A 57,671-nucleotide genomic window follows, 5' to 3' on the forward strand; every position below is an offset into this window, starting at 1 on the left:
ATGTGGTGAATGGTGAAATAGTTAAAGATTTAAAGGGTATTGATCCTGCAATGATTAGCGACGTAACCATACTTAAAGACGCCGCAGCAACAGCGTTATATGGCTCAAGGGCAGCCAACGGCGTAATAATCGTTAGCACAAAGACCAAAACAGCTACTGAAGAAAGAAGTACAGAATCTCCCCTTGGTGAAGGAGCCCAAACCCTCCGCAAAAACTTCAGCGACTATGCCCACTGGCAACCCAAACTCATAACCGACGACAACGGCAAGGCCAGCTTCACCAGTACCTTCCCCGATGATATTACCAACTGGCGCACCTACGTGGTTGCCATAAACGGGCATCGGCAGAGCGGTTTTTCGGAGAAGCAGGTCAAATCATTCAAACCCCTTAGCGCTAACTTTATAGCGCCGCAGTTTGCTGTAGAGGGCGATGAGATGCAACTGATTGGCAAAGTGATGAACTACGCCTCTACCCCCGCTTTGGTTAGCCGTGCTTTTAAATACAACGGGAAGGTTATAACACAAGGCGATCTGCAAGTGGTAAACGCCAAAATAGATACGCTCGCCATTACGGCATCGGCAACGGATAGCCTCGAATTTGAGTACAGCATTAAGCGCGATAACGGTTATTTTGATGGAGAACAACGTAAGATACCCGTAATAAAACAAGGCACGCAGGAAACAAAAGGCATTTTTGAAGCGATGGACAGGGATACCACGGTAAACCTCAAATTCGACCCGACGATGGGGCCTGTAACTTTCAGGGCCGAAGCTTCTGCCCTACCCGCCCTGGCCGAAGAAGCCAAACGCCTGCGCGAATACAAATACCTCTGCAACGAGCAGCTGGCATCGAAACTGAAAGGGCTTTTATCGGAAAAACGAATCAAAACCTTTTTGGGCGAACCGTTCAAATACGAGCGTAACATCACCGAAGTGATAAAAAAACTGCAACAAAACCGTAAAACCAACGGTACATGGGGCTGGTGGGCCAATACCGACGACGAGCTTTGGATAAGCCTGCACGCCGTAGAAGCACTTACCGAAGCACAAAAAATGGGCTACGCCGTTGATCTGAATAAAAAGAAACTAACCGACTACCTGGTTTATCAACTGGAAAGCTACCGCGGCGAAGACAAACTCACCTGCCTGCAATTGCTTCATCAAATGGGCGCAAAAGTAGACTACAACAAATACCTCGGCGTTATAGATGCCGATTATAAAAAGCAAAAAGACGTAAGCACCTACGCCCGCCTGAAGCTGATGCGGCTTAAACAGCAGACCGGGCTGAGTATAAAAACCGATAGCCTTATCCGCACAGCGCACAAAACCATGTTCGGCAATATGTATTGGGGCGAGGAGAGTTACAGGTTCTTTGATAACGCTATTCAACTGAGTGCGATCGCTTACAATATTATCAAAGCAGAAAGCAAACATCCGGAGGTATTGGCCAAAATACGCGGGTACTTTTTAGAGCAGCGAAAACAGGGTGAATGGCGCAACACCTACGAAAGTGCGCTGATACTGGAAACCCTGCTGCCCGACCTGCTTCTGAAAGACGCGCAAATAAAGCCCGCTGTGCTCACGTTAAAGGGTAGCATAACAGAAACCATAACGGCGTTCCCTTACACTACTACATTGAAGGATAACACCGTCAGCGTAAGCAAAACCGGCAGCTTGCCTGTTTACATTACCGGCTACCAGCAATTTTGGAACAACAAACCCGAAAAGGTAAGTAAGGATTTTAAGGTAGATACCTGGTTCGAGCGGAAAGGCGATAAAGTAACCAAACTAAAAGGCGGCGAAGCGGTGGAACTAAAAGCAGAAGTAACCGCCAAAGGCGATGCCGATTTTGTAATGGTTGAAATACCTATCCCCGCCGGCTGCTCTTACGAAAGCAAGGACCAGCAATGGAGCAATAACGAAGTACACCGCGAATTTTTTAAAGAAAAGGTAAGCATCTTTTGCCGCAAGCTAAAACAGGGTACTTACACCTTCACGGTAAAACTAATGCCCCGCTACAGCGGTAATTACACGCTTAACCCCGCCAAAGCCGAGCAAATGTATTTCCCTGTGTTTTATGGCAGAGAAGTGATGAAGAAGGTGGTGGTTCAATAGGTTATTGGTTCATTAGTTCATTTGTGACTGGCATCATAAAAAAACGTCGTGCTGCAACTTGTTTCAACATCCCACACGGCAGGTAATGATTATGTAAAGCGGCAATGCTATGCGTAAATGCATGATGGGATGTTGAAACAAGTTCAACATGACGTGTGGTAATAAAAGCCGAAGGCCCGCGTAAACGCGGGCCTTCGGCTTTTATGTTTATCATCATTGTTCACTGATCACTCACCAATGAACAATTGAACCATTGAACTAATGAACCAACTTAAAACTTCAGGTGTTTCACCGTCAACCCGTTGTTGATGAGTTGTTTTAGTGACTCTATACCTACATGCAGGTGTGTTTCTACATATTGTTCGGTTACGCTCGAATCGCTTTCGGCGGTTTTTACACCTTCGGGTATCATTGGCTGGTCAGATACCAGCAGCAATGCGCCTGTTGGTATTTTGTTGGCGAAGCCTGTGGTGAATATGGTAGCTGTCTCCATGTCAATAGCCATGGCGCGCAGATCCTTCAGGTATTTCTTAAACTCTTTATCATGCTCCCAAACGCGGCGGTTGGTGGTGTAGCAGGTTCCGGTCCAGTAATCGCGGCCATAATCGCGTATGGTGGTTGATATAGCTTTCTGCAGGGCAAATGATGGCAGTGCGGGCACTTCGGCAGGCAGGTAATCGTTTGATGTACCTTCGCCGCGTATAGCAGCTATAGGCAGTATAAGGTCGCCTACATTGTTCTTCTTTTTCAAGCCGCCGCATTTGCCCAAAAATATCACTGCTTCAGGCTGTATAGCGGTAAGCAGGTCCATTATGGTTGCAGCTACCGAGCTACCCATACCGAAGTTGATAATGGTAATACCGTTGGCCGTTACGCTTTGCATCGGTTTATCTAAACCCATTATAGGCGCATTCTCGTGCCATTCGGAAAATAGCTGCAGGTACTTAGAGAAATTGGTGAGGATAATATACTTGCCAAAATCATTCAACGGGCGGCCGGTGTAGCGTGGCAGCCAGTTAGCAACAATGGCCTCTTTGGTTTTCAGTCCCGATTTTACGGGCGACGATACTTCTTTTACTTTTTTGTCGGTTGCAGGGGTTTCGTCTTTTTTAACATCTAATTGTTCGTTCATTTTTTGAGTTCTCCTTATTATTTTATCCCATCGGCGAATTCCTTTGGGGGCGTTCAAAAACCTTTTTATACAGCAAACCCCGGCGGGGTATCGCCAGGGCTGCGTTGTATTTGGTAATACAAAGATAGCTATTTTAAGCTAAATTAGTGTTATGCTACCTTTAATTTTTTAAGATCCGACTTTTCGAACTTCTCTCTCGCGTACTCCAGCGTTACGTTCAGGCGCTTCACATCTTTCTTAGACGGAAACTCGAACATAGCATCTATCATGATGGCCTCGCAGATAGAACGCAGCCCGCGGGCACCCAGTTTAAACTCCATGGCCTTATCAACCACAAAGTCCAGCACCTCATCTTCAAAGTCCAACTTTACGCCTTCGTATTCGAACAGTTTCTTGTACTGTTTCAATAACGAGTTCTTAGGCTCGGTAAGAATGTTGTGCAGCGCTTCCCTATCCAACGGATTCAGGTAAGTTAGCACCGGTAAACGGCCTATCAGCTCGGGTATCAACCCGAACGATTTAAGATCCTGCGGCGTAATGTATTTGTACAGGTTCTTCAGGTCCACCTCACTATCGTCGCGTTTCATTTTGTAACCCACGGTTTGGGTACGCATACGGTTGGCTATCTTTTTATCGATACCATCAAAAGCGCCGCCGCAAATGAACAGGATGTTGCTTGTGTTCACGGTGATCATTTTTTGGTCGGGGTGTTTACGGCCGCCTTGCGGTGGTACGTTCACCATAGTTCCTTCCAAAATTTTCAATAATGCCTGTTGTACGCCTTCACCGCTTACATCGCGGGTGATAGAGGCATTATCGCTCTTACGGGCAATTTTATCTACCTCGTCGATATACACAATGCCGCGCTCGGCCATGTTTACATCGTAATCCGCACTTTGCAGCAAACGGGTTAAGATACTTTCTACGTCCTCGCCTACATAGCCGGCCTCGGTAAGTACCGTGGCATCGCAAATGCAGAAAGGCACATTCAGTATTTTGGCAAGTGTTTTAGCCAGCAGGGTTTTCCCCGTACCGGTTTCGCCCACCATTATGATGTTCGATTTTTCTATTTCTACCTCATCCTTATCTACGCGTTGGTTAAGGCGTTTGTAGTGGTTGTATACCGATACGGCCAACACTTTCTTAGCATCGTCCTGCCCTATGATATACTGATCCAGGTGGGTTTTTATTTCCGAAGGTTTTAAAACAGCCGGCGACGACGGAGAGGCTTTTACCTTCCGCACTTTTAATTCTTCTGCCAGTATCTCGTTGGCCTGGTTTACGCACTTATCGCAAATGTGCGCATCCAGCCCGGCTATCAGCATCAGGGAATCCTGCTTACCTGCGCCGCAAAACGAGCATCTGATCTCCTTGCTGTTCTTGTTCATTTCTCAATTGGTTTATCAAAAATAATCAAATTCAAATTAATTACAAAGCAGCGCAACTCTAATTAGTTGTGCTGCTTTACTTTAACATGAACCAATTATTTGGTTTTGTTGCTATTGCTTTTTAAAACTTCGTCAACCATACCAAACTCTTTGGCTTCGTCGGCTATCATCCAGTAATCGCGGTCTGATGCTTCCCAAACTTTTTCGTACGATGCACCGCTATGATCGGCAATGATCTGGTAAAGTTCTTTTTTAAGCTTCGTGATCTCGTGATATGTGATCTCGATATCGCTTTGCTGGCCCTGCGCACCGCCCGATGGCTGGTGTATCATCACCCTTGAGTGTGGCAAGGCTGCCCTTTTACCTGCTGTACCTGCGCACAATAATACGGCACCCATACTGGCCGCCATACCTGTACAAATAGTAGCTACATCGTTAGAGATGAATTGCATGGTATCGTATATCCCTAAACCGGCATAAACCGAGCCACCCGGAGAGTTGATGTATATCTGGATGTCGCGCTTAGCATCTGCTGATTGTAAGAACAGCAATTGAGCCTGGATAATGTTTGCATTTTGGTCGTAAATAGCATCGCCCAGGAAAATAATGCGGTCCATCATCAGGCGGCTGAATACGTCCATCTGGGCCACATTTAACTGGCGCTCTTCTATGATGTATGGGGTCATGCCTGTAGGGCTGTAAATGCCGCTTGGCTGGCTGTTACGGTCGAAAGTTGAAAGGTATTTATCTACAGTAAGCCCGTTTAAACGGTGATGTTTAACGGCATACTTGCGGAATTCATTTCTATCGATATTACTGCTCATGTTATTTGTTTTTTATAATGTAATGTTATTGGCTTACGGGGCTAATATAGTTGTTAGTTGAATAGTTTTGGTGATGTAAAGTTTTTATTAAGTAAAAATTGTTTCATCTACTTTGCAAACGCTAATTGCTTTGTACCGAAGTTTTCTCTTTCGCACTCCCGCGCTTTCCCTCCCCTTCTGCTCTATCGAAATGACAAAATTTTTCAGGCCGTTTAAAACACAAAAGCATCTGCCTTGCGGCAAATGCTTTTGGTGACACGTATTTTATTGAACGGGAAGCGCTTAGTCTTCCAGTTTGTTAAAATCGGTAAACAGGATCTCTTTGTTATCTAAAGTGATAACGCTTTTGATATAGTCGAAAACCCTAACGGCTTTTACTTCTTCAAAAATTTTGTTGGCCTGTTCTTTATTTTGCAGGTACTGCACGGTGTATTGTGCCAGTTGCTCCTCAGGAAGCGACTGCTGGCTGTACGCACGGAACTGCTGATCTAAGCTCATTTTAGCGTACTGGAATACATCTTCGTATTTTATCTCGATGTTGCCATCGCGTACTACTTTGTTTGCTATCAGTGTCCATTTCAGGTTTTTTGCAAAATCATCGTAACCACCTTCCAATTCTTCTGTAGTAAGTTTTTCGTTGGTTGCTTGTAACCAGCGTTTCAAAAACTCATCAGGCAGGTTAAACTGTACTTTATTAAGGCTGTAGTTGTAAATGTCGTTCTGCAGTTTGCGTTCGCTATCCTGCTGCATCATCATTTCAACTTCTTCGGTGATCTTCTCACGGAAGCCTTCTTCGGTAGTTACATTACCTTCACCAAACAACTTGTCAAAGAACTCCTGGTTCAGGTCGGCTTCTTCTAAACGGTTAACATTTTTTACCGTTAATTTGAAGTCCGATTTCAGGTCGGCAGCTTCAGCTTCTTCTATCTTAAGTACACCTGCAATTTTAGCTGCATCGTTACCGTAAGCTTTCTGGATGTCTAAAGTTACCGTATCGTCTTTTTTCAAACCGATCAATGAAGCTTTAACGGCTTCGTCAGTGATCTGGTCTAAACGTACCGAACCGGTGTTGCTAATGCCACCCTCAAAAACAGAACCATCCGGAGAAAGTTGTTCTAATACCGAGTAAAGCACGTCATCATCTGCCGATACGTCAGGATTTGTCATTTTGCCATAAGCACGACGGATGTTTTTGATGCGCGATGCCAGGGTTTCTTCATCCGCTTTAATGGTGTAACGGGTGATGGTATCTTTCGAGCTGAAATCAACATCAAACTCAGGCGCTAAGCCAATTTCGTAGTTAAATTCAAACTCGTCGGCAAAATCCCAGTTGTATTCTTTGTGCGCGTCTTCGCGTTTTGGCAAAGGCTGGCCCAATACTTCCAGTTTCTCGTCTTCCAGGTATTTATTTAAGGTATCGTTTAGCAGGTTATTTATCTCATCAACCAAAATGTTTTTACCATACATTTTCTTGATGTGCGCAGCAGGAACCATACCCGGACGGAAACCCGGAATTTTGGCTTTTTTAGCTTGGTCTTTAATGGTTTTTTCTACGCGTGGCTGGTAGTCAGCGGGGGTTAAATTGATCTTTACAACCGCATTAAGGTTATCAATTTTTTCCTGTGATATGTTCATCTTTTTTACCGGATTGTGTTTTTATACAACATAAACCGCCGTGCATGTAATTACCACGCACGGCAGCTTTTTAGAGGCGCAAAAGTATGAATTTATTTTGAGATATTAATTTGATGTTAGCTTGTTTTCAAATTTTACTACGTTGTTGCTTACGGGCTTAACCGTACGCAGATAGGCATATATTGCTTCAAGGTCTTTCTTCTCCATAGCACCATATTTCCACCAGGGCATAATGGTTTGGAAATCGCCGGGTTTTACGGCTACAGGTTTAGCGGTACCATTGCCATATTGGGCAAAGCGGGCCACAAATTGCTCTTTGGTCCAGCTGCCTATACCGGTTTTTACATCTGGTGTAATATTGGCCGCACGCAATGTTGCGCCGGGCATCCCATATTCATTACCGCCGGCAAATTCAAAACCGGGCACGGGTTTACCTTTATCAGCTTTGGTATGGCAATCGGCACAAGCAGCACTTTGCACCAGGTATTGGCCGTATTTTAAAGTATCGGCTTGCGAAGGCAGTTTACCAAGGGTTGCTTTTTGCGGCATGGTATGTACCAAAATATTCAACGGGAAATCAAGCTTGCGTTCGGGTTGCTTTGTTTCGATAGGTTTAAGTGTACGGATATAGGCTATGATGCTGTATATATCCTCCCTATCCATTTTGCCGTAGCTGGTGTAAGGCATTATAGGGAATATAGCCGAACCATCCTTTTTAACCCCTGCGGTAATGGCGCGGAAAAGCTCGCCGTCGGTCCAGCTTTTGAGGTGGAACGGGGTAATGTTGGGCACATAAACCGTACCGGGGAAGCCTGCCGCAGCATCGAATTTATCGCCCCCTCCGCCAAGGATATTGGTATCTATAGGGCCGGCAAATTCGTTAAATTTACGGTTGCTGTGGCAATCCATACAAACGGTAACGTGGTTGGCCAGGTATTTACCGCGCTGAATGCGTTTGGGGGTTAATTCTACTTTTATGTTTTCGGGTTCGCCAACATTGGGCAGCGCGAGGGTTACATAAGATATCGCTGATACAACGATCAATACGATAAAGATGACGATATACGCCATCCATTTTTTGAACTTTTTCATGATGAGGTTAAGAGTACTGTGTTATTAAAACACTAAGGCGCTTTTAACCACATGAATGTTACAGCGTTGGGTAATTTTTCTTGAATTTATTCAGAAACGGTTCGCTATGGGGATCGCCTGCAATTATAACTTGTTATGATAGCCAGTTTTCTCCCGTTCCTGATGAGGTAATAGGTAAGGCTATTAGGCTGCTTATTGATAGAATCGTTAACGCGAACCGTTTTCCACAATAATGAATCTTCGAGATTGTGGAAGTAAAAAACATCGTTGAACCATTTACGTTCTATCTCGATAGTTCGGTACTGATGATTTGCCGAATCGATATATTTCTTTATCACTACTCCTTGTAGCGACAGATCCCTGGCTTCGGCCTCCAGCTGGCATTTATCGCTCATATAAAAGCTTCTGTATAAACTCTTGTAGTCTTTAACAAGCAATATGGCCACCAACCCAATGGCGATATATTTTCTGGCTTTATAGGTATCCATCCTCAAACAAAGAAAGTGGATGTTTTAACACACCCACTTCCATTTAAATTTCTTATATGCTACAGATCAGTTCACCTTAGTTAACGATGCCGCACCCGATTTAGAACTGCTTACGCGCGACGGGCTGCCACGGTATTCGGTTTCGGAGGCACCGCTGCTTTGTACGCTCAGGTCCTTCAGCACATTTATACGGCAATGGCTTGCGCCCGATGATTCTATCTGGTATTTACCAACCACAAAGTCGAACGCATAAATATCGCTGCTGCCGCTCAGTGCCAATCGGTGCGATGCTGCCTGCCCTTTCAGCTTTATCTCGCTGGCGCCACTGCATTCGGTGCGCACATCGGCTGCGGCAAGGTCAAGGTCTACATGGGTAGAACCCGAAAGGTCCATATTAAAATCGCCGGTGTTGATGCGGCCTATCGAGGCCACCTCTACCGCTCCCGAAGCACCCAACTGCTCCAGTTGTTTAAAGCCTATGTTCACCGTAATTTTTATATCGCTCTGCAGGTTGCGGGTGGTGTAAATGCGCAGTTCGTGCCCTTCTACCTCGGTTTTAATGTATTTCATGAGGTTATCATCGGCGGTAACGGTAACAACCGATGAGCTATCCTGCACCAAGGTAGCGTTAAGCCCGCCCGAGATATCTACCCTATCAAATTCAACAACGGTACGGCGCTCGGTAGCAGTTTTGCCTGAACCATGCACCCTTTTAAAACGGCGGCACGATGACGATAACAGGCTGGCCGACAACACGGCAACTAAAACGAATATTTGTAAGTATGATTTTTTCATGTGAGGTTTTTGTTTTTTTGACAACAGATATTGCGCTTAAGTTACACTTTAACCTAAAATAAAAAAAGCCGCTGCTATGCAACGGCTTGGTTTTTATGTGTATTTAAATTGTGAAAGGTGCTTATTATAAACCTGCGATATCGCGTTTACCTACAGATGATACCTGGGTTTTGCTTTCGTTAACAGTGATGAAGTTATCGTTGATCACGCTGGCGGTATCGGCATATTTCAGGCTGTATTCGGTTACGCCGCCGGTTAAAGTTGCTTTGGCGTTGTTGTTTACAGTTACACTGGCGCGGTAAGCTTCTATATTCAATTGAGCGGTAGCGCTATCGTGCAGGTCAACATCAAACTCAATTTTTGATAAGCTACCGAATGATTTTACAGCGGCATTATCATAAGCACTGATGGCGCGAAGGTCGTTAGCGGTAACCCATACTACTAATTTTTCATCTTTGTATGATGATATGCGCAACACACCGTTCTGGCTTTGTACCAAAGCGCTTTCGGCATAGTACTGATTGTAAACTTTCACCTGGTCGGCGCTGCCATCGCTAACGTAAAGCTCCACGTTGCCGTGTACTTCTATCTTGTTTATCTGGCTGATGTTGGTTAAAACGGTGCTTACTTCTTTGCCATTATTTTCGGTTGCGGCATAAGTAAAATTGGTGGTTGCCAAGGCTGATGCTATTACAGCTACAATGGCTAAAAATTTTGTTTTCATTTTATTTAATATTTTGATTGTGAGAACCTTATGTTGTTTAGTAACTTAATACATAGATAAGACGAAGCCAACGCAGAAACGTTACAGGCAAATAGTGTATTTTAGACACAGTGCCGGTTTATATCGGTGAAAGTTGGGATAGTGTCGGTGAAAATTCAAATGTGCAGATGGAGGAGCGCTAAGCACCACTATTGCATGTCCTGAGATCATAAAAAATTGTCATTCCGAGGGAAGCGAAGCGACGAGGAATCTTGTTCAATAAAGCATAAACGCTTTGCACGTGGACTTTACAGAATGAACAAGTTCCCTCCTCGCCCCTGCGCACCTTCCCACCATCGCTCGTTCGGGATGACATGGTGGTGGTAGCTCCTCGCCCAACACTTACGCCCAACAGCGCTCGTTCAGGAAGACATGGGGCACAAAAAAAAGCCACCGTTTACACGATGGCTCTCTGTTGGAATATATGTTGAACTTTTGCAAAAGTAGTGCTTACAATACGGCTACATCTGTTTTTGCTACCGCGAATTTGTTGGTAACGTTATCGGTTTTGTTTGTGGCTACCACGCTGCTGCTGTTGATGGTAGCGCTTTGGTCGCGGGTTACGCTGTACTCGGTTACGGTACCTGCTACGTCGGCTTTGGCACGGTCGTTTACGGTGATGCTGGCTTTGTAGGCATCTAAGTCAAGCTTTGCTGATGCGTTGTTGTACAAGGCAACGTTCAGGTCAATTTTTGACAGGTTGCCGAATGATTTAACTTGTGCATTATCGTAAGCAGCAATGTTGCGCAGGTCGGCAGCGGTTACCCAAACTACCAGCGGTTTGTTGGTGTATGATGCAATGCGCAATACACCGTTTTCATTTTGCACCATGGCGCTTTCGGCATAGTAACGGTTGTAAACTTTTACCTGGTCGGCGCTGCCATCGCTTACGAATAACTCCACGTTACCGCGGACTTCGATCTTGTTTATCTGGCTTACGTTGCTTAAAACGGTGGCTACTTCTTCGTTGTTATTTTGTGTTTTAGCAGAGGCTGCGGTTACGGTACCTAAGGCTAAAGTGAATATGGTGGCAATGGTTAATATTTGAGTTTTCATGGTTATAATATTTTGATAGTGAGTGTTATTATTAATTTCTTTCGTTTTTAAATACATCAATATGACGAGTGGCAGCAGGAAACGTTACAGCAGTTTTCGGTGTATTAGACGTACGGCAGGAATGTGTCGGTGAACGGCGAAAATGCGTCGGCGAAAAAGATGCGGATGTGCAGATGAAAGGGATAGGCTGGCGCACGCGTGCCGCGTGTGCTTTTAATAAACAGGATGGTATTATTTGATTTTTACAAATACCCGATTGATTGTTACAAACTACATGGCACGTTATATGCCCACCTTTGTATCAACAAAATAATACTACAATGGAAAAGCAAAGCAAAATAGCATTAGTAACAGGCGGCAGCCGCGGGTTGGGTAAGGATATGGCCCTGCGCATAGCCGAAAAAGGGCTCGACGTAATACTAACCTACAACAGCAAAGCCGAGGAGGCACAAGCCGTAGTTACCGAAATAGAAAACGCCGGCCAAAAGGCTGCTGCCCTGCAATTAGATACCGGCAACATCAAAAGTTTCGATGGCTTTATTGAACAGCTGAAGCAAGTTTTAAAAGATAAATTCGGCACCGAAAAATTCGATTTCCTGCTCAACAATGCGGGCTTTGGCCGCAACAACCCCATTGCCGATTTTACAGAGGAAGCCTTTGATGAGTTGCTGAACGTACATTTTAAGGGTGTTTACTTCCTTACTCAAAAATCTCTTGGGCTACTTAATGATGGCGGCGGCATCGTTAATATATCATCGGGGCTTACCCGCTTTAGCGTGCCCGGTTCTTCTGCATACGCCTCCATGAAGGGTGCTGTGGAGGTGTTTACCCGTTACCTGGCCAAAGAGCTTGGTCCACGCGGTATCAGGGCCAATATTATCGCACCCGGCGCTATAGCTACCGATTTTAACGATGCCCATATCCGCAAAAGCGAAGAACTCACCAAAATGGTAAGCAGCATTACCGCCCTTGGCCGTGTAGGCCTTGCCGAAGATATTGGCGGCGTGGCAGCTTTCCTTTGCAGCGAAGATGCCCGCTGGGTAAACGCCCAACGCATCGAGGTTTCGGGCGGTATGATGGTATAAACCTGCCCTGTAGATTTGACAACTTTTAAAAAGTTGTCAAATCTTTAATGTAATATTGATTAGGCATCATGATAACCACCACCACTCTCGAAGATTTTTACCGGCGCAATGCCGCCATATTCCCAGCGGGCATCAGCAAGGACCTTGGGCATTTTAATATCTTCGAAACGGAAAAACTATTCGATAAGGCGACCGGTGGGCGCACCATGCCCTACAACCGCCGCGCTTACTATAAAATAAGCTGGATACGCGGACAAAGCACTGCTGAATACGCCGATAAAATAATAGATACCGGCGAAAATGCCCTGCTATTCGCCACGCCAAAAATCCCCTACCGTTGGTTGCCTGCTGATGATAACCAAACGGGTATGTTCTGCATTTTTACGCCGGACTTTTTTATGCCGGGTAAATCGGGCATTCAGTTGGATGAGTTACCTATCTTCCAACCCGGGCAGGTACCTGTATTTCAACTGAACCAAGAGGAAGTAAAGGAAGTAGAATACATCTTTAAGAAGATGCACAAAGAGATAGGCACCGACTACCGCTACAAGTACGACCTGCTGCGTACGCTGGTATTGGAGCTGATTCACTACGGACAAAAGCTGCAACCCATGGCGGCGCTCAGTACCACGCAAAATGCCTCGGAACGTATCACCCACATGTTCATCGAATTGCTCGAGCGGCAGTTCCCGCTGGAAGCGCCGGGGCAAAAACTTGGCCTGCGCACCGCCAAAGACTACGCCGACCGCCTTGCCGTACACGTAAACCACCTGAACAAGGTACTAAAAGAAGCCACCGGCCGCACTACAACCGATATCATAGGCAACCGCATCATACAGGAAGCTAAAATACTCCTTAAACAAACCCATTGGACGGTAAGCGAAATTGCGTATGCACTGGGGTATGATGATCTGGCGCATTTTTCAAAATATTTTAAAAAGCAAACGGCGTTGACGCCTGTGGCGTTTAGGGCGTAAAGGGCATCTACAAATAATACCTCTCCCCATCCGTTTTTATCTTCCCTGCATCCAATAATAAGCGGATGGTTTCTATCTTTTCCTTCTCATTGCCGGGTTTTATGGCAGTGATGAGCTCTGTGATGGTGTAGTTATCTGTGCTTAGCAATTGTACGATCTCGTTGGTGATATTCTCGAATATCTCCGATGCGTTTTTTCGGCGTTTTTCGGCAAGGCACACGTCGCAGCTGCCGCATTTGGGGGCGTTTTGCTCGTCGAAGTAGGCTAACAGCATTTGGCTGCGGCAGCGCTTGTGTTCGGCATAAGCAAATACCGCTTCCATTTTTTGGCGGTAGGTGGCTTTGCGATTGTCAATATCCGCCTTATCTATGTAAATGTTATTATTCTGCTGGCGCGGGCGGGTCCAGGTTATTTGGGGTTTATCGGTTTGGGGCAGGTAGCTTAGCAAACCGAACGACTGTAGTTGTGTGAGCCCTTCTATCACCTGCTGCACGCTCATGGCTGTACGGCGGGCGAGATCGAACTCGCGCAGGCGCACATAATTATCAAACGCGCCGCCGTAGCTACGCAACAGCGTTTTCACAAATGGTTCCCAGCCTGGGTTTTGTATCTGGAAGTTATATAATTCCTCATTCAATACCTCGAACCGGAAACGAGAAGGTAAATACACGCTCTCGCTAAAAGCCACGTATTCGTTCTGCTCCAAAAACTTGAGGGAGTTAAGCGTTTTTATGGGGTCGAGTTTGTATTGGGCGCAAAACTCTGCCAGGTCTATATCGAAACTGGCACCTTCGCCGGTATCATAAGCCACGCGGCAGTAATTGCCCAGTTGGTGGTAAACTACCTTTATTTCGTCTACCGAAGGAAAGTTCTGCACAAACATTTTTTCGCGGCGGGCGCGGTCTATCTGGTCGTAAAGTAAAACCGCGTAAGCTTTCTGCTCGTCGCGGCCTCCCCTGCCCGCCTCCTGGTAATAGGCTTCCAGGCTGTCGGGAATTTCGAGGTGGGCAACAAAGCGCACGTCGGGTTTGTCTATCCCCATCCCGAAGGCATTGGTAGCTACGATAATGCGCGTACGGTTATTTTTCCAGGCTTCCTGCTTTTCGGCACGCTCATCTGCACTTAAACCGGCATGGTAAAAATCGGCACGGATGTTATTTTGGTTCAGAAACTTGGCCACATCCATAGTGCCTTTGCGGCTGCGGGTGTAAATAATACCGCTGCCTTTTATGCCCGTAGCAATATCCATCAGGCTGCGGCTTTTATTTTCGGTATGGCGCACTACGTAACTAAGGTTTTTACGGGCGAAGCTTTGCTGAAATGTGAGGCTGCCGGGCTTGAACTGGAGCTTCTCTTTGATATCCTCTCGCACATCTGCGGTTGCTGTTGCCGTTAGGCCCAGCACAGGCACTTTTGGGTGCAGTTCACGCAGATCGGCAATGTGCAGGTATGGCGGGCGGAAATCGTACCCCCATTGCGATATACAATGCGCCTCATCAACCGCGAACAAGTTTACGTTCATGTACTTGATGCGCTCCTGCACCAGTTCGCTCAGGAGGCGTTCGGGCGATAGGTACAGGAATTTGGTATAGCCGTAGATACAATTATCCAGCGCAATATCCACCTCGCGGCGGCTCATGCCCGATACTATTGAAATAGCATCTATCCCCTTTGCCCGCAGGTTTTCCACCTGGTCTTTCATTAAGGCGATCAGCGGCGAAACCACAATGCAAATACCGTCCCGAGCCATGGCCGGCACCTGGAAACACACCGACTTGCCCCCACCCGTGGGCAGCAGCGCCAGGGTATCGTTCCCGGTTAATACCGATGCGATGATCTCCTCCTGCATCGGCCGGAAATTATCATGCCCCCAGTATTGTTTAAGCAGTTCGCGTGTGGTCATTAGTTATTTTGAGAGGTGGATTACCTGTATTTGATAATGTAAAGGTGATCGGGTTCTTTTGGCGATCTATAGTATATCTCGTTTGTAAGTTTGTTCATTGACACCACCTCGAAAGATGAATTATTAATTTTTAACCGCTTATTATCGATCAGCCATGCCGATATGTTCCTAATGTAGCCATGATTGAAAAAACCTTTCATTTTGTACATTTCAGAGCGTGTCCAATGCAAATAATCAATGTCGTGGTTTTCAATAAGGCTATCTATTTCGCCTTTTGAATCATAATATTCTCTTGACCAAAGCAAATATTTATCTCCTCTTATTTTTATAATGATGTCCGCATCTTTAAGGGCAAAGACCGGATGTAATTTCCAAACATTCGCTTTACTAATTACGGTTAGCTGTTTTTCGCCGGCGGGCAAAAAAAACATAAGTATCAAAGTAAATATTAGAGACATCTTCATCAGGTGTTATAAAAAAAGCCCGGCAAATGGCGGGCTTTGAATGTTGTTTGGATGCGATCATAGCGATGGGTTTGAAACCCATCGCTATGCGCAAATGCAATTACCTTGAAGCAATATCAGTATAATCCCTGTCGGTAGCGCCAACGTAAATCTGGCGAGGGCGGCCAATAGGTTCTTTGTTTGCTTTCATTTCTTTCCACTGGGCTATCCATCCCGGCAAGCGGCCAAGGGCGAATAGCACCGTGAACATTTCTGTAGGGAAGCCCAAGGCGGTGTAAATGATACCCGAGTAAAAATCTACGTTAGGGTACAGCTTACGCTCAACAAAGTATGGGTCGCTCAGCGCAACTTCCTCCAGCTTTTTGGCTATCTCCAGGGTTTCGTCCTGTATGTTCAGTTTGGCTAAAATATCGTCGCAAGCTTTCTTGATGATCTTGGCGCGCGGATCGAAGTTTTTGTAAACGCGGTGGCCAAAGCCCATCAAACGGAAAGGGTCGTTCTTATCTTTTGCTTTGGCTATCCATTTATCGGTATCGCCGCCGTCTTCCTTAATTTTCTGCAGCATTTCTATCACCGCCTGGTTAGCGCCGCCATGCAGCGGGCCCCACAGTGCAGATATACCTGCAGATATAGAAGCGTACAAGTTAGCATCCGACGAACCTACTATACGCACCGTAGATGCAGAGCAGTTTTGCTCGTGATCTGCGTGCAAAATAAGCAGCTTATTCATGGCATCAACCACCACCGGATCTATAGCCACATCCTCGGTAAGCTGCCCGAAAGTCATGTGTAAAAAGTTGGTTACATAGTCCATTTTGTTCTGCGGATACATCATTGGGTGGCCTAATGACTTCTTATATATCCACGAAACGATGGTGCTCATCTTGGCAATCAGCTTAATAATTTCGAGGTTTATCTCCTCGTTTGTTAAGCCTTGTTTCAACGACGACGGGTTGAAGGCCGCCAGTGCGCCAATGAGCGACGACAACTGCCCCATTGGGTGCGAACCCGAAGGGAAGCCATCGAAAAATTTCTTCATATCCTCGTGCACCAATGTATGGCGGCTTATCTCGTGCTCAAAGTTTTTGAGCTGATCGGCGGTTGGTAATTCACCATAGATCAACAGGTAGGCAACTTCTATAAAAGTCGATTGTTCAGCCAGTTGCTCTATGGGGTAACCACGGTATTTCAGTATACCCACTTCGCCGTCGAGGAAAGTAATTGCGCTTTTGGTAGCGCCGGTATTTTTATATCCTACATCCAGGGTTACATAGCCCGAGAGGTCGCGCAGTTTCGAAATATCTATCGCTTTTTCTCCTTCGGTACCTTCAATAACAGGCAGTTCGTATGTTTTGTCACCAATTTTTAGTTGTGCAGTATCAGACATAGAAAATATAGTATTTGCAACAAATGTAATTAAATATGCGTATTAAACGGCTTTAAGATAAATTTACCTTTTGTAAAAAATGTAAAGCTATATATCGGTTTTTTTCGTAATTTGTTTCGTGGCAAATAAAATACCCCTAACGCATGTCATTTAAAGATCGCACGTTGTTATTGATCGAAAATGACAATACTATTTACCGGCTACTGTTACTGGGCCTGCTTATTGCAGCGCCTGCTTTACACTATTTATGCTTTTATAACTCATACGATCCCGTTTGGCTGCGCGCCATTAATGCGGGGCTAAGCGCAATTGCCCTTGGGTTTTCGTTCACTGCCCTTAAACGCACTTACGTTTACCTTACCTGCGCCACTATCCTCTCTTACCTGGTTATCAATAACGGCATTTTGCTTGGGGCCAATGGGTTCGAGCATGTTTACCTCTTTAGCTCCATCACCATATTTATATCGCTTACACTTTTCTGCAAACGGCCATGGGAGTTTGTGCTGATATGCGGGCTAAATATTATTGCTATAGTGTGCGCCTACTATACGGCGCCAAAACTTTATATATCGGGTTATGTGCTCATGGCGTTGCTCGTTGTTTTCACGGCCATAGCCTATGTGTCGCTATTTGTAGTGATGACCTACCAGCAAAAATTCAAGCGCGCGCTGGATGAGGTGCTGCTGCTGAACGATACCCTGATGGCGAATGATGCAACCCTGCGCCGCAGCCGCGAAGAACTGCACTCGCTCATCAGCTCGATGAATGATACCGTTTTCGAACTGAACGAAGATACCACCTGCTATAACGTTTGGTTCGGGCAAAACAGCCCGCCTTACCTAACCCGCGATCAATTTGTGGGTAAACAGCTTTTTGAGGTAATGGGCCCCGAGCAGGCCGTACCATTTGCGAGGGTGTATGAGCTGGTACGCACGAATCGCGAGCCTGCCTCACTTGAGTTTCCATCGTTATACGGCCACCCAAAATGGTTTATTGCCAAAGCCTCCCCTGTTTTTGATGCCAAGGGCAACTACCTGCACCGTATATCGGTATCGGTAACGGATATTACTGAACAAAAAAAACGCGCCGACTCGCTCGTAGAAAGCGAGGCTTTATTGCAGCAGGCCCAAACTATTGCCAAAACGGGCAACTGGTGGTTTGATGCCGTTACCCGCGAGAACCATTGGAGCGATAACCTGTTCAAGGTATTGGAGGTTGATACCATCCCCGAACCGCTTACCAAATTTGAGTATTACATGGCCATGGTGCACCCGGACGACCTGGAGCGCACGGCCGACTACTTTACCAATATTACCACCGTTGCCGATGTAAACTGTGAGCATAAAATGCTTACCCCAAAAGGCAACCTAAAGTACATACGCGTACAGCGCGGCGACCTGCAATATGCGCCCGATGGTAGCCTGAAACGCATTGTAGGCATTATACAGGATGTTACTGAGGCCCGCCTTGCCGAGAAGGCCGTAAAAGTGAGCCAGATAGAATTACTGGAAGCACAAAAGATAGCCAAAATAGGTAACTGGAAATTTGATAACAGCAGCAAAAACCTGGCCTGGAGCGATGAAGTGAACGCCATTTACGAACTGGACGAGGCTGAAGCTTCAGAATCGGCTGCGGGGCGTACGCTTATCAAATACATCCACCCCGATGACCGCTATGTAATACGCAACCTTTTCAGGGCCGAATCGGATATTGCGGTAGAGTACCGCATTATTACGCCAAAGGGTACCTTAAAGCACATCAGTGTAATTACGGGTAAGCTAATGTTCCGCGAGGATGGCAGCGTTCGCAAAATTGTGGGCACCCTGCAGGATATTACCCAGCGTAAACAGGCTGAAATAGAACACCGCAGCACCGAAGATAAATTTATACAGGTATTGGAGACGGTAAGCCTTGCGGCCCTGTCGCTTGATGCCAATGGTTGCGTAACCTTCTGCAATAAATACCTGGCAAACTTACTGGGTTACCGGCAGGATGAGATACTGGGCATGAACTGGATGTACAATTTTGTACCCGAAGAACTGCGCGAAATGATGCAGGGCTGGTTTGTTACCGATAGTATAAAGGCCCACTATATAAACCCCATAATTTGCCGTAACGGCGAGTGGCGCACCGTTAGCTGGCAAAACACCGTTAGCTACGATGAGCAGGGAAAAATAAAGGGTACTACCAGCATTGGCGAGGATATTACCCTGCAGCAAATAGCCCGGCAGCAACTCATCAGCGCTAAAGAAGAGGCGGAGCGTTCATCGCACTTTAAATCAGAGTTCCTATCTATCATGAGCCACGAGATACGCACGCCCATGAATGCGGTGATAGGTACCACTAATCTGCTGCTATCAGAAGACCCACGCCCCGAACAACTGGAATACCTCAACACACTAAAATTTAGCGGCGAAAACCTGCTGGCCATTATTAACGATATACTCGATTATAATAAAATAGAGGCCGGCAAGCTGGTGTTGAACAAAGGCGTATTCAACATACACCAGCTAACCCAAAACATCAGGCAATCTTTCTACGCTAAGGCAGTAGAGAAGAATTTGGAGATAGAACTGGTAACCGGTCAGGGTATTCCCGAATACCTCATTGGCGACCAAACGCGCCTGGGCCAGATTTTAATAAACCTGGTAAACAATGCCGTTAAATTTACGCTGAAGGGCAAAGTGGCCATTGTACTGGAGAAAGAGCAGGCCACAGATAAAGAGATACTGATAAACTTTAAGGTAACGGATACCGGCATAGGTATCGCGCCCGAGAACCTCGGCATTATATTCGATCCTTTTATACAAGAAGAGCGCGTAATAAACAACGAGTACGGCGGCACTGGCCTGGGCCTTGCTATTACCAAACGCCTGGTAGAGCTTTACAACAGCAGCATACGTGTGCAAAGCGAAGTGGGCAAGGGCACTCAGTTCAGTTTCTCGGTGCTGTTTACGCTGGCACCGCAGCCGGCTGCTCAGCCGCAGGTATCGGCAGCGCAGGTGGTTGCGCCATTATTGCCTACACTGCATGGCATGAATATTTTGGTGGTTGATGATAATAAGATGAACATTATGATAGCCACAAAATTTTTGAAGAAGTGGCAGGCTAATGTAGATGAGGCCATGAACGGGCAAATAGCCGTGGATAAAGCGGCCGAAAAAACTTACGATCTTATTATTATGGACCTGCAAATGCCGGTAATGGATGGCTTTGAAGCCTCGGCCATTATTAAGCAGATGCAGCCCGCCTTGCCTATTATAGCCTTCACGGCCGATGCTATGCCCGAAACACATGCCAAGGCTTTTGAACACGGCATGTGCGATTATCTCACTAAGCCTTTTGTACCCGATGTGCTCTTCGAAAAAATATCGCGCCATTGCAGGCCGGTAGCTGCTACGCAGCCTAACCCGGCGGATATAATTTAAAGCATCAATTAGTACGGATAGCCTCTACAGGATCCATCCGCGAGGCAAACCATGCGGGTATAATGCCGGCAACCATTCCGATAACTACCGATACGGTAAGCCCGCGGATGACGTTGGTCGCGTCTAAGATAACCTCAAGGTCTGCAGCAGCCTTTACGACTAACGTGCCGAGGTATACCAGCAGCAGCCCTATCAAACCGCCCATTAGGCATAACGCAACCGACTCGAGCAGGAACTGCAGTAAGATGAAATAGTTTTTGGCCCCGAGGGATTTTTGTATACCGATAATATTGGTACGTTCTTTCACCGAAACAAACATGATATTGGCTATACCGAAACCGCCCACCAGCACACTGAAACCGCCGATAATGTTACCGGCAATATTCACGATAGTAAAGAGGCTATCTAACTGATTGGTGATAACGCTGGATTTATTGAGCGCAAAATTATCATCAACACCCGGGCGTATACTGCGGATAGAACGCATAATACCACGTATCTCGCTTTCTACTTCGCTTTCCGACAGGTTATCCTGCCCGCGCACTACTATAGATGGGTTATACTTTTCGTTCTCTACATCAATAACGTTTTTAGCAAAGTTCAGCGGAACAAGCACCTGTTTATCTGTTGATATCCCCAGCATATCATCGCCTTGTTTGCTAAAAACGCCAATAATGGTAAGCTTACGCCCCATAATTTTTATCTGTTTACCAACAGCATCGCCACTGGGAAATAAATTAGCAGCAATATCGAACCCGATAAGCGTAACCGGCGACCCTGTACGCGATTCTATATCAGTAAAATAGCGCCCGTCCTGGAAATCGAAACTGATCACCTTATCATGCTCGTGCGATACGGCATTTATTTGTGCCCCATCAACCGTGTTACTGCCGTATTTCACGGTGCGGTTATCAACACTTATCTCATAAGTAATGGCTTTGGCGGTTTGGCTGCGGCGGCGTATCTGGTCAAAATCGCGCAGTTTGGGTACAGGGCGCTGCATGTATTTCCACCATGGAAAATCGTCGCCGCCGTCCCATGGCCACTTTTCTACATAAATACTATTGTTACCCAGCTTATTAACGCTTTTTTGCAGGTTATTACGCAAGGTATCAACCGCCGACCGCACCGCTATAATGGCAAAAATACCAATGGTTACGCCCAACAGCGATAGCAGCGTGCGTAGCTTGTTTTGTCTGAGGGCATCGTATGCAAATAAAAAACTCTCGCGTATAAGTTTTAAAATAATCATAACAGTGTTTTACGGGTATACCGGCAGAGCGGCAGCTATGTTAAACCGGGTAATTTTTAGGTTAGACGAACGTTGTTGCCTTAAGTTACAGCGTGCGCAATAAAAGTATTTTGCAGATTATCAAAACGAAATATAAAAAAATCGGTTAATTTAACAAAAAATCCGTATTTTTGCGGCCTGAAAATTCATCTCTATAAAACATGAAATTATCCCAGTTCAAATTCAACCTGCCCGATTCACTAATAGCACATACCCCCGCCGACAAACGCGACGAATCTCGTTTGATGGTTCTGCATCGCGATTCCGGTAAAATCGAGCACAAGATATTTAAAGATGTACTGGATTATTTTGACGACAAGGATGTAATGATCCTTAACAATACAAAAGTATTCCCGGCGCGCATGTATGGCAACAAAGAGAAAACCGGTGCCACCATCGAAGTTTTCCTGCTGCGCGAATTAAATAAAGAACTACGCCTTTGGGACGTATTGGTTGACCCGGCGCGTAAAATACGCGTTGGCAACAAACTTTACTTTGGCGATGATGACCTGCTGATAGCCGAGGTTGTAGATAACACTACATCTCGTGGCCGTACCATCCGCTTCTTGTTTGATGGTACCGACGAGGAGTTCCGCCGCAACGTAGAAATATTGGGCGAGACACCACTGCCAAAATACATTAAACGCAAAGCTACTGCCGAAGATAAAGAGCGTTACCAAACCATCTTCGCTAAAAACGAAGGTGCCGTGGCCGCCCCTACTGCAGGCCTGCACTTTAGCCGCGAGCTAATGAAACGCCTGGAATTGAAAGGTGTTGAATTTGCCGAAGTTACCCTGCACGTTGGTTTAGGCACCTTCCGCCCGGTTGAAGTAGAGGATTTGACCAAGCACAAAATGGACAGCGAGCAGTTCATCATCGAGCAAAAACAAGCTGATATTGTAAACAAAGGTATCGAGCGTAAAAGCCGTATCTGCGCCGTAGGTACCACATCAATGCGCACCATTGAGTCGGCAGTATCTGCAAATAAAACCCTGAAGGCCGCTAACGACTGGACCAGCAAGTTCATCTTCCCGCCGTACGATTTTAGCATTGCCAACAGCATGATCACTAACTTCCACACGCCGGAATCGACCCTGTTGATGATGATAAGTGCATTTGGCGGTTACGAGCATGTAATGAATGCTTACGAAGTTGCCGTAAAAGAGAAATACCGTTTCTACAGCTATGGCGATGCCATGCTGATTATCTAATTTAGATGAGAGATATGAGAGGTGAGATTTAAGATAATTACTCTCATGCTTAATAAAATGAGATATATGCGAAAGCCTGTATCTCATTTTTGTTTTATAGCTTTGGCAACATAAAACGTCATCCCGAACTTATTTCGGGACCCCACATGCAAAGTTTACGGCATGCAGAGCGACTAACATGGTGGCTACCTGCCGCGTGGGTGCTGAAACAAGTTCAGCATGACGTGAAAATTTATTGACGATAAATGCCCGGTCTCAAATCTCATATCTCAGATCTAAAATCTAAATCTTTCGCCATTATTGTAGCAGGCGGAACAGGCTCGCGAATGCAATCCGCCTTGCCTAAACAGTTTTTAGAATTGAATGGCAAGCCGGTGCTGATGCACACGCTGGAGGCCTTTGCCGCCAGTACATCTGCCCCTACCCTTATTTTGGTGCTGCATGCAGATTTTCACGGGCTGTGGAAAGAACTTTGCGCTGTGCATAACTTTTCGGTAAAACACCTTTTATTAGCCGGCGGCGAAACGCGTTTTCATTCGGTAAAGAATGCAATTGACTACATTACCGACACCGATGTGCTAATTGCTGTACACGATGCCGTACGGCCACTTATAAGCCCTGTTGTTATAGATGAAGCCTACAGCACCGCCCAAGCCCAGGGAAGCGCCGTAGTAGCCGTCAAAAGCCGCGACTCGGTTAGGCAAACCACGGGCACTACATCTCAGGCTCTGAATCGCGATAGCATTTACCTGGTGCAAACACCTCAAACCTTTCAGTCCGGTTTGTTAAAGCAGGCCTACAAGCAGCCTTATACTTCCAATTTTACTGATGATGCCTCGGTTGTTGAGCAGCTTGGGCATGATATACAGCTGGTTGAGGGCAACCATACCAATATTAAAATAACTTTCCCCGAGGATATTGCCATTGCTGAGGCCATTTTAAACAAAAAACCATCGGCCTGATGTGGGCCAATGGTTAATTTATTGAGCTTTTCGGTTAGCTATCAGGCTCTCCTGATAACACCTAATAATAATGCGATAATGGCTATTACTAATAGCGCGTGAATGATATTGCCGGCATGGTTAAAAAAGAAACCGAATACCCATCCTATAACCAGGATAACTGCAATTATGTACAATAAGCCTCTCATGTTGTTGTGTGTTTTTATTGTTGTTAATACTTAGGTAGATTGTACTTAACCATATACCAAAATCATTCCAAAAAGGGATAGAATAAAAAAAGACGCCTTTAGAAAGCGTCCTTTTTATAGCTGAATAACTTAACGTGAAGTTAAGCTCTCCGAATTACCCCTAACAGTAGCGCTATAATAGCAATTACTAATAAAGCGTGAATAATATTGCCGCCGAACGGGCTTACAAATGCGCCGAATACCCAAATAATAACCAGGATGACCGCGATAATGTATAATAAGCTTCTCATGATGTTGTGTTTTTTATAAATGTTAATATTAAGTAGATGTTAACATGTATGCGAAAACCAAGCCAAAAAGCCATAAACAAAAAAAGAACGCCGGTTAAGCGTCCTTATCATAAACAGTTATTATAAATATAATATCAGGCTCTTCGGATAACCCCTAATAATAAAGCTATTATAGCTATAACTAATAATACGTGTATAATACCACCTGTATTTGTATAAAAGAAACCGAACAGCCACCCGATGACCAGGATAACCGCGATAATGTATAGTATGCCTCTCATTGTTGTTGTGTTTTTAGTAATGTTTAAGTAATACGTAATTGCATTTTACTTAATACTAAAATCATTCCAAATGAGGGTGCTATCGTCAAATCCGGGAACTTCGACTGTTGAACTGGGGGTAATAAGCCTCTCGGGGATAAAACTGCCGCTCGGCTGTCGCACATGCATTGCGGCTAAGATTTCTCCTCGCCCTTCACTCCGTCCCCTCGCTTCTGTTCATAGTGCTACGATGGAAAACAAAAAAGCCCCCAATCACTCGGAGGCTTCTTTATATGTTTGCAACGGAAGTTAATATTCGTCTTCGTTAAAAAAGAAATCGTCTTTGGTTGGGTAATCCGGCCAAATTTCCTCAATGTTTTCATAAGGCTCGCCATCGTCTTCCAATGCCTGCAGGTTTTCTATCACCTCTACCGGCGCTCCCGAACGGATAGCATAATCAATTAACTCATCTTTAGTTGCCGGCCATGGCGCATCTTCTAAGTGCGATGCTAATTCAAGTGTCCAATACATGTTTTTATATTAATTGGTAAATTTCCGTTTTCGCAAAAGTATAATATTTTTAAATTGATTTTTACTATTTTTTTGTAATATTTTTACACACGCGCAACCCATTTATTTTCAGGCACATTGGCATCACAACCTACTTTCCGCGCCAGCGTGAAGAGGTAGTCGCTAAGCCTGTTCAGGTAAATTACCACCTGCGCATCCACCGTGCTTTCTTCGGTTAGTTGCACCGTTATGCGCTCGGCGCGGCGGCACACGCAGCGCGCTATGTGGCAGTAAGATACTACATCGCTTCCGCCCGGCAAAATAAAATGTTTCAATTCGGGCAAGGTTTCGTTCATCGTATCCATCTCCTGCTCAAGCAACTCAACATCTTCGGGTTTCAGGTCGGGAATAACCATACGCGATTTTTCCGGGTCGGCCGCCAGCGAAGCACCTATGGTAAATAGCCTGTCCTGCACCTCACCTAACACATCTTTATAATGTACCCCAATAGCTTGCCCGCGAATGAGGCCAATGTAACTGTTCAGCTCATCAACTGTACCGTAACTCTCTATACGCAAGTGGTACTTGGGCACGCGGGTACCGCCTATGAGTGATGTTTGGCCGGCATCGCCTGTTTTGGTGTATATCTTCATACGCGTTGGCTATTTCTTAACCGCAAAGTTCACAAAGAAAAGACACAAAGCGCACAAAGGTTTTCATTTATTGGCAAGCGCCTTTAAAAAACTTTGTGGGCTTTGTGATAATAAAGCGCTATATCTTTGTGTTCTTTGTGGTAAAATAAATCGAACTTAAAGCATCCTGCGATGTTCTATTCAAATATATACTATCTATCTGCTATGAAACTCATTCTTTCTACGGCCAAACTGGCGGCATTAAGTTTACTTACTATATCTCTGTTAAGTTTTAGCTGCGGCGGCAATAACACAAGCAAGCCAGCGGCAGTTGCCGCACCAGCCCCTACTCCATCCTTCAGTAAATTCCTGAGCGAAAAACAATACAACGACCTTTTTCCGCAGCGCGATAAATTCTATACTTACCAAGCTTTTATAAAAGCTGTTGACGAAATGGCAAAGGTGAAGGTAAAAGTAACCCGCCGTGCTGTTTCGGTTTACCAGTTCATCCGCACCGATAAACGCACCGGCAAGGATAGCATCGTGCGCCAGGACGGTGATTGGAACGAACAATGGGCAAAAGAAAAACCCGACAGCACCTTCACGGTTGATTACGGCGGTTTCTGCACCGAGAAAGATGCCGTTACAAACAAACGCGAGCTGGCGGCATTCTTCGCCCAGATAGCCCACGAAACCCGCCACGGTATGAACGGCACCTACACTGATGGCTTAATGCAAACGCATGAAGATAATACCAGCCTGCAGTACGAAAGCGACAGCGACGAATACCCCTCGGTAAAAGGGCAAAAATATTACGGCCGCGGCCCTATGCAAATAAGCTACAACGGCAACTATGGCTATGCATCAGATATTATCTTCGGCAACAAACATATCTTGTTGGATAACCCCGCACTGGTAGAAACCGACCCGGTGGTATCCTTTAAAACCGCCATTTATTTTTGGATGACACCCGAAACGCACAAGCCATCGGCACATGATGTAATGATAGGCAAATGGCAGCCAAACGCTAAAGACAAAGCAGCCGGCCGTACCCCCGGCTTCGGCATGACGATAGTAATTGTGAACGGCGCTTTAGAGTGCAACAAAGGTGAAGACAACTACAGCATGAACGACCGCATTGGCTTCTACCAGTTCTTCCTGAAAAAATTGGGCGCTACCGACCCTAATTGCGCCTGCAGCTGTGGTAAGATGGCACCGTATAGTTATTGATCTCGGACGCCGGATATTCGATTTCGGATTTTTCCCGCCTCATCAGGCGTCAAACGCCTGATGAACAACATTTGTAAGCGTCCACGCTTACTTTCATTTAATAGAGAAAAGTATGCTGAAACGTTTACAAAACCTACTGTTGATCCTACTATTATCAGCGAGCTGGCTCACATCTTATGCAACGCCCGATACCACCAAACTCTATCGCAACCGCCCTGCATCTTTGGGCATTATTGGCGATACCGCCGATGTAAAAACACCAACCAAATTGGGCCTGGTAATGATGGGTGGCGGCAAGGATGTTGATGGCGCTTTTAAATGGATGCTCAACCAGAGTGGCGGCGGCGATGTAGTTGTCATCCGCGCATCGGGCACGGCGGCGTATAACCCCTATATTTACGAGTTGGGCAAGGTAAATTCGGTAGAAACACTAAAGATAGATTCTCGCGAGCTGGCCAATAATGATACTGTTGCTAATATCATCCGCAATGCCGAAATGCTTTTTATAGCCGGCGGCGACCAAAGCAATTATATGAAATACTGGCGCGGCACCAAAACCATGGATGCCATTAATTACCTGCTCAACAAAAAACACGTACCTGTGGGAGGTACAAGCGCCGGCTGCGCCATTTTAGGCGGTTTTTATTATAGCGGCGAGATTGCCAGCTTAACGGCAGACACCGCCTTGGCCAACCCCTACCACAGCCTGGTAAAGCTTTACAATAACGATTTTGTGCACGCCCCATACCTGCAAAACGTAATAACCGACCAGCACTATGTAACCCGCAGCCGCCAGGGCCGCCACGTAGTTTTTTTGGCACGCATAGCCACCGACCATCACGCCGATATAAAAGGTATAGCCGTCGACGAACGCACGGCAGTTTGCATGGACGAAAAGGGGCAAGCTATGGTTATTGGAAGCAGCAAAGCCTATTTCTTATTGCCTGATGCCAATAAAGCACCCGAAACCCTCGCCCCCGGTAAACCCCTTACCTGGAACCAAAACCAGCAAGCCATAAAAGTGTATGAGATACAAGCCACTCCCGACGGCGCTGGTCATTTCGACCTGAAGAAATTCGACCTGAGTAAGGCTACCGGCGGCAACTGGCAATGGTGGTGGGTACAGGATGGGGTGTTGCGTATGTAAATACGCTGTTACAGCTATTGGTGGTAGTGATAATTTGTCGGATATTTAGGCACCTAACATATAACACTACCTTCACCATGAAAGCCTTAAAAACACTACTATTAATAGCAGCCTGCCTGCTATGCAAACCTCTATTTGCGCAAGAAACTCCCGAAAGTTACATCACCAGATTTTTCGCCGAGTACAAAATATCACCTTTAACGGCCATTGATAAAATTTATGCCAGCAACGTTTGGATGGCGGGTTCAAAAGAAGCCATAGATGGTTTGAAAACAAAACTCAATGCCCTATCGGTTGAAAATGTAGGCAAGTATTACGGACAGGATCTTATAACTACTAAACAGGTCACTTCCAGGCTTAAGCTTTACTCCTACATGGTGAGATTCGACCGGCAGCCCGTGCGTTTCATTTTTAAATTCTACAAGGCTAGCGATAAATGGATGCTATACAGCTTTAAGTTCGACGACCAAATGGACACAGAACTTGAGCAATCGGCCAAATTGGATGCATTCCCCAACCCCGTTAATGTTTATAGGGTGAACTAATATTTGCACCCAAACAGCAAAGGCCCGGTTTTATGCCGGGCCTTTGCTGTTGTATCTCATTTGTTCCTTATTCGCTCTTCCCTACCAGTGCCCATTTATAGCTGGCGCCATCTTTTACAATGCCAAAATAGTCGAAGGTACCGCTGGCGCGGTCGCCAAATTCGTCAAGGGCATCTGCGCCTACTATACCGGTATCTTTGTTGGCTTCGGCTATAAATGCAGCGCGCAGTTTTGCAAAATCATCGGCATGCCCGTTGGTTGTTTCCAGCGTGTAGGCAATCGTCCAAAGCGCGTCGTATGCGGCCAGCGCATAAGCATCTGGCTCTATACCGGTTTTAGCTTTTATCCTGTCGGCAACGGGCTGCCATTTACTTTGTAAGGAAGTTGGCAAGCCGAACGATGGCGCAAAAAAGCCGGTTTTTATAGCAAACTCAGCCGCTACCGCATTGCCGGTTAAAGCAGTGCTCAACACAATGCCGTCGCCACCGTACCATTTAATGCTATTCAGCGTAGGCTCGGCGCTGGCCAGTTTAAATAGTTCGATACCTTCGTCAAACGATGCCAGGTAAACTGCAACCTTGCCTGCACCTTTTGAGGTTGTTAAACGGGCTACTTCCGCTTTTACGGCAGCAATTACGGTGGTATAATCGCTGGTAGTAATGGCATAAGGCGCAATAGCGCTTACCTCACCTCCTTTAGCGGTAAATGCCGCGCCTGTGGCGGTTTGCAGCCCTTTGTTGCCGGCATCATCACGCGCTACGGTTACCAGCCCTGTAGCACCTTGCGTAAATATAGTTGCACCACTTGCCACACCTTCAATTTTATCGGGCGGGCAAAAACGGAAAATATTATCATCAACAGCCAGGCTGCCCGCGGTACTGCTTTGGCTTACCACTATTACCTGCGAAGCATCTACCTGCCCTTTAATCGCCGCAACTTCGGCGCTCGATTGCGGCCCAATAACAAACTTAACGTTACGGTTGTATACGTCGGTGGTATACAAACTTTGGGCGGCCGCAGTCTCCAATTTTGTATCGCTCACCGCTACGGATATACTGAAACGGCTATCTTTTTTTGCCAGGTAGGCGTTAATATCTTCCTGCGCCAGCTCCAGCGCCGCTTTAGAGGTGATACCTAACGACGACCAGTTGCCCGTAAGCGAAAACAGCCCCTGCACAAACACAGGTTGCGCAACAATAACTTTGGTTGATTTTTGGCAGCTAAACGTTAGCAGGGCGGTGGCCAACAAAGTGGTAACAGGCAGTAAAAGTTTCCTCATTTCGGTTCGGGTTTATTTAAACGCAAAATAGCGATAATTACTGAAGCTGCCTACAGGTGATTTTCAGCTTGTTTTATGCACTGCAAAAGCTAAATTTAGCTGTAAGCTTATTATCTTTAGCAGGTTTTAAATATAAGTTAATGAGCGATTTTTTATTTGATGAGAGCGGGCTATCGCAGGAAACCATAGATAGTTTCCGGGCCACATACGATGAGCTGCGCGAGCATTTCAATATACAGCTTACCGGCCACATCAATTTTCACCTCGAAGATTTCGAGGCATTTAACCAATACCATAACCACCAATTGCTTGGCTCGTACGTTATCAAAAACGGGCACAGCGACTGCTACCTGTTATTTGTAGATACTAAGGCAAAAAAGGCCAAAGAAGGTGCCATAACAGGCCACTACGAATACCAGACTTGGGCCTTAGCCTACCTGAAACGCGATTTTGGCCGCGTAAAGATTCGCCAGGAAACCCTGAAAGATAAACTCGCAGAACTCATTCACCCGCTGGAACTGGATTTTAAGGAAGACAAAGCCTTCAGCGATACTTTCTACGTACTGGTGAACGACCACGCAAAGGCCATCCACTGCATGGACCGCCACTTCCGTAACGCCGTAATGGATATACGCGAAGATGATTTTGTGATAGAGATAGTAAACCACACCCTCATCATCGGCAACAAAAAACCCATATCGCCCGAGCGCGCGGTATATATGGCGGAGTTTGTTTGTAAACTGGCGGAGGTGTGTTAGGGGTAGAAGTAGCCACCACAAGTTCCCCTCTTGAAAGGGGTAAGGGGGTGTGTTAGCCACAAGGACATAAAATAACCACCACAAGTTCCCCTCTTGAGAGGGGTTAGGGGTGTGTCAGCCACAAGGACATTAAAATAGCCACCACAAGTTCCCCTCTTGAGAGGGGTTAGGGGTGTGTTAACCACGCAGTAGCCACAATACAAATGAAGCGCAAGATCATTCCATACAATCCGAAGCTTAAGCTATTAGCCCGTAAACTTAGGAATGATACAACACTCGGCGAAGCCCTCCTTTGGAAAGAGCTCAACGGCAAACAAATGCATGGTTTCGATTTCCATCGCCAAAAACCGCTCTTAAATTATATCGCCGATTTTTTCTGCCAAGAACTCAACCTCGTAATAGAGGTGGACGGAAGCTACCACAATCATGACGAGCAATGCCGCTTAGATGATGCAAGAGAAGTCGAACTTGCAGAATATAATTTAACTGTATTGCGCTTTACGGAGATGGAAGTAAGGAAAGATATGGTTAATGTGTTAAGGACGATTGAGGGTTACATTTTGGGTTATAAAGAGAATAACGTATAACACACCCCTAACCCCTCTCAAGAGGGGAACCTTAGTTCGATATGCTTTTCGCAGATAAAGTTCCCTCTTGATAGGGGGCACGAAGGAAAGTGCGTCTGCAGGGATGTGTTAGCCACTGTGCAAAACCGTTTTGCATCGTCTCTAACACACCCCTAACCCCTCTCAAGAGGGGAACCATAGTTCGATATGCTTTTCGCAGATAAAGTTCCCCTCTCGAGAGGGGGCGCGAGGGGAATTGCGGTTGCAGGGGTGTGTTAGCCACTTGGCAAAGCCGCTTTGCATCGTATCTAACACACCCCTAACCCCTCTCAAGAGGGGAACCATAGTTCAATATTGCTTTTGTTTTTCTATTCCCCTACCGCCGGTAAAATATACTCCTGCATCATTTTATCAACCTGCGAATGCGCATACCCTTCGTTGTAGGCGGTGGCGGTTACTACTATTACCAGTGGCTGATCTTTAAAAACGAATATTTTGTTTCCGCCGTTGCCGGTGCAGTACCAGGTTTCGTAATCTTTACCGTTAATGGTGTAAGTTTTGTTCCAAAACAGGTAGCCATAGTTGCCGGGGCCAACTGCCTCTACAGGGAGTGCGATCTGTTTGCTGTGCGACTTTTGCACCCATTCCTTCGGAATGATTTGTTTGCCATTCCAAACACCATTGTTTTTGTAGAGCTGGCCAAATTTGGCAAAGTCTAAGGCGCGGAGCCTGATACCGCCTGCCGTGTTGGGTACGTTTTGCGGGGTGTATTGCCATTTGTAATTGGTGATGCCTAAAGGCTTGAACAGTTTGGCATCAGCATATTTATCCAAACCACCAGGGACTTTTTGGTTAAGAATATCGCCCAGTACTACTACGCCGGCAGTGAAATAATTCCAGCTTTGGTAAGCTTGTTTGCTGCTATCAACCTTCAAATCCAACGCAAATTTTACCCAGTTATTCAGCGGGTACATATTGTTTTCGTTGCCGGGTGAATTGTCATCGCTATCGTTAGCATCAAACACCGAACTCATGGTGAGCAGGCTTTTAAGGGTAATGCTGTCTTTCTTAGGTGAGTAATTGGCGTAAGCCTTCAGGTTATAAAAATCAGATAACGTTTGCTGTTCCGATTTAATGTAGCCCTCGTTTATGGCAATACCCATAACTGCTGAAGCGAATGTTTTACCAACGGAACGCGGGTCGTGCAGGGTATCACGGCCTTCGCCGTTAAAATATTCCTCTATCAGCAGTTTGCCGTTTTTAATAACCACCAGGCCGCTAATATTCTTGAACTTGTTTTGGGCTATCTTCTCGTTCATGCCCTCTATCAGTTTTTTATTATAGCTTTCCTTTGATACCGTCCAGCCACTATTTGGTTTGATGGCTTGTATCTGCACATCCTTTACCTCGGCAGGCTTTATAATAATTTTCAGGTCGCCGGCGGCAACAACATCGCCAACTTTAAGCGTGGGGGTAACAATATATGGGCGAAGTTCTATCTGCAGGGTATGTGGACCGGTTGTTAGGGCATCTTCTCCCCCGCGCATCATCAGGCGGCCGAATAGGTAACGGCTCCACATGTCCTCATGTTTTGTGCTTATCAGTTTTATACGTAAGGCAGTGCGGCTATTTTTCAAGTAATTGTACCCGGCACCTTTGTGCAGGTTTTCCTGGTAAATGAGTTTCCCGTCTATTAAAAACGAAAACTGAAAATTTCCCTCATTCAGTTGCGCTACGTTGAGCTCGGGCGCCATTTGGTGCTGGTAGTTAGTAAGCGAATTACCCATAAAGGCGCACATGCTGAGGTTATTCTTTGGGTTCAACACCAGTTCTTTTACAATGTCGGCCTCTTTTATTTGTGCTACGGGGATGGTATCGTTCAGAAAGATAATGCGGCCGATGTTTTGTTTATGGATGGCTTCGGCAATTGGAGCTGGGCTTACGATGTCGGTTGTTTGCGCGGCTGCACTAAATGCGATGAAGCAAGACGCAGCTACGAGCAGATGTTTTATGTGGATGTGCATGTTTTCGTTTTATGTTATGCATGCAAATCTCCGCCAAGTTTACCGCTCAAAATAGAACAGGATTAACATGCCCGCAGTAAAAGTTTGCGGTAAACTTTAGGGTTTGCCCCGTTGAAGCTTTTAAAGCTACGCAGAAAATGGCTCTGATCGGCAAAGCCGCAGATATGGGCAATATCGGTGAGGGATAAGTTTTCGTTTGGCATTAAGGCCAGCGCCTTTTCTACTCTTAGCTTGCGGATGTACTCGCCAAGGTTGCAATGGAAGTACTTAGAAAAATCGCGCGAAAGGTGTACCGGGTGTACCTGTAACGATGCGGAAAGCTCAGCCAGGGTAAACTTATGGGTGATGTTATCATGCAGCATATTGCGCAATTGCCCTACCCAAACGGGCCTCTGTTTGGCAACGGAAACGCTGTGCTGCTGCATTTGCGCAAGCACCTGCAAAAGTAGGACCTCGGTTGCCAGCGGCATGGCATCGTCCTGCAATTTGGTTTCGCGAAATAATTGGTAAAACAGGAATTTAACATCCGGATTGGCAACGGCAAAACTGCCCTGCAAGGTGTTCACATATTGCGGGTAATTGCCGAACCAGCTTTCATTTAGTTCGATATGGAAGCCGCGGGTGAAGCCTTTGGGTTTGATGTTATAATGCGCATCTTGCCAGTTATGGAACAGCAGGCTGCCGGCGGTGCAATTGTAAACTTCTTTTTTGTTGCCTTCTATTACTTTACCATCCAGGATGAAGGTAAAGTAGGCATTATCGTGGTAGTGCCAGTCTACCTTGTCGTGCGTGTATTCGGTATCGGTAATGGTAGCGAAGTCCAGGTGAATGGTGCTGTTAGTTTGCCCGTAAAAACGACCGGTTTTTAGATTTTCCACAATGCTTGCCTATTTCTTTTTGGCGTGCTTTTGTTCAAATGCCAATACACACTTATTTAGAATCTCCCGTTCTTCTGTACTAATTTCAGAAGCAGTATCATTTAGCATCTCCATCACGAAATAATACTCATCCAAAGAACGCAGCAATTGCTTTTTTAATATCGTTGGCAGGCTATCTTTCGCCTCCGCATAAATTTCAAAATACCCGGGTAATGCATTCGTCTTCAAGTCATCGTCCAGCTGTTTCTTAAACTCGTAAGGTGCGTACTTTAGCATCGTAAAAGTATCGGAAAAACTTGCTTTTAGGCTTTTTAGAGCAAGTGACTTGCTTTGTGCTTCGGCCCCATTTAGCACTTCTAAGGGCGATGGGTAATTGAAATCCAGCCCCCGCTCTTTCGCTTCTGTTTCGATAAGTTTGGCGTAATGCTGCCAGAATATCTCGAAGACCCTTTTGTACTGGCTGTAATTATCCTTATCGATCTTCAGCATATTTTCAGGCTATTTCTCCAGGTCTATCCCCTCTTTAGGCATTTGCATATGCTTCACGGTATGGATGTCCTCGTTCTTATAATCCTTCTCCACCAAACCATCGCGCATACGTACTATGCGATGTGCGTGCTGCGCTATGTCTTCCTCGTGGGTTACCAGTATAATGGTGTTGCCTTTGGCGTGGATATCTTCCAACAGGCCCATAATTTCTATAGATGTTTTGGTATCGAGGTTACCGGTAGGCTCATCGGCCAGGATGATTGATGGATCATTAATAAGCGCCCTGGCTACTGCAACACGCTGGCGCTGCCCGCCCGAAAGTTCGTTAGGGCGGTGATCTGTACGGTGGCCAAGACCAACGTTCTCTAAAGCCATTTTTGCGCGTTCGCGGCGTTTGTCTTTGCTGATGCCGGCATAAACCAGCGGCAGGGCAACATTATCTAAAGCGGTGTTACGCGGTAATAAGTTAAATGTTTGGAAAACGAAACCGATCTCGGTATTACGCACTTCGGCCAGTGCATTATCCGTCATGTGGCTCACGTTGATACCGTTGAGGATGTATTCGCCTTTGGTTGGCGTATCTAAACATCCCAAAATATTCATCAAAGTAGATTTGCCCGAACCCGAAGGCCCCATCAAAGCCACAAATTCGCCTTTGTTAATAGTAAGTGTAACCGACTTGATAGCGTGTATGATCTCGGCGCCGATAACATACTTGCGGCCGATATCTTTGATAATAATAAGTGGCTCTTCTTTGCTTTTTAGCTCTTCACCCTTTGATTTGGTAAGTGGTATCATCCGTTTTTCTTTCTTTGACAAAGAGGTGGGTGGAAATGTTACAGGGGATTTTGGAATTTCGGATGTCGGAATTGAGATTTCGGAATTGTTTAAAGTTCATTAAGCAATTCCCGCGCGTCCCTAAGCTTAATTTCACCACGTTGATGTGCGCGTATCTCTTCCATCGATTTTTTTATATTCTCGAAAATACGTTGTTCCAGTTTATTTAAAGGGCTAACGGAATCATCATTGCCCAAATGTTTATCAACTTTAACGTCTTTCATAGATCCTCCAAAATAAATCCGAAATCCTACATTCGAAATCCGCCCTACTTAATCACCTTCGCTACCAAAAAGTGCGCATCATCGTGCTCAGGGGCGTTCTCCAGGGCTTCAGCGGTGGTTATTACCTGTTTCACTTCGTCTTCGCGGAGGATGTTGGGCTCGTCGGTCATGTACACTAATGGCTCTACGCCTGTAGTGTCTACCTCGTTCAACTTATCCATAAAGCCTAATATCTTGTTCATATCGGCTATCATCTCTGCTTTTTCACCGGCGTTAAGTTTCAAACGGGCCAGGTGGGCTATTTTATCAACGGTTTGTTCGTCTATGGTCATGTTCTGCTAATTTTTGGCTGATGATGGCATGCACCTCGTCGCGCAGGGCATCGGCATCATCAATGGTTAAGTGTGCCGTTTCTATCGGCTTATGTACAAATATATCACATATCCCCGGCCTCGAGCCATGTTTCAGCCCGTCGTCCCACAAAATTTGCCAGGTATTTAAGGATGTTACAGGAATGATGGGCAATTTAAGTTCGATGGCCATGCGGAAGGGGCCGTTCTTAAAATCTTTCAGTTGGGGCGGGTAGGTGTCGGGAATGGTAGCTTCGGGGAAAATAATGGTGGTTATGCCTTGCGCCAAACGCTCCATCACGGTTTTAAATGCACGGAAGGAAGCAATTTTGCTTGCCCTATCTACAGGCACATCCACCGTTCGGAAGAACAGCGCCGTTACAAAAAAGTCCGCCAGTTCTTGTTTGCCCATAAAACAGCAATTGTTGGTTTTTACAAAAATGCTCATGGCGGTAATATCCAAATTGCTGGTGTGGTTGGGGCAAATAATGTAGGTTTTGCTCCAATCGATAGGTTGCTCTACCTTAAAATTATAAAAGATGCCTACCAGGCCCGAACTTACAAAGCCCCACACGCGGCGCAGCGCATTCATGTATTTATAGCGGCTGGTTTTGCGCGAAAAGAAGTAAAAAAGCGGGTATAATATAGCATACGAAAAGGCCACGCTGAACACGTAAAGGTAGAGGTGGGCTTTTCTGAATATCATTTTCATCAGCCTCAAAAATATAAAAAATACTTACTTTCGCCCCTTATATGGAAACTGTTGTTAGCGGTATACGCTCTACCGGGAATTTGCATTTGGGAAACTATTACGGGGCTATTCAAAACTTCGTAAAAATGCAGAACGAATATAATTGCTACTTTTTTATAGCCGACCTGCATTCGCTTACCACACACCCTACCCCCGGCAACCTGCACGGCGCTGTTAAACAGGTGCTGGTAGAGTACCTGGCCTGCGGTATTGACCCGGAGAAATCGACCATATACGTACAAAGCGACGTGCCCGAAGTTACCGAGCTGTACCTGTACCTGAACATGAACGCCTACATGGGCGAACTGGAACGCGCTACTTCTTTTAAAGATAAAGTACGCGCCAACCCCGATAACGTTAACGCCGGCCTGCTTACCTACCCTGTACTGATGGCGGCAGATATCATCATACACAAAGCAACCAAAGTACCTGTAGGTAAAGACCAGGAGCAACACCTGGAGATGGCCCGCACTTTTGGTAACCGCTTTAATCGTTTGTATAACCACGAATACTTCCCCGAGCCATATGCATTTAGCTTTGGACCAAGCCTGGTGAAGATACCGGGACTTGACGGCAAAGGCAAAATGGGTAAAAGCGAAGGCGAAGGCAATGCCATATTTTTGGCTGACAGCCCAGAAGCCATCCGCAAAAAGGTGATGCGCGCTAAAACCGACAGCGGCCCAACTACCGAGAACCAGGAGAAACCACAGGAGATACAAAACCTGTTCGACCTGATGAATGTAGTTTCGGCACCCGAAACGGTTGCGCACTTCGATAATCTGTACAACACCATGGCCATCCGCTACGGCGACTTGAAAAAACAGCTTGCCGAAGATATGATTGTTGCCACCCAACCCATGCGCGAAAAAATAAACGATATAGCCAACGATGCCGAATACCTACGCAAGGTTGCCAAAATGGGTGAAGAAAAAGCCCGCGAAAGCGCCTCAAAAACCATCAGGGAGGTAAGGGAAATTATCGGTTTCAGGAAGTTCTAAGTGGCCTGAATCAGAATTCGCAGAATTTTAAAATTTTCAGAATTCTGATATCGGCTAAAAAAAACATTCTGCTAATTCTGTAAATTCGGAAAATTCTGATTCAGACAATTAATATATGCACATAGCTATTGTAGGAAATATTGGCGCGGGTAAAACTACCCTTACCGAAATGCTGGCGAAAAATTATGGTTGGGAACCCCTTTACGAGGCGGTTGATAATAACCCCTACCTGGAAGATTTTTACAGCGAAATGAAACGCTGGAGCTTTAACCTCCAGATATATTTCCTCAACAGCCGCTACCGCCAGATACGCGAGATACAGCAAAGTGGCCGCGATATTATACAGGACCGCACCATATACGAGGATGCCTACATCTTTGCCGAGAACCTGCACGATATGGGCCTGATGACCACGCGCGACTACGAGAACTACGAAAGCATGTTCGATAATATCACCGAGTTTATTAAACCGCCGGACTTGTTGGTATACCTTAAAGCATCGGTACCTACACTGGTAAACAACATACAACGCCGTGGCCGCGAGTACGAGATAGGCATCCGGATAGATTACCTCTCTAAACTGAACGAGAAGTACGATAAATGGATAAAGAACTACAAACTGGGCAAACTGCTGGTATTGGATAAAGATAACCTGGACTTTGCCAACAATACCGAAGATATGGCCACTATTGTGGAGAAGATAGAGCGGGAAATAAACGGGCTGTTTTAAAATTCGCCTAACCCTAATATGAAATACCTTCTTATCACACTTTTGTGTTTATATAGCATCTGCCTAAATGCTCAAACCAAACCGGTAAACAATTATGTTGTCACTATTACGCATGATACCATAAAATGCGAATTAAAAGGCACACGTAAATACCTACCGTTAAATTCGGCCGACAAAAAATATATTAAAATAAGCCCTGATAAAATACAGGAGGTTTTCAACGCCAAAGATTCTACCACCTATGCAGCGGTTCGCAAACCCGACCAGGTAGATTCTGTATATCTGCCCAGGCCCGAACACGGTAAGCTTGACCTTTATGAAGAAGAAAGAACCTACTATAGCGGTGGCGGCATGTACGGCGGCGGCGGGTGGATGTCCAGCAGCAGTACCTATTGGTATATCAGCAAAAACGGAGCACCTGTAGTTCAGCTAAAATCGAATACCATATTCAACAATGGCAGCCAAAGTAAACGTAAAAACATTTTTATGGATATGATAGCTGATGACCCTGCCTTACTGGAGGAGTTTAAAAAGCTCGATAGTTTTAGCTTTAAGGTTTTGCGTGATTTTGTACATCGGTATAACGAGGATATGAAGGGCAAATGACCTTCTCATTTTTAGAACCTTTGGTACATGAAAAAGATTCTTATCCTATCCCTGTTTTCCCTGTTTATTTTTTCCTGCGGAGAGGCTGATAACAAGCAAAACGAGTTGACCGATAACGGTGTGCTCGATCTTGGATCCTTCAGCATTAAGCTGCCCGATGGCTGGCATTATGCAAAAGCTGATGGTATAGATTCATTTGTAGGTAGTATTGTTACCAATAGTGCCGACACGCTAAATTTCGACTTCAGCACTATGGGGTATGCAAATCACCTGGTGCAAACCGAAAAACATTTCTTATCGCATGGCGAATGGTTATTAGAATGCTATTTCTGCAAACCCGGGGTAACCTACATATCTGGCGGCGATCTGAAAAGCGCAAGGGCCGATGAGATGAAACGGAGAGGAATTACAGACACAGCTTTGGTAAAAGTAGAATTTGATCCCGTACGTGAAACCAAAAAGGCCTTCAGGCAACTAACCAAGGCAGAACAAAACCAATATCCCAATGCCGATTATATGGCCGACCTTACCTACAAAGGCCTTACCAAATCCATACCTATCGAAATACCTGCGGAAACCAAAGCACATCACTTAAAAGTTGATAGCACCGCCAAATATTTTATTAAAACCGTTTGGCCAAAAGTAACCGGCAAAGGCATTACAGGCATTTACATACAAAGCCGCAAAAGTGCCCTAAACCTAATGATCAGCGGAAGAAACCTGCCCCAACAACAACAAATGCAGGCGCTTGAAGCATTTAAAACTATTGTGATAAAAATAGAAGGGAGCGAACAAACGCTCCCTTTCCCAGACTAATGTTACCCGGTTTCGCTATCCTACCGAACTAACTGAAATAATTTAATTCCCCGATGGCGCCCCCTGCACGTCATCATTACTAATGCCTCGTTTGTTTTTCTTCACAGCATCTTTAAGTTTACCAAAGCGGTAATTGAGGCTGGCAGTAAAGCCCCTGAAATAGGTTCGGTTAATGTTGGTCTGCGTAAAATCGGGGCCAAAAGAATCGCGGATGTTATTACGGTATTCGCTGAAGGGGTTATTTACCGTTGCCGAGAAGGAAAGTTTATCCTTCACTACGTCTTTATTCACTGTGAACGATACGCTGGCATAAGGGTTTGATGTGCCTTGTATAGACAGGTTGGGCCCGTTCAGGAACACATTGGTGCTTACCCGCCAGCCCTGCTCAAAGTTATAGCCGCTATTCAGCGATGCACCATACATGAAGCCCTGGTTCTTCACCAACTCGCCATTCACTACGCCCTGTACGCGGCCATGCGCAATACGCCCATTGAACGATGAACTCCATTTTTTGGTGATGGGGTAATTGATATTGCCATTAAAAGTAAACAGGCGCGCCTTGCCGGTATTATCAAAACTGCTGCGCGTAATGTTCGTAGTGGGGTCAAAAACTACTACAGGCATAATAAGGTCGTCGAAGAAATTATAGCCTATCATGAGGTTCAACGATGCTTTTTTGCTGCGGCTGTAGCCTAACTGGATGCTGTTTGATACCGCAGGCCGCAGGTCGGGGTTACCCGACGATTCGAAGTTGGGGTTCGAGCGGTCTACAAAGGGATTCAATTGGAAAATGCCGGGGCGTTGTATCCTTTGCGTGAAACCCAAATTCAGGCTGCTGGAGTTTTTAAACTTCCTCATGATGCTTACTGATGGCACCACATTAAAGAAGTTTTTGCTCAGCTGCGATGCGGTGGACGTAAAATCGGCATCAATAAAGGTGCCCTCTATCCTTGCGCCTGCTTTAAAGCCCCAGTTTTGTAAGTTATAAGAGTAGCTATTATAGGCACCGAAAACGTTTTGATTATTATCGAATTTATTGCTGCGCGATGGATCCGCCTCGAAATTGTCGGTTACCGAATTGTAGCCCAGGTACTGGAAATCGCTGTTATTGTCCCTTAAAATAGCTTTTAAGCCGGCTTCTATGTTCAGCTTTTTCACGGGGTGCACATAGTCTACCTGGAAAGTTTGTTCAGACGATTCGCCCCTGTTTCTCTGCAAGTAATCCGGCGTAGTGTAATTTACACGGTTGCTTGCCGTTAGGGCTGCGTCCTGCGTGTTGTTGAAGGTATAATATTGGTACGAAAAGGTAAGTAACTGCTGCTTATTGCGTTTGAAACCCAATTGGTAGTTTAATGATACATTGATACCCTTGCCACCTGCCGTATTGTTATTATACAGGTCATATGCCTGAGTAACGCTGCCAGCCTCATTCAAAACCGAGCTTTGGGTGTTGATACCATCCTGGTTATTACCGTTAATGTTGAACTGACCCGAAATAAGGTTAAGGCTGTCTATTTCGTAATTGATGCCTATTTCGGCATAACCGTTTTTTCCATCCCATTCGGCAGTGTTGTTTTGGTTGAGGCTGGTGGGTGTACCGCTTGTTGTTAACCTTGTGATAGAATTAAGCACTTGGGGCGAGTTAGCAATGTTACCGCCGAAATACCCTGTCAGTTCCAATTTCCCCTGTTTAGAGGTGAACGAACCACCCAACCTTGGCCCGCCAACCGGGAATACATGGCTTAAATTGATGGTACCATTATACCCGCCGCTTATTTTTTTGTTGGTAACAATATTGATGATGCCCGCCATCCCTTCGGCATCGTATTTGGACGATGGATTGGTAATTACCTCAATGCTTTGGATGGTAGATGCAGGCATGCTTTTAAGAATATTCTTGGGGTCGCGCTCCATCATGCTGGAGGGTTTGCCGTTCACAAAAATGCGGAAGCCGCTGTTGCCTTTCAGCAGGATATTATCGTCGCCATCGACGCTTAGCAAAGGCACTTTACGCATCATATCCAGCACATTACTGCTTTTGCTATCGGGGTCGGCCTTCAGGTCGTAAGTGAGTTTGTCTACATCCTGTTTTATGATGGCCCTGTCGGCGGTAATGGCTACGGTTTTAAGCTGTGTGGTTTGTTCGCTGATGGCTATGCTTCCCAGGTTCACACTTCCGGTTAAGTTTACAGCGACTGTTTTAGGGTTAAAACCCACGCTCACCATCGAAAGCACATACTTCCCCGACGGCAATTTATCAAACTTAAAGGTACCATCGGTTTTGGTTACCACCGTGCGCAGCAGCTGCTTTGCCTCGGTGCGCAGGTTAACAGTTATAAAGCTCAAAGGCTGTTTAGACGCCGAGTCGGCCGTTATGCCTTGCAAGGTAAACAAGGCCTTCCCCTCTTGCGCAAACACCGGCGCTATAAGGAAGCAAAATAAGATGAGGAGTAAAAACTTCAGTTTCATGGCTGATGGTAGATTATTGTTAATAGTATCTTTCAATTACATAATACCATGCAATACATAGTACTATAAACATGAGACAACAGCATAAAAAGTTTTGTTACACACTATTTAAAATATTTTAAAAGAAATTGATAATTAAGCATTTAGACTAACAAAACAGTCGCTTATGCTAAAATTTGATGGGTAAACCGGTTGGATAGGACGGTAAACATCCGGTTTAATTGGCATTAACGCGCTTACCGGGCGGTAAGCTTTGCGTTAGTTGTTGAGTACCCAGTGCAATATTTTGGCGATGTTTTTGGCATCGTCTACACCGCGGTGGTGGGTACCTTCCAGCGGCAGGTTCAGTATCTCCAAGGCACCAGCCATACCTACTCCGCGCTTCATACGGCGCTTTTGCTGAAACATGGTTTTCACATTGATATGCTTCGGGCCAAAGGGATAAGCTACACGCATCTCGCTGCATTGCCGCTGAAACTGGTTGCGATCGTAATCGCCGTAGCTGGCCCAAACCAGGTTCCGCGCATCGTACTCTTGCTCCAGTATATCGCAGGCATCGTCGAAGTATATGCCTTCGTCTTCTATGAGCCCGGGTGTAATGGAGGTTAATTGCGTGCAGAATTTGCTTATCTGCGAGCGTTCGGGCATTACCAAAATCCCTCGGTTGGCGCTAATGGCGCCGGTACCAACATCCAGCAGGCACACGCCTACTTCAATAATGTCGTTCTCCTGGCCGGGCGGGTTCCTCCCCTCCCAGCATGTGGCTTCAATATCCACCACTAAAATTTCCTCTGTTTTCATTTTACTTTTTCTACATATTAAAAATTTATTTTTTAAAGCTTAAGCGACGGTACTCAAACCCTTTATCCTCGTGGTTTCGCAGGGTCCTTTTTCAAAGAGACCCTGCGAAGACGGGAGTTTGCCTTTTATATTTCCTAAACTCTGTACGTATCCAACTTTCCAACCTCTCTAACTTTTCCAACCCTTCCAACTTCCTCCAACCAACTCTACCCCAACCTTTTCCACATTTGCATTTTTCACTCCCGAAAACCGTAAATTTTCTTACTTTTGTATCCCGTACACAAACGTTCGGCAAGGGGTATTTCCACTGCCGGGATTTCAAAAAGATCTCAATGACTAAATACATTTTTGTTACGGGTGGCGTTACCTCGTCGTTAGGCAAGGGTATTATTTCCGCCTCATTAGCTAAACTCCTTCAGGCCCGCGGCTACCGCGTTACCATCCAGAAATTCGACCCGTACATCAATATCGATCCGGGAACCCTTAACCCCTACGAGCATGGCGAATGCTATGTTACCGAAGACGGTGCCGAAACCGACCTGGACCTTGGCCACTACGAACGTTTCCTGAACACCCCTACTTCAAAAGCCAATAACATTACTACCGGCCGTATCTACCAAAACGTTATAAATCGCGAACGCGAAGGCGCTTTCCTGGGTAAAACCGTGCAGGTAGTACCGCATATAACCGACGAGATAAAGCGCAATATGCGCATCCTCGGCGAAACCGGCGATTACGATATTGTGATCACCGAGATAGGCGGTACCGTTGGCGATATCGAATCTCTTCCCTTTGTTGAGGCCGTGCGCCAGTTTAAATGGGAAGCAGGCAGCGGTAACGCACTGGTTATCCACCTTACGCTGATACCTTTTCTGGCCGCAGCAGGAGAGCTGAAAACCAAGCCAACGCAGCACTCGGTTAAAATGCTTTTGGAGTATGGTATACAACCTGATATTCTGGTTTGCCGTACCGAGCACCATATTAATGCCGATATCCGTAAAAAGATAGCCCTCTTCTGTAACGTAAATATCAACGCGGTTATCGAATCGATGGATGCGCCAAGCATTTACGATGTGCCGTTGCTGATGCTGAAAGAACAGCTGGACAAAACGGTGTTGACCAAACTAAAACTAAGCCACAAGAACGAGCCTAACCTGGATAACTGGAAAGGTTTCCTTGGCCGTTTGAAAAACCCAACCTCAGAAGTTCGCATTGGCCTGGTAGGTAAATATGTGGAGCTTCCCGATGCTTATAAATCTATCATAGAGGCATTTGTACACGCCGGTGCTACTAACGAGTGTAAGGTAAAAGTACAATACATCCCATCGGAACAATTAACTGTAGAGAATGCGGTTGATAAACTAAAAGGCCTGCACGGCGTACTGGTTGCTCCCGGCTTTGGCGAGCGTGGTTTCGAAGGTAAAATTGAAGCTATACGCTATGTGCGTCAAAACAATATACCTTTCTTCGGTATCTGTTTGGGTATGCAATGCGCTGTGGTGGAATTTGGCCGCCACGTATTGGGCCTGCCAAATGCGAGCAGTACCGAAATGAACCCGAACACGCCGCACCCGGTTATTGCCATGATGGAAGACCAAAAGAACATTGTGAACATGGGTGGTACCATGCGTTTGGGCGCTTACCCATGCGACCTGAAAAAAGGCAGCAAGGCTTTCACTATTTACGGCAAACAACATATTACCGAACGCCACCGCCACCGTTATGAGTTTAATAACGAGTACATTAAACAATACGAAGCAGCCGGCCTAACCCCATCGGGTATTAACCCCGAGAACGGTTTGGTGGAGATAGTTGAGCTTAAAAACCACCCGTTTTTTGTGGGTGCACAGTTCCACCCCGAATTAAAATCGACAGTTGCTAATCCGCACCCACTTTTTATTAACTTTGTCGCCGCTTCGCTGGCTTACGCCCGCAAGAAATAATATTGAGTAAAACAAAGTAAAAGAGTGTATTGGCCCATGCCTGGCTGTAACAAATAAGCTGCGCAAGGGTCAATACCATATATTAGATAATGGATAGAAATACGTTTACAGGGTTATTCCTGATCATGATCATCATGGGTGCCTCTATTTATTTTATGAAGCCCAGCGAAGAGGCCATAAAAAAAGAACAGGAACGCGCCCACCAGGACTCGCTAAAAAAAGCAGGCGTAAAACAGGCTGCTACCGCGAAGTTCGACACCTCAAAACAGAGCGCCGTAGTTGATTCGGCCGTGTTAAAAAGCCCGTTCGGTGCAGCAACCGTTGGTAAAGAAGAGTTTGTGACCGTTGAGAACGACGAGCTTGCCCTGCAAATTTCTACCAAAGGCGGCCGCGTATATTCGGCACAACTAAAAAACTACAAAACCTTCGATAAAAAACCGCTGGTATTGTTCAATGGCGATAAGAATAGCTTCGGCCTGAATTTCAGCGCGCTGGGTAAGGTTATCAACACCAACGATCTTTACTTCAGCCCAAGTCCTACCAGCCTTAAAGTTGCCGGTAAAGATTCTGCCTCGGTAACCCTGCGCTTAAGCTACAGCCCTACGCAGTATATCGATTATATATACAGCCTTAAAGGCACCGGCTTTAAACTGGGCCTAACCGTAAAACCGGTTGGGTTAGACCAGGTAATTGCCAACAGTGGTACCCTGAACCTGAACTGGGCAGCAAGCCTGCAAAAACAGGAAAAGGATATTAAAATGGAGCGCCAATACTCTACCGTGTATTATAAAAATACCGATAACGAGGTAGATTACCTGAGCGAAACCAAAGACGAAGCAAAACCCATCACCGATAAAAAGATGCAGTGGGTGGCCTTTAAACAGCACTTCTTCTCTAATGTGCTTATTGCGCCAACCGGTATCAACAAAACTAACATAGCCGTTGCTACCGATTTTAACGATACTACCGATGTAAAACAAATGAAGGCAGAGCTGGCTTTGGGCCGCGATGCTTTGGGTGCAACACCGCTTACTTTCTACTTCGGCCCTAACCGTTACAATACGCTGAAAGACCAGGGTTACGACCTGCAAAAATTGGTTAACCTGGGCTGGGGACCGCTTAAATATATCAACCAGTTTGCCACCCTGCCTATCTTCAACTTCCTGAACGGGCTTAACTGGAATTACGGTTTAATTATTTTGGCGCTTACCGTTATCCTGAAATTGGTACTATCGCCGCTTACTTATAAATCGTACCTGTCAATGGCTAAAATGCGTGTGCTAAAGCCGGAGATGGACGAGATAAAAGCCAAAGTGGGCGAGGATAACCCTACCCTGCTACAGCAGGAATACCTGAAGCTTTACAAGAAGGCCGGCGTAAATCCATTGGGCGGTTGCTTGCCATTGGTTATACAAATGCCTATCGTGATTGCATTCTTCCGCTTCTTCCCAAGCTTGTTTGAACTGCGTGGCGAAAGCTTCCTGTGGATGCACGACCTTTCTACTTACGATTCGGTTATCACCTTCGCGCCAATATTCGGCGTTAGCCACATCAGCTTGATGTGTTTGCTAATGACCATCTCTACGTTGATTTACACCTATTTCAACAACCAGATATCGGGCGCTACAGGCCAAATGAAATACATAGGGTACATCACCCCTATCATATTTCTGGTAACACTGAACAGCTACCCTGCCGGTTTGAACTACTATTACTTCCTGGCCAACATGTTCACCTTCGCGCAGCAATACCTCATCAAATTTATGGTTGATGATAAAAAGATACACGCGCAGATACAGGAAAACAAAAAGAAGCCTGAAGACAAAAAGAAAAAAGGCGGCTTCGGTGCCAAGCTGGAAGAAATGATGCGCGAGCAACAGAAACTTCAGCAGAAGAAGTAGGTTTAAAGTCGGAAGTCTGCAGTCGGAAAAGTCCGAAAGACGAAAATCTTTACAAATATTTTAGCCCGGATGGCAATGCTATCCGGGCTTTTTGTTTGGTTAATTAACCAACATGTCATTGCGAGCGATAGCGCGGCAATCTCATAGGACGCTCCACTATACAAGGTTTAGCCACCGCGACGGGACTGTCCTATGAGATTGCCACGTCGCCCTCTCGCTCCCCCCCTACGCCGCTCCTCGCAATGACAAAGTGGAAACATTTTAACCTTTCCAACTTTTCTAACCCTTCCAACCTCTCCAACTTTTTCAACCTTTCCAACCCTTCCAACTATTTTCAACCAAAATCAACTAAATATATTAGCAAAATAATAGTACATTTGAAATATGTACGCCATAGTGGATATTGAGACGACGGGAGGGCATGCCAGTGCAAATGGCATTACCGAGATAGCTATTTGCATACACGACGGTAAAAAAATTACTCGCCGGTTCGAAACATTGGTAAACCCGCAGCGGGATATCCCGGTGTATATCCGCGCCTTAACCGGTATTACCAACGAGATGGTGGCCAAAGCGCCGCTTTTTGAGGATGTGGCGCACGAGATATTTCACCTGCTGAAAGGGCAGATATTTGTGGCCCATAACGTCAACTTCGATTATTCTTTTCTGCGTTACCACCTTAATGCCGCAGGGTATGAGCTGAATGCTAATAAACTTTGCACCGTACGATTGGGGCGTAAGATAATGCCGGGGCTTATGTCGTACAGTTTGGGTAAGCTATGCTCCCACTTTGGCATCAGCAATAATAGCCGCCACCGCGCCATGGGCGATGCTGAGGCTACGGCAGAATTGTTCAACCTGTATTTGAAGAATGATAAGGAAAATCATATCGGCCAGGCTTTAAAAATTACATCCAAAGAACAACGCCTTCCGGCCAACCTGCCCAAGGCTGATATAGATGCCCTGCCTTGGTCGCCGGGGGTGTATTACTTTCATGATGAGAAGGGCAAGGTAGTTTACGTAGGCAAGGCCAAAAACCTGAAGAAACGTGTTTGTAGCCACTTTACAGGCAACAACCCGGGCTTACAGCGGCAGGAGTTTTTAAAGAGCATCCACCGCATAAGCCATCAGGTTTGCGGTACCGAACTAATAGCTTTTGTGCTGGAAGCCGTAGAAATAAAACGCCTTTGGCCCAAGTACAACCGCTCGCTCAAACGCTTCGAGAATACCTACGGCCTTTACGCCTATGAGGACCAACGCGGCTATATGCGCCTGGCGGTTGATAAGCACCGCAAACACATGCCATCGGTGTACGCCTGTAATTCGTTACTGGAGGGCTATAACCTGCTCAATAAGCTGATAGAAACCTTCGGGCTGTGCCCCAAAATGTGCTTCGTGCAAAAGAACGACCAGCCCTGCACCGGCAATAGCACCACCGGCTGCGCCTGCGACGGGCAGGAAGCACCCGAAGAATATAACCTAAAAGTAGAAGCCGCTATAGACGAACTTAAAAAAGCCCTCCCCACCTTCGCCATCCGCGATGAAGGCCGAACTGATGATGAGCACAGCTGCATCCTGATAGAAGAAGGTCGTTTTTATGGTATGGGCTATATCTCCCACTACTTCGAGGCTAATAACATACAGCAACTCAAAAACTACCTCACCCCATATCCGGGGAATGACTATATCAAAAACATCGTAACGGGCTACGCGAGCAGGTTTCCGGAGCGGAAGGTAAGTTTTGTGTAGACGATGAGCATCGTTTCTCCACCATGTCATCTCGAACGAGCGGAATGGATAGTGTGCGCAGGGGCGAGGAGAGAACTTGTTCAATATGCAAAGGCACCATGCAAATCCACAATGCATGCGTTAATGCATTAGCGTTCATACTTAACTGAACAAGATATCTCGTCGCTTCGCTTCCCTCGATATGACAATTTTGGAAAACAATCCAATTTCTCGCAGGTTAATATATTATCATTTTAATATACAAAACCTATTATGGACAGCATTAACCAACAACAACCCGAACATAATTTTGAGAACCTGGAAGGCAACGAAGCCTGGAAGAAACTGAAGGAAATGGCAGAAGGCAGCAGCTGCTTCTTCTGCAGTAATATCCGCACGGGGCTACCTTTTTCTACTCGCCCTATGGCGCCCCAAAAGATAGATGATAACGGCGACCTGTGGTTCCTGAGCGCTAACGACAGCCACAAAAACGCCGAGATAAAGTCCGACCCAATGGTGCAGCTGTTGTTCCAGGGATCAAAATACTCCGACTTCCTGAACATTTATGGCATAGCCGAAATAACCGAAGACAAAGAAAAAATAAAAGAATTATGGGAGCCGGTATTAAAAGTATGGTTCACCGAAGGCGTTGATGATCCGCGCATATCCGTAATAAAAGTAAGCCCAACACAAGGCTATTATTGGGATAACAAACACGGCAACGCCATAGCCTTTGTAAAACAACTGGTAGGCGCTGCGATAGGTAAAACGTTAGATGATTCGATAGAAGGGCAACTAAAGCCGTAAATCACAAATCGGCTATTTAAACGCGGAGGGCGCAGAGTTTTACACAGAGATTCACAGAGCCTGTAATGCGGTTATTTTATCACGCCAAGACGCCAAGCCGCAAAGAAAAAATTAAAAAACTTTGCGCCTTGGCGTCTTTGCATGAAATTAAATTGAAATTTCTCTCTCTTTCACCAATTTGCAAATCTCTCTGCGGATCTCCGTGAAATCTCTGCGAACTCCGTGGTTAATAACGACTATAGTCCGGCTAAAGGCCAAACCACCTGCTTTATAAACTGCTCGTGAAACAACAAGGGCATCGGCACAATCAACCAAAAGAAAACCCAAACACGAGCAACTAATTTATTCTGCAATAAGGTAATTCCCCGGCTTTGCATAGACCGTTCGGCGATCACTAATGCCCCCTGTATGGCAAAATACAAAGTGGGCAAGCCGTAACCCGCATTTACAGGGAGGCTTAGCGCCAACTCGTGCAGGAAGCCCGAGAAGATAAAAGATATCATCAGCGCAACCGGTGTCCCTACCCTTTTACGGAGCGGACGGAAGATGGCAACAGAAGTCATTTCGCTGAATGCAATATTCCAGCGTTTGCTCCAAAGCTCAGTTAGGCTGAGCGCTTTTGCGGGTTGGCGGAACAGATAGTAGGTGTTCACGCCCGAGAAACGCCACATACCGGCGCTGATGCTCAGGAAACCAAAATGCAGGATAAGGCTTAAGCCTACCAATAATACGGGCGTTACCAATACGTAGGTAAGCGATGCAGCTAAACGTAAAGCCACTATACCATGGGCAGCCAATAGCAACAAACCGCCAAATACGATTCGGCTGATACCAAACACCACCATGTCCCGACCGCCCGGTAATGCGGGTTTGCCTAAGGTTTCGAAGGGTTGTGCACGCATCCCCACCCAGCCAATAGCGTAAGTAAGCCATTGCTTGTAAGTAAGTGTAAGCGGTTTATTTTTGTAGCCTTCCGCTACGGCAATAACCTTCATCCCGTTGAATGTTGTAGCAATAATGGCCAACATTTGTAGGATGGGGTGATAGTTAACAAAGGTGAGATACACCGCAACAATGCTTGCAGCAAGCAATACCCAAGCTGCAAATATCAATCGCCGCCTTATAAAGGCATACCCTGCCAGCACAATAGACAAATTGGAAAAAGCGAAATAACCAAGGTCTGTAAACAATTGTGCTTTCATAATACTTGCAAGTTTAAATAAAACACCCAACTATAGATCAGGCTAAGCGCTATGAAAAGCGTGGTCAGCAACACCTCTGCCAACAAATTAAACCCACCTTTAGGGAATGCGCTCCTGTCGAAATAAAAGAACTGGCAAAGCACTCTCGATATCCAATATACGGCAATAAAACCGGTAAGCAGCGCCGCCAGTCGGGACCCATCGAGCAAATCACCGACCGCAAAGAACGTTACCAGCCCCAGGCATAGGTTTATTACTAAAATGTATGCCCCATGCACCCAAACCATTTGCTTTACAACGGTTTTCAACTTCGCCAGTTCGCCGTTCCAACCCAATACTTTGGGAATGAACACGCTCGCCACAGCCAGCACTATCTGCGCCAAACCTGCCAGCTGCAATAATTGATAGGTTAATACTTTATCCATCGCGTTTATAATTTAACACGACAAATGTAATTACAATTCTGAATTTTCAAAATATATTGAAAATATAATTTTATATTTATTAACCGCAGAGTTTGCAGAGGTTACGCGGAGATTCGCGGAGCCTATATTGTGGTTAAGGGGGGTGAATACCAAACAAAAACGTCATGCTGAAATCTTTCCAGCACCCCATCATACAAGCTACAATGCTTAGCAGCTTAGCACGAACGCTACCTGACATGTGGGGTACCGAAATAAATTCGGCATGACGTTTTGTAGAGGTTCGCTACCATGCAAAACCCTCTGCGAAACTCCGCGTAACCTCTGTGTTCTCTGTGGTTAAATAGCCACAACAACACCTAACCTCTACTTTTTCAAATACTTATCATACCATTTAATATACCGATCTACCCTATCTACCTGGTAGCTGGGTATGCTGATACCATGGTTTTGGTTAGGGTATAGTATCAGTTCGGTATCTACACCCTGCGATTTTAGCGCCTGGTACATCTGTTCGCTGCCGGCAGTTGGCACGTTAAAATCCTTCAAACCCGACATGAACAGCACCGGAGTTTTTATCCTGTCGGCATGCAGGAAGGGGTACGATATTTTGTTGTAAACATCTATATTCTTCCAGGGTTGGCCCAGTTCGTTATCATATTGCAGGATGTACTGGTCGATGCCGTAATTGGCTATTTGCAAGGCACTCCCCGCGCCACTGGCCGCTGCTTTAAAGCGGGTATCGCTGGCTATCAAAAAGTCCGTAGTGATACCGCCATAGCTCCATCCGCCTACGCCAAGCCTGTCGGGGTCGGCTATACCTTCTTTCACCAGGTAGTCAACTGCGCCATGCAGATCTATTACTTCTTTGTTGCCCCAGTCGGCAGCTATTACTTTAGTATATTCAATCCCCCTGCCCGAGCTGCCGCGATAGTTAACCGCCGCAACAGCGTAACCGGCACTGGCCAATACCTGGCAGGTACCATCCCAGCTGTAATCGTCCTGCCCTACCGGTCCGCCGTGTACAAACAGAATGAATGGCATCTTCTTTTTACTTGTGCTATCCGGGCGGTACAACACGCCCGATACTTTGGTACCATCGCTACTGGTAGAAGTGAAGCCTGTAACCTGCGCCAACGTAACCTTGCTCAACCACTCCTGCTGATGAAAAGTTAAGCGGCGAAGTTTACCACTTTCTAAAGCATAAACTTCAAAAGGCGTGTATGGGTCGCTCAGGCTTATTACCCAATTGCCAGCACTTTGGGCGGCAATATCGTTCAGGTTTACTTTGCCGCGGGTGGCTTTCACAATGTCGATCTTTTTGGTGGCAAGTGTGTAAGTAGCCGCGTAACGCTCGCGGTCGTCATCTACTAAAAAAGCAATGCTTTTGCCGTCTTTGCTCCAGGCGGGGCTATCAGCCGGGCGGTCTATTTCTTTGGTCAGCATTTTATTATTGCTGCCATCGGCATTCATCAGGCATAATATGTTCTCATCGTACATATTGTACCCTTCGCTGTCCTGGCGCAGGTAGGCAATTTGCTTGCCATCCGGGCTCCACTGTGGGTTTACATCGTGCCCTTTCCAGGTAGTTAATTGTTTTACAGCACCCTTTGCTTTTGCCTCAACTACAAAAATATCGGTATTCTCGCTGCGGTCGGGGTCGGCATCGTGGTTGCTTACAAACACAATGCTTTTACCATCCGGGCTCCACGATGGCGAGCGCTCATCAAAATTACCGGTGGTTACGGTATCTAACTTTTTGCTCCCAATATTGAATATATACAAATGGTTATGGTCGTGCTCTAAGTAGCCCTGGTAATCCTGCTTAAAATGATAACGGTCTACCACTATTGGCTTTGGCGTTTTTGGCGCTTCCTTGCCTTTGTTTTCGGGGTCGCCAATTACCATCACTATTTTGCTGCCATCGGGGCTCCATTCATAGTCCCCCAGGTCGCCTTTTATATCAGTTAGCTTTTGAGCTTCGCCACCGCGGCGGTCCAACAACCAAAGCTGCGAGCCATTCTTCGATTCGCGGCCCGATAAAAAAGATAAATACTTACCATCCGGGCTCCAGCGTGCCGTAGATGCCGCCTGTTCGCCATGGGTGAGTTGAATAGATGTTTTGCCATCCCAACTCTGCATCCACAGGTGCGATACGCGCTTATCTTTTGCCGTATCAACCGTAGAAACGCCATAAGCTACCCATTTACCGTCGGGCGAAACCTCCGGATCGCTTATGCTGGGTATCTTATAAAAGTCTGTCGGTTGAAATGGGTTTTTATCGTTTTGCGCGAAAACGGAGGTTGCCAGCGAGGCGGTAAAAAGCAGCGTAAAGTGTATTTTCATATTACAGCAATTGTTGAGGCTGTAATTTAGGGAATTGAGGTTAGAGATTTGAGGTTAAAGGTTAGTTTTTTTAATGAATTTCACGCAAAGGCGCAGAGGCGCAAAGAAAAAAACATGTAGAGACGCGATACTTCGCGTCTCCTATGTGCAGTATCGCGTCTCTACGGCGGCTGTGCAATGAAAGGCTACCTAACTAACCTCTATTCAACAAACCTCTAAACGCTATATTATCCCCGCCTTCTCCAATTCAACCTGCATCTGCTGTTGCAGGCTAAGCGCTTCGGCACGGGCGGCTTCGGCAAAATCTTCACCATTACTTGCGTATATGATGGAGCGCGATGCGTTTACAATAAGGCCGCAATCTTTAGTGATACCGTATTTGCACACTTCCTCTAAGCTTCCGCCTTGTGCGCCAACGCCGGGTACCAGCAAGAAGCTGTCGGGTGCGTATTGGCGTATATTGGTAAACTCAGTGCTTTTGGTAGCGCCAACCACAAACATCAACCTATCGGCACCGGCCCATGTATTGGCTTTTTTTATCACGTTTTCGTACAGGTAACCGTCGCCGGTATCTAAGTACTGGAAATCTTTACTCCCTACCGATGAGGTGAGTGCCAAAATGATGATCCATTTGCCTTCATATTTCAGGTACGGTGTAACGCTATCGTTACCCATATATGGGGTTACAGTTATGGCATCAAAGCCCATCCCGCTTTGCTCTTCATTGAAAAAGGCTTTGGCGTAGTTATCAGAGGTATTGCCTATGTCGCCGCGCTTGGCATCTATAATGCTTAAGCATTCCTTCGGCAAGTATTCGTAGGTAGAGATGAGGCTTTGCAGGCCTTTCAGTCCGCGGCTTTCGTAAAAGGCGGCGTTGGGTTTGTAAGCGATGCAGAGGTCCTTAGTAGCGTCGATTATCCTTTTATTAAATTCGAATGCCGGGTCGGGGTATTCTTTCAGGAAATCGGGAATTTTATCTACATCTGTATCTAATCCTACACATAAAAAACTCTTCTTCTGTTTGATCTGATCTATTAATTGCTGGCGCGATATCATGCAGGATAATTTATTTGATGCCAAAAATCCAAAAAAATAAGCGAACCACGTTATTTTTTTATTAAATTTGCATTTCAAGAATATTTCATTAAAATTGCATCGTTATCCCCTGCATTTTCTTGCACACAAGAAACAATTTTTATCCCACGTCGTTATTTCTGATACTTACCTGGCTTAAATATTGCATACGCAGGGTCACACAACAATCTTTCATCTTAAAAATCCTTTTGAACTATAATTCATATCATGTCTGATACCATAGAATTGAACGACAAACTCGTTTCGGAGTTGCGCGATATTGCTAAAGCTTTGGGTATTGCAAACGCAGACGAGCTGCGTAAAGCCCCCCTTATTACTGCCATAGTTGAACAACAGCAATTAATAGAAGCCGCCCGGCTGCAACAAAGCACAGTAGAAAACAATTACGCCCCTAAAACTTCTGACGCCGATGCACCTGCAGAAGCCGGCGACAAACCACGCAAAAGGACCCGTGTTGTAAAAGGCAAAGCCGATACAAAACCACAAGTACCTTTAACTGATACCAACTTATTTGACCAGGTTGAAGACGAGCAATCTCAAGAAGATGCTGCCCCGGCCCCTGTAGTAGCTGAAGCCGAAGAAGTGCAAGCCGGCCAGCCGGAACCCGCCCCTACCGAAAACCGCCCGCAAAAATTTGAGCGCCGCGAAAAAAACAACGGTAATGGCAATGGCAACCAGCAGCAACAAAAAGCACAGGAAGTTGCTATAAACCTTGATTTTGATAACGTTATTGTAAACGAAGGCGTATTGGAAATTATGCCCGATGGCTATGGCTTCCTTCGCTCGTCAGACTATAACTACTTAACATCTCCGGATGATATATATGTATCGCAATCGCAGATAAAGCTGTTCGGCCTAAAAACCGGCGATACCGTACGTGGCAGCATTCGCCCGCCAAAAGAGGGCGAGAAATACTTCCCGCTGGTGCGTGTAGAGGCCATTAACGGCCGTATACCTGCCGAAGTGCGCGACCGTGTTCCTTTCGATCACCTTACCCCGCTTTTCCCTTCAGAGAAATTGAGCCTATTCACTGATCCGGGTAATTACTCTACCCGTATAATGGACCTGTTCTCGCCTATTGGTAAAGGCCAGCGTGGTTTAATTGTAGCGCAGCCAAAAACAGGTAAAACCATGTTATTGAAGGATGTGGCCAACGCTATTGCCAAAAACCACCCGGAAGTATACCTGATCATCCTGCTGATTGATGAGCGCCCTGAGGAGGTAACTGATATGGCCCGCAGCGTACGCGCCGAGGTAGTATCATCAACCTTTGATGAGCCGGCCGAGCGCCACGTAAAAATTGCCAACATTGTATTGGAGAAAGCAAAACGCATGGTAGAGTGCGGCCACGATGTGGTTATCCTGCTCGATTCGATCACCCGTTTGGCACGTGCTTATAACACTGTTGCGCCTGCATCGGGTAAAATATTATCGGGTGGTGTGGACGCTAACGCACTGCACAAACCAAAACGCTTTTTTGGTGCGGCACGTAACATTGAGGATGGTGGCTCGCTTACCATCATAGCAACGGCCCTTACCGAAACCGGCTCTAAAATGGATGAGGTTATCTTTGAAGAGTTTAAAGGTACCGGTAACATGGAGCTTCAGTTGGATCGTAAACTATCAAACAAACGTATATTCCCGGCTATTGATATCACTGCATCGAGCACCCGCCGCGACGACTTGCTGCTCGACCGCGAAACGCTTCAACGCATCTGGATACTACGCAACCACCTTGCCGATATGAATTCGCAGGAGAGTATGGAGTTTTTACAGGCACAAATCAGAGGTACAAAAACCAACGAAGAGTTCCTCATCTCCATGAATTCATAATATTTTTATAGTTATGCAGTTATTATTTAGCACAAGCTTAATAGATAACTGCATACTTTTGGTAAAATTATTGATACCTTCATACCCGATATGAGGAGGCGAGTAAAAAAACATCTTCCGAACGCAATTACCTGCGCTAACCTGTTTAGCGGCTGTGTGGGCATTGTGTTCGCATTTCAGGATAACCTGGTGGTAGCGTCGTACGCTATTTTCCTGGCGGCGATATTCGATTTTTTTGATGGCTTTGCCTCAAGGGTGCTCAACTCGGTATCGTGTATAGGCCGCGATTTGGATTCGCTGGCGGATATGGTAAGCTTTGGCTTTTTGCCGGCAGCCATTATGTACGAATTGCTGCTACAGGCACCACAAACAGGCATCAGCACCTGGCTCAACTTTATAGCCTTTATGATACCTGTATTCTCGGCATTAAGATTGGCTAAGTTTAACACCGATACCCGCCAGGCCGAGAGCTTTATAGGGCTGCCTACCCCGGCAAATGCTATCCTGATAGCTTCGTTTCCGCTTATACTACAGCAATACGATGGCTTAGACCGTGTGATACTTAATCCCTACGGACTAATCAGCTTTATTATTGTAATGTGTATATTGTTAGTGGCCGAAATACCGCTGATGTCGCTCAAATTCAAGAACACCGATTTCAATAAAAACTTTTACCGTTATTTATTGCTGCTGTTTTCGGCAATACTCATTCTATTTTTTAAATTTGCGGCAGTTCCGGTGGTTATAGTAATGTATATCACCCTATCGTTAATTCAATTAAAATTTGCCGACGATACCATCATCAGCAGTTCGCACAGAAAATAAGTTGCGGGTAGTATCTTCTAAAACACATTCACAAATACGATGAAAAAATTCCTGGCCGAAATTGATGTAATGCCGAAAAAAGAAATTCTTGACCCGCAAGGTAAAGCCGTAACCGGCAGCATGAAGAACTTAGGCTTAGCCGAAATTCAGAACGTACGCATTGGCAAACACGTTTCGCTTGAAATTGAGGCAGAGA

The 57,671-nt window shown here is 45.8% G+C and carries 54 protein-coding genes (2 of these 54 only partly in view); 22 read left to right on the forward strand and 32 right to left on the reverse strand.

The features are described 5' to 3' along the window. Nucleotides 1-2,114, forward strand: the 3' portion of a protein-coding gene (locus BC343_RS28680) for an alpha-2-macroglobulin family protein (protein ID WP_078351248.1). 3,733 nt of this gene lie to the left of the window's left edge; only the last 2,114 of its 5,847 coding nucleotides appear in the window; its start codon lies beyond the left edge, outside the window; its stop codon occupies nt 2,112-2,114. A 271-nt stretch (nt 2,115-2,385) separates the two neighbouring features. Here BC343_RS28680 and BC343_RS28685 read toward each other — a convergent pair whose 3' ends face one another. The 9 genes from BC343_RS28685 to BC343_RS28725 all read right to left on the reverse strand — a co-directional run bounded on the left by BC343_RS28685 (nt 2,386) and on the right by BC343_RS28725 (nt 11,287). Further along, nucleotides 2,386-3,246, reverse strand: coding sequence for an AMP nucleosidase (locus tag BC343_RS28685; RefSeq protein ID WP_078351249.1), 861 nt, complete (start codon nt 3,244-3,246; stop codon nt 2,386-2,388). A gap of 149 nt (nt 3,247-3,395) precedes the next feature. Beyond that, entirely contained in the window at nt 3,396-4,634 is a 1,239-nt protein-coding gene (clpX, locus tag BC343_RS28690; protein WP_078351250.1) for an ATP-dependent Clp protease ATP-binding subunit ClpX, read from the reverse strand. Between the two features lie 95 nt (nt 4,635-4,729). Then, complete coding sequence (clpP, locus tag BC343_RS28695; RefSeq protein ID WP_078351251.1) at nt 4,730-5,458, reverse strand: ATP-dependent Clp endopeptidase proteolytic subunit ClpP; 729 nt, start codon at nt 5,456-5,458, stop codon at nt 4,730-4,732. Between the two features lie 282 nt (nt 5,459-5,740). Then, nucleotides 5,741-7,093, reverse strand: coding sequence for a trigger factor (gene tig, locus BC343_RS28700; protein WP_078351252.1), 1,353 nt, complete (start codon nt 7,091-7,093; stop codon nt 5,741-5,743). Between the two features lie 105 nt (nt 7,094-7,198). Next, the gene (locus BC343_RS28705; RefSeq protein WP_078351253.1) at nt 7,199-8,185 is read right to left on the reverse strand and encodes a c-type cytochrome; all 987 of its coding nucleotides are present in this window, start codon (nt 8,183-8,185) and stop codon (nt 7,199-7,201) included. Between the two features lie 104 nt (nt 8,186-8,289). Continuing rightward, nucleotides 8,290-8,673 (reverse strand): hypothetical protein, encoded by a 384-nt coding sequence (locus tag BC343_RS28710; protein ID WP_078351254.1) that lies wholly within the window; start codon nt 8,671-8,673, stop codon nt 8,290-8,292. A gap of 66 nt (nt 8,674-8,739) precedes the next feature. Then, entirely contained in the window at nt 8,740-9,468 is a 729-nt protein-coding gene (locus BC343_RS28715; protein ID WP_143822394.1) for a head GIN domain-containing protein, read from the reverse strand. Between the two features lie 124 nt (nt 9,469-9,592). Continuing rightward, nucleotides 9,593-10,192, reverse strand: a complete 600-nt coding sequence (locus BC343_RS28720) for a GIN domain-containing protein (protein WP_078351256.1) — start codon at nt 10,190-10,192, stop codon at nt 9,593-9,595. A 489-nt stretch (nt 10,193-10,681) separates the two neighbouring features. Continuing rightward, nucleotides 10,682-11,287, reverse strand: coding sequence for a GIN domain-containing protein (locus BC343_RS28725; protein ID WP_078351257.1), 606 nt, complete (start codon nt 11,285-11,287; stop codon nt 10,682-10,684). 320 nt (nt 11,288-11,607) lie between these two features. Between BC343_RS28725 and BC343_RS28730 the strand changes: the two genes are divergently transcribed. Both BC343_RS28730 and BC343_RS28735 read left to right on the forward strand, forming a co-directional pair. Next, on the forward strand, nt 11,608-12,372 hold the full coding sequence (locus tag BC343_RS28730) for an SDR family NAD(P)-dependent oxidoreductase (RefSeq protein WP_078351258.1): 765 nt from the start codon (nt 11,608-11,610) through the stop codon (nt 12,370-12,372). 68 nt (nt 12,373-12,440) lie between these two features. Continuing rightward, nucleotides 12,441-13,349, forward strand: a complete 909-nt coding sequence (locus BC343_RS28735) for a helix-turn-helix domain-containing protein (RefSeq protein ID WP_078351259.1) — start codon at nt 12,441-12,443, stop codon at nt 13,347-13,349. A gap of 7 nt (nt 13,350-13,356) precedes the next feature. Here the strand turns inward: BC343_RS28735 and BC343_RS28740 are convergent, their stop codons facing one another. The 3 genes from BC343_RS28740 to BC343_RS28750 form a co-directional block, all read right to left on the reverse strand. Next, nucleotides 13,357-15,252 carry a RecQ family ATP-dependent DNA helicase gene (locus BC343_RS28740; RefSeq protein ID WP_078351260.1) on the reverse strand — a complete coding sequence of 632 codons (1,896 nt, stop codon included), beginning with the start codon at nt 15,250-15,252 and terminating at the stop codon, nt 13,357-13,359. Nucleotides 15,253-15,272: 20 nt separating this feature from the next. Beyond that, the gene (locus BC343_RS28745; RefSeq protein WP_078351261.1) at nt 15,273-15,683 is read right to left on the reverse strand and encodes a hypothetical protein; all 411 of its coding nucleotides are present in this window, start codon (nt 15,681-15,683) and stop codon (nt 15,273-15,275) included. A 133-nt stretch (nt 15,684-15,816) separates the two neighbouring features. Further along, nucleotides 15,817-17,103, reverse strand: coding sequence for a citrate synthase (locus BC343_RS28750; RefSeq protein WP_078351262.1), 1,287 nt, complete (start codon nt 17,101-17,103; stop codon nt 15,817-15,819). A gap of 143 nt (nt 17,104-17,246) precedes the next feature. Between BC343_RS28750 and BC343_RS28755 the strand changes: the two genes are divergently transcribed. Further along, nucleotides 17,247-20,531 carry a PAS domain-containing hybrid sensor histidine kinase/response regulator gene (locus tag BC343_RS28755; RefSeq protein ID WP_078351263.1) on the forward strand — a complete coding sequence of 1,095 codons (3,285 nt, stop codon included), beginning with the start codon at nt 17,247-17,249 and terminating at the stop codon, nt 20,529-20,531. 4 nt (nt 20,532-20,535) lie between these two features. On the opposite strand, the gene BC343_RS28760 is transcribed toward BC343_RS28755, so the two are convergent. After that, nucleotides 20,536-21,783 (reverse strand): ABC transporter permease, encoded by a 1,248-nt coding sequence (locus tag BC343_RS28760; protein WP_078351264.1) that lies wholly within the window; start codon nt 21,781-21,783, stop codon nt 20,536-20,538. Between the two features lie 200 nt (nt 21,784-21,983). On the opposite strand from BC343_RS28760, the gene queA reads away from it, so the two are divergent. After that, on the forward strand, nt 21,984-23,033 hold the full coding sequence (gene queA / locus BC343_RS28765; protein ID WP_078351265.1) for a tRNA preQ1(34) S-adenosylmethionine ribosyltransferase-isomerase QueA: 1,050 nt from the start codon (nt 21,984-21,986) through the stop codon (nt 23,031-23,033). A gap of 245 nt (nt 23,034-23,278) precedes the next feature. After that, nucleotides 23,279-23,995 (forward strand): 2-C-methyl-D-erythritol 4-phosphate cytidylyltransferase, encoded by a 717-nt coding sequence (locus tag BC343_RS28770; RefSeq protein WP_078351266.1) that lies wholly within the window; start codon nt 23,279-23,281, stop codon nt 23,993-23,995. A 41-nt stretch (nt 23,996-24,036) separates the two neighbouring features. Here BC343_RS28770 and BC343_RS30880 read toward each other — a convergent pair whose 3' ends face one another. The 5 genes from BC343_RS30880 to BC343_RS28780 all read right to left on the reverse strand — a co-directional run bounded on the left by BC343_RS30880 (nt 24,037) and on the right by BC343_RS28780 (nt 25,896). Further along, complete coding sequence (locus tag BC343_RS30880) at nt 24,037-24,183, reverse strand: lmo0937 family membrane protein (RefSeq protein WP_143822395.1); 147 nt, start codon at nt 24,181-24,183, stop codon at nt 24,037-24,039. 140 nt (nt 24,184-24,323) lie between these two features. After that, nucleotides 24,324-24,473: a lmo0937 family membrane protein gene (locus BC343_RS30885; RefSeq protein ID WP_143822396.1), complete on the reverse strand. Its 150-nt coding sequence runs from the start codon at nt 24,471-24,473 to the stop codon at nt 24,324-24,326. Nucleotides 24,474-24,607: 134 nt separating this feature from the next. Continuing rightward, nucleotides 24,608-24,754: a lmo0937 family membrane protein gene (locus BC343_RS30890; RefSeq protein WP_143822397.1), complete on the reverse strand. Its 147-nt coding sequence runs from the start codon at nt 24,752-24,754 to the stop codon at nt 24,608-24,610. 288 nt (nt 24,755-25,042) lie between these two features. Next, nucleotides 25,043-25,264, reverse strand: a complete 222-nt coding sequence (locus tag BC343_RS28775) for a DUF2795 domain-containing protein (RefSeq protein ID WP_002996718.1) — start codon at nt 25,262-25,264, stop codon at nt 25,043-25,045. 83 nt (nt 25,265-25,347) lie between these two features. After that, a complete protein-coding gene (locus BC343_RS28780; RefSeq protein WP_078351267.1) occupies nt 25,348-25,896 on the reverse strand; it encodes a cob(I)yrinic acid a,c-diamide adenosyltransferase in 549 nt (182 codons plus the stop codon). A gap of 204 nt (nt 25,897-26,100) precedes the next feature. On the opposite strand from BC343_RS28780, the gene BC343_RS28785 reads away from it, so the two are divergent. The 3 genes from BC343_RS28785 to BC343_RS28795 all read left to right on the forward strand — a co-directional run bounded on the left by BC343_RS28785 (nt 26,101) and on the right by BC343_RS28795 (nt 28,797). Beyond that, the gene (locus tag BC343_RS28785; RefSeq protein ID WP_162276969.1) at nt 26,101-27,105 is read left to right on the forward strand and encodes a chitinase; all 1,005 of its coding nucleotides are present in this window, start codon (nt 26,101-26,103) and stop codon (nt 27,103-27,105) included. 112 nt (nt 27,106-27,217) lie between these two features. Continuing rightward, nucleotides 27,218-28,252: a cyanophycinase gene (locus BC343_RS28790; protein WP_143822398.1), complete on the forward strand. Its 1,035-nt coding sequence runs from the start codon at nt 27,218-27,220 to the stop codon at nt 28,250-28,252. A gap of 77 nt (nt 28,253-28,329) precedes the next feature. After that, nucleotides 28,330-28,797, forward strand: coding sequence for a hypothetical protein (locus BC343_RS28795; protein WP_078351269.1), 468 nt, complete (start codon nt 28,330-28,332; stop codon nt 28,795-28,797). A gap of 67 nt (nt 28,798-28,864) precedes the next feature. Here the strand turns inward: BC343_RS28795 and BC343_RS28800 are convergent, their stop codons facing one another. Continuing rightward, nucleotides 28,865-30,076 carry an ABC transporter substrate-binding protein gene (locus BC343_RS28800; RefSeq protein WP_078351270.1) on the reverse strand — a complete coding sequence of 404 codons (1,212 nt, stop codon included), beginning with the start codon at nt 30,074-30,076 and terminating at the stop codon, nt 28,865-28,867. 140 nt (nt 30,077-30,216) lie between these two features. Between BC343_RS28800 and BC343_RS28805 the strand changes: the two genes are divergently transcribed. Together BC343_RS28805 and BC343_RS28810 are read left to right on the forward strand one after the other, a co-directional pair. After that, the gene (locus tag BC343_RS28805) at nt 30,217-30,834 is read left to right on the forward strand and encodes a hypothetical protein (protein WP_143822399.1); all 618 of its coding nucleotides are present in this window, start codon (nt 30,217-30,219) and stop codon (nt 30,832-30,834) included. 203 nt (nt 30,835-31,037) lie between these two features. Further along, nucleotides 31,038-31,421: an endonuclease domain-containing protein gene (locus BC343_RS28810; RefSeq protein WP_078351272.1), complete on the forward strand. Its 384-nt coding sequence runs from the start codon at nt 31,038-31,040 to the stop codon at nt 31,419-31,421. A gap of 347 nt (nt 31,422-31,768) precedes the next feature. Here BC343_RS28810 and BC343_RS28815 read toward each other — a convergent pair whose 3' ends face one another. The 7 genes from BC343_RS28815 to BC343_RS28840 all read right to left on the reverse strand — a co-directional run bounded on the left by BC343_RS28815 (nt 31,769) and on the right by BC343_RS28840 (nt 36,908). Beyond that, on the reverse strand, nt 31,769-33,424 hold the full coding sequence (locus BC343_RS28815; RefSeq protein WP_078351273.1) for a serine hydrolase domain-containing protein: 1,656 nt from the start codon (nt 33,422-33,424) through the stop codon (nt 31,769-31,771). A gap of 62 nt (nt 33,425-33,486) precedes the next feature. Continuing rightward, complete coding sequence (locus BC343_RS28820) at nt 33,487-34,302, reverse strand: helix-turn-helix domain-containing protein (protein ID WP_078351274.1); 816 nt, start codon at nt 34,300-34,302, stop codon at nt 33,487-33,489. A 9-nt stretch (nt 34,303-34,311) separates the two neighbouring features. Then, complete coding sequence (locus BC343_RS28825) at nt 34,312-34,791, reverse strand: hypothetical protein (protein WP_078351275.1); 480 nt, start codon at nt 34,789-34,791, stop codon at nt 34,312-34,314. 9 nt (nt 34,792-34,800) lie between these two features. Further along, nucleotides 34,801-35,589, reverse strand: coding sequence for an ABC transporter ATP-binding protein (locus BC343_RS28830; protein ID WP_078351276.1), 789 nt, complete (start codon nt 35,587-35,589; stop codon nt 34,801-34,803). 89 nt (nt 35,590-35,678) lie between these two features. Continuing rightward, complete coding sequence (locus tag BC343_RS31175) at nt 35,679-35,852, reverse strand: hypothetical protein (protein WP_156088783.1); 174 nt, start codon at nt 35,850-35,852, stop codon at nt 35,679-35,681. A gap of 44 nt (nt 35,853-35,896) precedes the next feature. Beyond that, nucleotides 35,897-36,184, reverse strand: a complete 288-nt coding sequence (gene gatC, locus BC343_RS28835; RefSeq protein ID WP_078351277.1) for an Asp-tRNA(Asn)/Glu-tRNA(Gln) amidotransferase subunit GatC — start codon at nt 36,182-36,184, stop codon at nt 35,897-35,899. Next, a complete protein-coding gene (locus BC343_RS28840) occupies nt 36,159-36,908 on the reverse strand; it encodes a lysophospholipid acyltransferase family protein (protein ID WP_078351350.1) in 750 nt (249 codons plus the stop codon). Before BC343_RS28840 ends, gatC begins: the two co-directional genes overlap by 26 nt. 47 nt (nt 36,909-36,955) lie before the next feature. Between BC343_RS28840 and trpS the strand changes: the two genes are divergently transcribed. The 4 genes from trpS (at nt 36,956) to BC343_RS28860 (ending at nt 40,103) form a co-directional block, all read left to right on the forward strand. After that, the gene (gene trpS, locus BC343_RS28845) at nt 36,956-37,951 is read left to right on the forward strand and encodes a tryptophan--tRNA ligase (protein ID WP_078351278.1); all 996 of its coding nucleotides are present in this window, start codon (nt 36,956-36,958) and stop codon (nt 37,949-37,951) included. Between the two features lie 115 nt (nt 37,952-38,066). After that, nucleotides 38,067-38,681 carry a deoxynucleoside kinase gene (locus BC343_RS28850; RefSeq protein WP_078351279.1) on the forward strand — a complete coding sequence of 205 codons (615 nt, stop codon included), beginning with the start codon at nt 38,067-38,069 and terminating at the stop codon, nt 38,679-38,681. 18 nt (nt 38,682-38,699) lie between these two features. After that, nucleotides 38,700-39,287: a hypothetical protein gene (locus tag BC343_RS28855; RefSeq protein ID WP_078351280.1), complete on the forward strand. Its 588-nt coding sequence runs from the start codon at nt 38,700-38,702 to the stop codon at nt 39,285-39,287. 27 nt (nt 39,288-39,314) lie between these two features. Continuing rightward, nucleotides 39,315-40,103, forward strand: a complete 789-nt coding sequence (locus tag BC343_RS28860) for a hypothetical protein (protein WP_078351281.1) — start codon at nt 39,315-39,317, stop codon at nt 40,101-40,103. 42 nt (nt 40,104-40,145) lie between these two features. On the opposite strand, the gene BC343_RS28865 is transcribed toward BC343_RS28860, so the two are convergent. Together BC343_RS28865 and BC343_RS28870 are read right to left on the reverse strand one after the other, a co-directional pair. Beyond that, nucleotides 40,146-42,572, reverse strand: coding sequence for an outer membrane beta-barrel family protein (locus tag BC343_RS28865; protein WP_078351282.1), 2,427 nt, complete (start codon nt 42,570-42,572; stop codon nt 40,146-40,148). Nucleotides 42,573-42,830: 258 nt separating this feature from the next. Continuing rightward, nucleotides 42,831-43,373 (reverse strand): 3'-5' exonuclease, encoded by a 543-nt coding sequence (locus tag BC343_RS28870; protein ID WP_078351283.1) that lies wholly within the window; start codon nt 43,371-43,373, stop codon nt 42,831-42,833. A gap of 332 nt (nt 43,374-43,705) precedes the next feature. On the opposite strand from BC343_RS28870, the gene BC343_RS28880 reads away from it, so the two are divergent. The 4 genes from BC343_RS28880 (at nt 43,706) to BC343_RS28895 (ending at nt 49,752) form a co-directional block, all read left to right on the forward strand. Continuing rightward, the gene (locus tag BC343_RS28880) at nt 43,706-45,316 is read left to right on the forward strand and encodes a CTP synthase (protein WP_078351285.1); all 1,611 of its coding nucleotides are present in this window, start codon (nt 43,706-43,708) and stop codon (nt 45,314-45,316) included. Nucleotides 45,317-45,405: 89 nt separating this feature from the next. Then, nucleotides 45,406-47,217, forward strand: a complete 1,812-nt coding sequence (gene yidC / locus BC343_RS28885) for a membrane protein insertase YidC (protein WP_078351286.1) — start codon at nt 45,406-45,408, stop codon at nt 47,215-47,217. 384 nt (nt 47,218-47,601) lie between these two features. Further along, nucleotides 47,602-48,966, forward strand: a complete 1,365-nt coding sequence (locus BC343_RS28890; RefSeq protein WP_078351287.1) for an exonuclease domain-containing protein — start codon at nt 47,602-47,604, stop codon at nt 48,964-48,966. Nucleotides 48,967-49,218: 252 nt separating this feature from the next. Then, nucleotides 49,219-49,752: a pyridoxamine 5'-phosphate oxidase family protein gene (locus BC343_RS28895; protein WP_078351288.1), complete on the forward strand. Its 534-nt coding sequence runs from the start codon at nt 49,219-49,221 to the stop codon at nt 49,750-49,752. A gap of 236 nt (nt 49,753-49,988) precedes the next feature. Here the strand turns inward: BC343_RS28895 and BC343_RS28900 are convergent, their stop codons facing one another. From BC343_RS28900 to pyrF, 4 genes are all read right to left on the reverse strand, one after another. Continuing rightward, nucleotides 49,989-50,954, reverse strand: a complete 966-nt coding sequence (locus BC343_RS28900) for an MBOAT family protein (RefSeq protein WP_078351289.1) — start codon at nt 50,952-50,954, stop codon at nt 49,989-49,991. Then, entirely contained in the window at nt 50,951-51,379 is a 429-nt protein-coding gene (locus BC343_RS28905) for a hypothetical protein (RefSeq protein ID WP_143822400.1), read from the reverse strand. Before BC343_RS28905 ends, BC343_RS28900 begins: the two co-directional genes overlap by 4 nt. 363 nt (nt 51,380-51,742) lie before the next feature. Then, nucleotides 51,743-53,722: a S9 family peptidase gene (locus BC343_RS28910; protein WP_078351291.1), complete on the reverse strand. Its 1,980-nt coding sequence runs from the start codon at nt 53,720-53,722 to the stop codon at nt 51,743-51,745. A 222-nt stretch (nt 53,723-53,944) separates the two neighbouring features. Continuing rightward, entirely contained in the window at nt 53,945-54,775 is an 831-nt protein-coding gene (gene pyrF / locus BC343_RS28915) for an orotidine-5'-phosphate decarboxylase (RefSeq protein ID WP_202909890.1), read from the reverse strand. Nucleotides 54,776-55,024: 249 nt separating this feature from the next. Between pyrF and rho the strand changes: the two genes are divergently transcribed. The 3 genes from rho to purS all read left to right on the forward strand — a co-directional run. Beyond that, complete coding sequence (gene rho, locus BC343_RS28920; protein WP_078351292.1) at nt 55,025-56,650, forward strand: transcription termination factor Rho; 1,626 nt, start codon at nt 55,025-55,027, stop codon at nt 56,648-56,650. 90 nt (nt 56,651-56,740) lie between these two features. Next, nucleotides 56,741-57,475 (forward strand): CDP-diacylglycerol--serine O-phosphatidyltransferase, encoded by a 735-nt coding sequence (pssA, locus tag BC343_RS28925; protein WP_202909885.1) that lies wholly within the window; start codon nt 56,741-56,743, stop codon nt 57,473-57,475. Nucleotides 57,476-57,514: 39 nt separating this feature from the next. Then, nucleotides 57,515-57,671: the 5' portion of a phosphoribosylformylglycinamidine synthase subunit PurS gene (purS, locus tag BC343_RS28930; RefSeq protein WP_078351294.1), read on the forward strand. It continues 101 nt past the right edge of the window; only the first 157 of its 258 coding nucleotides appear in the window; it begins with the start codon at nt 57,515-57,517; its stop codon lies off the right edge, out of view.

Source organism: Mucilaginibacter pedocola (genome assembly GCF_002013915.1).
Classification (GTDB): Bacteria; Bacteroidota; Bacteroidia; order Sphingobacteriales; family Sphingobacteriaceae; genus Mucilaginibacter; species Mucilaginibacter pedocola.

Bases quoted from the DNA above. Each gene is read 5' to 3' on its own strand.
- BC343_RS28775 (WP_002996718.1), bottom strand. From the start codon at position 25,264: ATGTATTGGACACTTGAATTAGCATCGCACTTAGAAGATGCGCCATGG.
- BC343_RS28825 (WP_078351275.1), bottom strand. From the start codon at position 34,791: ATGCTGAAGATCGATAAGGATAATTACAGCCAGTACAAAAGGGTCTTC.
- BC343_RS30880 (WP_143822395.1), bottom strand. From the start codon at position 24,183: ATGAGAGGCTTATTGTACATAATTGCAGTTATCCTGGTTATAGGATGG.
- BC343_RS28795 (WP_078351269.1), top strand. From the start codon at position 28,330: ATGAAAGCCTTAAAAACACTACTATTAATAGCAGCCTGCCTGCTATGC.
- BC343_RS28750 (WP_078351262.1), bottom strand. From the start codon at position 17,103: ATGTCTGATACTGCACAACTAAAAATTGGTGACAAAACATACGAACTG.
- BC343_RS30885 (WP_143822396.1), bottom strand. From the start codon at position 24,473: ATGAGAAGCTTATTATACATTATCGCGGTCATCCTGGTTATTATTTGG.
- BC343_RS31175 (WP_156088783.1), bottom strand. From the start codon at position 35,852: ATGAAAGACGTTAAAGTTGATAAACATTTGGGCAATGATGATTCCGTT.
- BC343_RS28790 (WP_143822398.1), top strand. From the start codon at position 27,218: ATGCTGAAACGTTTACAAAACCTACTGTTGATCCTACTATTATCAGCG.
- clpX (WP_078351250.1), bottom strand. From the start codon at position 4,634: ATGAACAAGAACAGCAAGGAGATCAGATGCTCGTTTTGCGGCGCAGGT.
- BC343_RS28910 (WP_078351291.1), bottom strand. From the start codon at position 53,722: ATGAAAATACACTTTACGCTGCTTTTTACCGCCTCGCTGGCAACCTCC.
- BC343_RS28780 (WP_078351267.1), bottom strand. From the start codon at position 25,896: ATGAAGATATACACCAAAACAGGCGATGCCGGCCAAACATCACTCATA.
- BC343_RS28890 (WP_078351287.1), top strand. From the start codon at position 47,602: ATGTACGCCATAGTGGATATTGAGACGACGGGAGGGCATGCCAGTGCA.
- BC343_RS28735 (WP_078351259.1), top strand. From the start codon at position 12,441: ATGATAACCACCACCACTCTCGAAGATTTTTACCGGCGCAATGCCGCC.
- BC343_RS28800 (WP_078351270.1), bottom strand. From the start codon at position 30,076: ATGAGGAAACTTTTACTGCCTGTTACCACTTTGTTGGCCACCGCCCTG.
- BC343_RS30890 (WP_143822397.1), bottom strand. From the start codon at position 24,754: ATGAGAGGCATACTATACATTATCGCGGTTATCCTGGTCATCGGGTGG.
- BC343_RS28685 (WP_078351249.1), bottom strand. From the start codon at position 3,246: ATGAACGAACAATTAGATGTTAAAAAAGACGAAACCCCTGCAACCGAC.
- rho (WP_078351292.1), top strand. From the start codon at position 55,025: ATGTCTGATACCATAGAATTGAACGACAAACTCGTTTCGGAGTTGCGC.
- BC343_RS28895 (WP_078351288.1), top strand. From the start codon at position 49,219: ATGGACAGCATTAACCAACAACAACCCGAACATAATTTTGAGAACCTG.
- BC343_RS28770 (WP_078351266.1), top strand. From the start codon at position 23,279: ATGCCCGGTCTCAAATCTCATATCTCAGATCTAAAATCTAAATCTTTC.
- BC343_RS28840 (WP_078351350.1), bottom strand. From the start codon at position 36,908: ATGATATTCAGAAAAGCCCACCTCTACCTTTACGTGTTCAGCGTGGCC.
- BC343_RS28740 (WP_078351260.1), bottom strand. From the start codon at position 15,252: ATGACCACACGCGAACTGCTTAAACAATACTGGGGGCATGATAATTTC.
- BC343_RS28815 (WP_078351273.1), bottom strand. From the start codon at position 33,424: ATGCACATCCACATAAAACATCTGCTCGTAGCTGCGTCTTGCTTCATC.
- BC343_RS28755 (WP_078351263.1), top strand. From the start codon at position 17,247: ATGTCATTTAAAGATCGCACGTTGTTATTGATCGAAAATGACAATACT.
- BC343_RS28805 (WP_143822399.1), top strand. From the start codon at position 30,217: ATGAGCGATTTTTTATTTGATGAGAGCGGGCTATCGCAGGAAACCATA.
- BC343_RS28705 (WP_078351253.1), bottom strand. From the start codon at position 8,185: ATGAAAAAGTTCAAAAAATGGATGGCGTATATCGTCATCTTTATCGTA.
- BC343_RS28860 (WP_078351281.1), top strand. From the start codon at position 39,315: ATGAAAAAGATTCTTATCCTATCCCTGTTTTCCCTGTTTATTTTTTCC.
- queA (WP_078351265.1), top strand. From the start codon at position 21,984: ATGAAATTATCCCAGTTCAAATTCAACCTGCCCGATTCACTAATAGCA.
- BC343_RS28880 (WP_078351285.1), top strand. From the start codon at position 43,706: ATGACTAAATACATTTTTGTTACGGGTGGCGTTACCTCGTCGTTAGGC.
- BC343_RS28730 (WP_078351258.1), top strand. From the start codon at position 11,608: ATGGAAAAGCAAAGCAAAATAGCATTAGTAACAGGCGGCAGCCGCGGG.
- BC343_RS28905 (WP_143822400.1), bottom strand. From the start codon at position 51,379: ATGGATAAAGTATTAACCTATCAATTATTGCAGCTGGCAGGTTTGGCG.
- BC343_RS28850 (WP_078351279.1), top strand. From the start codon at position 38,067: ATGCACATAGCTATTGTAGGAAATATTGGCGCGGGTAAAACTACCCTT.
- BC343_RS28715 (WP_143822394.1), bottom strand. From the start codon at position 9,468: ATGAAAAAATCATACTTACAAATATTCGTTTTAGTTGCCGTGTTGTCG.
- clpP (WP_078351251.1), bottom strand. From the start codon at position 5,458: ATGAGCAGTAATATCGATAGAAATGAATTCCGCAAGTATGCCGTTAAA.
- BC343_RS28900 (WP_078351289.1), bottom strand. From the start codon at position 50,954: ATGAAAGCACAATTGTTTACAGACCTTGGTTATTTCGCTTTTTCCAAT.
- BC343_RS28830 (WP_078351276.1), bottom strand. From the start codon at position 35,589: ATGATACCACTTACCAAATCAAAGGGTGAAGAGCTAAAAAGCAAAGAA.
- BC343_RS28865 (WP_078351282.1), bottom strand. From the start codon at position 42,572: ATGAAACTGAAGTTTTTACTCCTCATCTTATTTTGCTTCCTTATAGCG.
- gatC (WP_078351277.1), bottom strand. From the start codon at position 36,184: ATGACCATAGACGAACAAACCGTTGATAAAATAGCCCACCTGGCCCGT.
- trpS (WP_078351278.1), top strand. From the start codon at position 36,956: ATGGAAACTGTTGTTAGCGGTATACGCTCTACCGGGAATTTGCATTTG.
- tig (WP_078351252.1), bottom strand. From the start codon at position 7,093: ATGAACATATCACAGGAAAAAATTGATAACCTTAATGCGGTTGTAAAG.
- BC343_RS28785 (WP_162276969.1), top strand. From the start codon at position 26,101: ATGAAACTCATTCTTTCTACGGCCAAACTGGCGGCATTAAGTTTACTT.
- BC343_RS28710 (WP_078351254.1), bottom strand. From the start codon at position 8,673: ATGGATACCTATAAAGCCAGAAAATATATCGCCATTGGGTTGGTGGCC.
- BC343_RS28745 (WP_078351261.1), bottom strand. From the start codon at position 15,683: ATGTTTTTTTTGCCCGCCGGCGAAAAACAGCTAACCGTAATTAGTAAA.
- BC343_RS28725 (WP_078351257.1), bottom strand. From the start codon at position 11,287: ATGAAAACTCAAATATTAACCATTGCCACCATATTCACTTTAGCCTTA.
- BC343_RS28870 (WP_078351283.1), bottom strand. From the start codon at position 43,373: ATGAAAACAGAGGAAATTTTAGTGGTGGATATTGAAGCCACATGCTGG.
- pssA (WP_202909885.1), top strand. From the start codon at position 56,741: ATGAGGAGGCGAGTAAAAAAACATCTTCCGAACGCAATTACCTGCGCT.
- BC343_RS28720 (WP_078351256.1), bottom strand. From the start codon at position 10,192: ATGAAAACAAAATTTTTAGCCATTGTAGCTGTAATAGCATCAGCCTTG.
- BC343_RS28855 (WP_078351280.1), top strand. From the start codon at position 38,700: ATGAAATACCTTCTTATCACACTTTTGTGTTTATATAGCATCTGCCTA.
- BC343_RS28760 (WP_078351264.1), bottom strand. From the start codon at position 21,783: ATGATTATTTTAAAACTTATACGCGAGAGTTTTTTATTTGCATACGAT.
- yidC (WP_078351286.1), top strand. From the start codon at position 45,406: ATGGATAGAAATACGTTTACAGGGTTATTCCTGATCATGATCATCATG.
- BC343_RS28810 (WP_078351272.1), top strand. From the start codon at position 31,038: ATGAAGCGCAAGATCATTCCATACAATCCGAAGCTTAAGCTATTAGCC.